A 53,663-nucleotide genomic window follows, 5' to 3' on the forward strand; every position below is an offset into this window, starting at 1 on the left:
GATGATCGCCGTCTGGTTCGCCCGCGTCAGCATGTGCCGGTCGATGCAGTTGGCGCTGACGTTCAGATGACCGTCCTCAAACCACTTGATGCTGATGTTGCCCGGCGCGAAGGACGTGTCCTTCACCCTCGTGAACGGCTTGATCCAGTCCAGCCGCAACGCCTCACGACCCCAGAAACCCTCAGCGTCCATAACCGATTCGGAATACAAACGCTCATACCCAGCACCATCAACATGCGCACCAGAGACGAAATCGGCAGAAGCGGCGTAAACACCTGATGGCAAAGAAGTCGCTGACATGCACCCCCCAGAAAGTCGCTTGAAACCCCCGCGCTGCCGCCACCCAAAGGATGTTGTCAAACGCGCGGTAAATAAAACATATAACCGACTAAAAGAAAACGATTTTTTTGTGAATTTATTTACGCTGTAGGGCGCTTACTTGAAAATTTGTTTGCTTGTCCCGCTGGGACCGCGACTGGCGCGACCCGGCATGCCGACCTGCGACTGCAGTTATCCCCTTGGCATTGGGCAGGAAAACACCATCGAGCATCAGGTCGTCTCGTCCCGGCCGAACATTGCATATGACCCGCCTGTCAGCAGGCTGGCAGCCGGACGTGCAAAACCCAAAGAGCGCAGCACCGGACCCTGTGCGCGTGATGACGACCCAGCGGCGGGGACGTCACCTGCAAGACTGCGGCAGCAACCAAGGCCCCGAAACCGGGGCACGATTAAGCGTGATCTGGCATCCATAGGCTGCCTCGAGAAGGTCCTGCTGCATCACCTCGACCGGGGTGCCGATCGCCGCCAGTCGCCCGGCGACGAGGAAGGCCATGCGGTCGGCGAACATGGCGGACAGGTTCAGGTCGTGCATGATCGCGACGACTCCGCCACCTGCATCGGCATAGCTGCGGGCAAGCCGCATCACCTGCAGCTGGTGGCCGAGGTCGAGGCTTGCGACGGGTTCGTCCAGCATGAGCCAGCGTGGACGCTGCGGACTGACCGGCTCCCACACCTGGGCTAGGGCGCGGGCAAGGTGACCGCGTTGGCGTTCGCCGCCCGAAAGGCTGCGGATGTCGTCCGCCTCGCGTCCCTGCAGTCCGACGGCGCAAAGCGCCAGGCCGTCCACTTCGGGCCAGGCGGCGAAGTCCCCGGCTTCGCGACCCATGGCGACGACTTCGCCCAGCGTGAAGCCGAAGGCCACTTCACTCTCCTGCGGAAGGACCGCCCGCATCCGTGCGAGGGTGGCAGGCCGGGCCTCGGCAACGGCGATGCCGTTAAGTCGGGCAACGCCGCTTGCGGGCAACTCGCCCAGAATGGCCTTGAGGAGTGTGCTTTTCCCCGCACCGTTCGCGCCGCAGATCGCCAGAAGCTCACCCGGACGGACCGTCAGCGATACGTCCTGCAGCACGCGCCGTCGACCAAGCTGCGCCGAGAGGTTGATCAGCTCCAGCATTCTACCGGCCCCGCGCCCCGCGCTGGAGGAGCATCCAGAGGAAAACGGGAGCGCCCACCAGCGCAGTCAGGATGCCGATGGGAAGCTCCGCAGGAGCGACGATGCTGCGTGAGATGAGGTCTGCCAGAACCAGAAGAACCGCGCCGAGAAGCGCGGCTTGCGGGATCAGGGGGCGGTGATCGGCCCCCTGCGCCTGACGCAGGAGGTGCGGAACGACAAGGCCGACAAAGCCGATCCCGCCGGCGACCGCCACGGCTGCCCCGGTCGCCGCAGCCGCCGAGAAGATCGCCAGACGCTTCAGAACCTGGACATCGGTGCCCATATGGGCCGCCTGCGCCTCGCCGAGGGCCAGCGAGTTCAGACCTCGCGCCAAGCGCGGGGCCACCAGAAGGGCGGCGGCCATCAATGGCAGGGCGGCGGCAAGCTTGCCCCATGTCGCCCCCGCCAGCGAGCCCATCCCCCAGAACGTCAGATCGCGCAGTTGCCGATCGTCGGCGAGATAGGTAAGCACCCCGGTCGCTGCTCCGGCCAGCGCGGCAAGAGCGATTCCGGCAAGCAGCATGAGAGCGACATCGGTGCGCTGGCCCGAGGTTGCGATACGGTAAAGAATGAGCGTGGCCATCCATCCGCCCAGCCCTGCCGCCAGCGGAACCAGGGACTGCCCCACGGTGGCGACCACAGCGGCGGGGAGAAGGCCGCCAAGAACGATGGCAAGCACGGCGCCCAGACCCGCCCCCGCGCTGACACCGACGATACCGGGATCCGCAAGCGGGTTGCGGAACAGGCCCTGCAACAGGACTCCGGACACGGCCAGTGACGCACCGACGGCCATTCCAAGCGCAAGGCGCGGCAAGCGGATGTCAAAGAGAACGACCTGATCGCGGGGGCTTAGCCCCTCGCCCCACAGGGCGACGAAGAGGTCGCCCGCACCCAGGCCCGCCGCGCCACTGGTCAGCGACAAGATCGACGCGGCGAGCAAGAGCCCGGCCAAGGCCAGTGTCATGGTCGGTCCTGGCAGACGGCGGACCAGCGGGTGGGACATCGTGACCATTCAGCTGCCGCTGCCATAAAGCGCCGCGTGCAGCGCCAGTGCCGCTTGCGGCGTGCGGGGGCCAAAGCCCAGAAGCAGCATCCCGTCCATCCGGACAATGGCACCTGTCTTTGCCGCAGGTGTCTGCGACAGTGCCGGCTGCGCCATCACATCCGACTCTGCGATCGACAAATCGCCCTCTCGATCCATCATCAGGATCACATCCGGCTGGGCAGCCAGCACCGCCTCGTCCGTCATCGGCTTGTAGCCCCTGAACCCGGTCGCCGCGTTGATACCGCCCGCAAGGTGGATGATCCCCTCGGCCTCGGTCCCTTCGCCGCCCGCCATGACGCCACCGCCTTGCAGCGACAGGATGAAGAGGACACGCTTCGGCGTGACGACTGTCGCTGCGCGACCGGCTGCGACATCAAGCCCGGCCTGGACCTCACTTGCGAGGGCTGCGCCGGGCAAGTCCAGCGCCTCGGCAATGGCCGTGATCTTCGCTGCCACCCCGCCGGGGTCGGTCGCCTCGGGGGCAAGGACGAACGGGATGCCTGCGGCTTTCAGCACCTCGACCGCCTCGGGCGGGCCCGCATCACCTTCAGCTACGATCAAGTCGGGGTCGAGCGCCAGAATGTTCTCGGGCGAGAGTGCGCGGATGTAGCCCACGTCGGGCAGTGCCCGGATGCTTTCGGGGAAGTTCGAGGTGGTGTCGCGGGCAACCAGCCGATCTTGGGCACCAAGCGCGACAGCGATTTCGGTAACCGAACCGCCAAGGGTTATGACCCGGGCGGCGTCTTCGGCAAGCACCGGGGCGGCAAGGACCAGCGACAGGCATATGGCGCGGATCATGCGGGCACCTGTTCCAGCATGGGCAAGCCTGCGACCAGCGTATTCCAGGGCTCGGCGGGCGTATTCTTGCGGTAGCCGAAGACCTGCAGGATCAGCTCGCCATCGGCCGCGAAGGCCTCAACACTAAAGACATCGCCGGTACGGGTAGGTTTCCAGACGCGATAGACCTCGGCCAGCCGGTCGGCGCGCAGATGAAGGTTGAAGCGCGGGTCCATCACGTTGATCCAGGGGCCCATCGGGACGATCTTCTCGATTGGGCCGCCGTGGATCTGGATGCAGCCCGCATTGCCGACAAAGATCATCACCGGGATGCCATTATCGGCCGCCTGGCGAAGGGTAAGAGTGACCGCCTCCGGCTCCAGCCGCGCAACGTAGGGCGCGCCCGCGACGCGGTAAGCGCCCAGTCGGTTCATTTCCTGGTCTTTCACCAGCCCCAGGAACTGGTGGGTGTCGGTCATGCGATCCCATGCCGCTCGCAAGGCTTGGCCGCCCGAGGTACCACCTTTCGCAGGCTGGACCGGGACGCGCGGCAACAGGTCCAGCGGTCGCGCGGTGATCCGCATGTTGCCCAGAAGGTCGGCCCATAGGTCGTGGCGCGATTCAGGCTTCAGATGCACCTTGTGGACGGCGTGCCCCGCTGCGTCAAAGACCTGGAGGCTGCGCTTCGGTCCATCCTCGGCCATTTCCTCGACCGCAAAGGCGTGGACCCAGTGCTTGGGGAAGATGCGCAGGTCGATCTCGGGGTCGAGGACCATCGAGGCGAAGGCGCCAGTGCGATAGTCGGAATAGGTGCCGCGGCGTTCGTGGACGCAATGCTCGTTCCGCGTAAGTGCCATGACCTCGCCCAGACGACCCACCCAGGGGACCAGCCGGTCGGGGTCGGCCACTATCGGCGTGGTGCCGTGGCCCACAAAGGCCGCGACAAGTTCGGCCTCGGTGATCTGGTGCAGTGCTGCAAAGTCGCGGGCGCGCGCCCTTGGGGTCTCGGCACGAAGTGCGCGAATCTGATTGGGGCCAAGCCGGGCCATGGGCATCCTTCCATCGGTTCTGGGGGACGCGCGTCACTGGCGAAGGCTGGGGCGCGAGCGGCATTCATCGGTTCTGACGAATACTTGACAGTTACAGTCGGGCTTTCTAAAAGCCAATCCCTGACAGTTCAAGTCAGATTTTTCTGCCGCCAGCCCGCGCCGCCCCGGCCATGGCCAGCCCTTCCGCAGACCGACCCGAAGGGATGACCATGACGACGATGCCACGACCCGCAAGACGCGGGCTTGTCCTGACAACCGCCATTGCGCTTGCCCTGGCCGCCCCGGCCGCGGCGCAGGAAGCGGATGAAGGCCTTTTCCAAATGCTTGGCCGTATCATCTTCGGGACCGGGACGGCCAAGGTCGCGATCGACACGCCGCAAGCCGTCACCGCGCTGGAGCAGGAGGACCTTGATCGCAAGCAGGCTGACAACATCGGCGACGTCTTGAAGGGTGTGCCCGGCGTTCAGGCCGCCGGGGCCTCGACCCGACCGATGGGCCAGGCCTTCAACATCCGCGGCATCGGCAACAGCGAGCAGACCGCCTCGGAAGAGCGGATCAAGGTCGTGGTCGACGGCGCGCCGAAGTTCTTCGAACAATACCGGATGGGCAGCTTCTTCGGGGATCTTGAACTGTTCAAGCGGGTCGAAATCCTGCGCGGCCCGGCGTCATCGACGCTGTATGGCTCGGGCACTATCGGGGGCGTCGTGGCCTTTACCACCAAGGACGCAAGCGACTATCTGGCCGAGGGAGAGACGCGCGCGCTGCGCTTCAAGCTTGGCTATGAGTCGAACGGCGACGTCCTGAAACCAGGGATGATCTACGCGCACCGTGCAGGCAATGCCGAATTCCTGTTCGCGCTGAACACCAGCACCGGCAACGACAAGACGGATGGCGCTGGCACCGTGTTGGCGGGCTCGTCGCACCAGTCGGTCTCGGGGCTGGCCAAGGCGAAGCTGAGCTTCGGTGACGACAGCGACCAGAGCCTGACCCTGGCCCTGTCGCGGACCGACACCGACATGGACGGTGCAGCCGTCGCGCAGACCGGCGGCACGGCGACAATCGCCACGTTCGGCTTCGCCGATGTCCATGCCATCGACGACACGGCAAGCCTGACCTGGCGCCATCAATTCGCGTCGAATGACCTTCTGGATCTGACAGTTCAGCTCTCGCACACCGACACCTCGGTCTCGAAGCGCAATTTCACGGGCAGCTCCCTGGCCTGCGCGCCGGGCACGCTGCAAGTCCTTTGCCCATCGGACTTTGGCTATGCCACGACCGCAGTGAAGATCGAGAACACCGCCAATCTTTCGTCTGGCGAATGGCAAAACTTCCTGACCCTCGGCGTTCAGCTTTCGGAACAGGACCGCAGCGCCACCTCGTCGCTTGGCGCGCTGGGGTTCCATCCCGAAGGCACCGATCGCAAGCTTGGCGTCTATGCCCAGGGCGAGTTCATCTGGAACGACCGGCTGACGCTGATCCCGGGCCTGAGGGTCGACTTCGGCAACCGGACGCCGTCGGCTGTCACAGCGGCGGCGGGCGGCGCAGAAGTGTCGGACCAAGCCGTCTCGCCCAAACTGTCGGCACTGTACAAGCTGAATGAACGCTGGGGCATCTTCGGCACGCTGGCCCGCACCGAACGGATGCCGACGCTGGACGAACTTTACTCCACCGACGGCGGGCGCCTGCCCAGCCTGGACCTTGCGAAGGAAGAGGCGGACTCGGTCGAGCTTGGCCTGACCTACCAGCAAGAGGGGTTGTGGGCTGAAGCCGACAGCCTGCACCTGAAGGCGACTGCCTTTCACAGCGACCTTTCCAACCTGATCGTGACAAATGGCGCGACCGGCGCGGTGCCGCGCTATGTGAACGTGCGCGCCGCCGAAATCTGGGGTGGCGAGATCGAGGCGGCCTATGACGCCGAACGCTGGTTCGCAAACCTGGCCTATAGCAATGTCCGTTCCGCCTACCGAGAAATGTCCAATCCCGCATCCAACGGCCTGACCATTGCCGACACCCCGGCGCAGAACGTGGCGCTGACCGTCGGGGCAAAGCTGCCCGACCCGGGCCTGACGTTGGGCTGGACCGCTTACTACTTTGACGCGGTCACAACCTATTCGGTTGCGACCACTGCAGCCGGCACGGTCACCCCGACCCATACGCCCGCATACGACACTCACGATCTGTTCGTCACCTGGAAGCCCGAAGCCGGCGCAATGGCTGGAATGGATGTCACGCTGACCGTCGAGAACGTCTTTGACGCGGACTACAAGAACAACCTGTCGCTTGACCGGGGCGAGGGGATGAACGCAAAGTTCTCCATCGGCAAGAACCTGACATGGTAAGGGTACTCGCAGCTTGCCTTATCCTCTTGGCCGGGACGGCCGTCGCGCAAGAGGGCGCCGCCCCTTCTGACTTGTCCAGCGGGCCTCCCCCCCTGGACGGGGCAGCGCCAGAAACCGAAGCGCAGCCGCTGCCAGAGGCCGCATCCAGGCCGGCCGCGACGGTCTCGGCGGATGGTGGTCAGATCCCGACCGGCTCCACCGCGCTGGATGCGGATTTTCCGGCGACATCCATGTCGGTCGAGACCGATCTGGTAAGCCTGTTCCTGAAGGCGCACCTGGTGGTTCAGGCAGTCATGGGCGCGCTGGCGCTGGCTGCGGCGGCCGTTCTGACCGTTTTCCTGTTCAAGATTGTAGAGTTCGCACTGGCCTTTGCGCGGCTCCGCCGGGCGCGGGCGAAGATCGCGGCAGAAGCGGGCCTGATCGTCCTGCCTGGCACCTGTCCGCTGGCTTTGACCTCCCAGGCCGTAGCCGACGAAGCCGCACAACTGCCCGCCGTCCTGACGGCTGACCTCCGCGCCGCTGCGCGTGAAAGGCTGGACCTTCGGCTTGACCGGATTGAAGCGGGCGCCGTGCAGCGACTGAGATCTGGCAGCGGGCTTCTCGCCTCGATCGGGTCTGTCGGTACCTTCGTGGGACTGTTCGGAACGGTCTTCGGGATCATGAACAGCTTCATCGCCATTGCCGCGACCAAGACCACGAACCTTTCGGTTGTCGCCCCAGGAATTGCCGAGGCACTTCTGGCCACCGGTATCGGGCTGGTCGCCGCGATCCCGGCGGTGCTGCTGTACAATGCGATCCTGAGGCGGATCGCCGCGTTCCGGCACGCACTGGCGGATGCGCGGACCGATCTTCTCTTGCGGTTCAGCCGCGGGCTGGACGCGCGCATGGCGGGGGGCTGACCGATGGCGCTGCAGCTGGACGAGGGCGAGGCGGAACTGAGCGAGATCAATGTTACGCCCTTCATCGACGTGATTCTGGTCCTGTTGATCGTCTTCATGGTGGCGGCCCCCCTGTCCACCGTGGACGTACCCGTGAACCTGCCGGGCTCTACCGCCCCAGCGGGCGACCGGCCCGAAGAGCCGCTGTGGCTGACGGTGACGGCCGATCGCAGGCTTGTGCTTGACGATGCGCCAGTCCCCGCCGACCGGCTTTCGGCCATTCTGGATGAACGCAGCAACGGACAGCGCGAGACGCCGGTCTTTCTGCGCGCCGACCGTTCGGTGGATTACGGCGCGCTGATGCAGGTGCTGGATCAGCTGCGCGCGGCGGGCTACCTGAAGGTCGCCCTCGTCGGGCTGGAGGCCGCCCCGTGACACGGCCCAAGGTTGCAGCGCGGGTCGCGGGGTGGCTTCTGGCAAGCGCAGTCGCGGTGGGCCTTATCGGCGGGGCCGCCGCCTTTGCCCTTGCGGTCGAACGGAGGACGGGCGTCCTGATCCTTGATCTTGCGGCCACTGCACCTGCCGCTCCGGCAATCGCTGCCGTTGCCGACGCCGCGCCCGAGGTTGCAGCAGCCGAGCCGTCGCTACCCGCCCCCCCGGTGGCGACAGAAACTGCACCTGTCGTGCCTGACGTTGTCCACGACCCGGTGCACGCCGCCGCCCCCATGGCTCTGCCGCGAATCGACCCCCCGGTCGCCGCAGAACTTTCCCTTCCGCGCGCAGAGACAGAACCGGAAGCAAGCACGGAAACGGTCCGGCCAAAGCCACGTCCCGAAGCAAAACCCGTTCCCGACTCAGAACGCGACGCGACGCATAAGTCCCAAACCACAAAGGAAAAACCGCCGAAAGAAGCCCGATCCAAGGAACCGGTTCGCTCTGAAAAACCAGTCTCTTCGCCCAGCGCCCCACGTGCGGCCGCCAAGGCCAAGGGCGGTGAGGTTTCACCAGCGGCCTACGCAAGGGCCGTGATGAAGAAGGTGCGCGCTACAAGGCTGAAAGCAGGTGCAGGCAAGGGCACGGCAGTCGTGGGCTTCACCATCGCACCGGACGGCAGTCTTGCCTCCGTGCAGGTTCTGCATAGCTCGGGCGACGTGGCCCTGGACGCCGTCGCAGTGGATCATATCCGTCGCTCGGCGCCTTTTCCGGCACCGGCTCCCAACGAGAAGCCTCGCTTCTCGTTCGAGTTTGTCGGGAAATGAGGCTCTGTCGCACAGATCAAGTGGGGGCACCGCATCCCGGTTTCGACCAGGCTTATACGGGTCAAACCAGATGGGCACCGATCTGTGCCGCTTTCAGCGCCGTGGCGCGCCAGTTCGTCGTGCGGCAGGTCAATGGCCGGGGTTTTGGCATGCCCCAAGGCCAACACCATCGAGTCCCTCACCATGTGTGCAACAAAGCCTGGCCAACATCCCAGTGACGTCGGAGCGCGCCACTTGGCCGTGCCCCCAAGGTTTACCTGGAGCCAAGTGTCGCGCCTTTGCCTCGCGCCCATTTGAGGAGCAGATGGTCCGCCAGGAGCCCCATGAAAGCCACCGCGAACCCAAGGACCAGACCCTTGCCCACATCGGTCGAGGACAGCGCCCGCTGCATCTCTTGACCAAGGTCCTGGGTGCCGATGAAGGCCGCGATGATCACCATGAAAAGGGCAAACATGATCGACTGGTTCGCACCCACGACAAGGGTGGGGATGGCCAACGGCACCTTGACGTGCCGCAGAAGCTGGCCTCGGCTTGCCCCCGACATCTGCGCCGATTCAACGATCTCGGGCGGGATGTTGCGCAGGCCCTCGATCGTGTAGCGGACGATGGGCACGGTCGCAAAGACCATGACGGCGGCCACGACGGCGACATCGTTAACACCGAACAGCATCACCACCGGGATCAGGTAGATGAAGCTTGGGAAGGTCTGGGCCGTGTCGCAGACCAGCAGGAAGCGCCGCGCGCGGGTCTCGTTCGCGGCACCGATCAGGCCCAGCGGCACCCCGATCAACAGCGCCAGCGCAACTGAAACGAACACGGTGTACGCGGTGATCATCGCCCGGTCCCACCAGCCCGACAGCGCTATGGGCAGCGCGAAGGCAAGGCACACCAGGGCCGAGCGCCAGCCGCCGATGCGCCAGCCGATGCCGGCCAGCGCCAGAAGGACGGCCGAGGTCGGCAACCACAGGAACGCATCGCGCAAGGGGATCAGGACCCAGGTGATCAGAAACCAGCGCAGCCAGTCGGTCACAGGGTCGATCAGGTCGATGAACCCGCCGACCACGAAATCGATCGGATCCGCCATGCTGAGCGCCTGCTTGCGCTCGACCTCGGCGAAATAGGGGTGGAGCCAGGCCATGACAAAGCCCAGGGCAACAAGACCCAGCCAGATCGCCAGCAGCCGGTGGCGCTGGACCCAGGTCGCGCCCTCGACATGCTCGGGCTGCTTCATCGCCCAGGCCTTCGACATGCGGTCCAGCACGATGGCCAGAAGCACGATGGTGATGCCGATCTCGACCGACAACCCGATCCGCAGCGCCTGAAGCAGTTGCAGCAGCTTCTGTCCCAGCCCGGGCATTCCGATGAAGCTGGCCAGAACGACCATTGCAAGGCTTTGCATGATCACCTGGTTGACGCCGATCAGGATTTCGGTCCGGGCGGCGGGCAGACGGACGCGGGTCATCAGCTGCCAGCGCGTCGTCCCGCTCATCTTGCCGCTTTCGATGATCTCGGGCGACACCGCGCGCAGGCCGAGGAGCGACATGCGGATCATCGGCGGGACGGAGAAGATGATCGTGACGATGGCGCCCGCCTTCGGACCCACACCGATGAACACGACAACGGGGATCATGTAGGCGAAATGCGGCAGCGACTGCGCAATGTTCAGAACCGGGTTCAGGATGCGCTCGGCCAGACGGTAGCGCCAGGCGAGAATGCCCATCAGAAGCCCGAAGACGACCGCGAACGGGACTGCGACGACGATGACCGACAGCGTCTCCATCGCCCATTTCCACTGGCCCATGACGGCGATCCAGACGAAGGTGCCGCCCGCCAGCACCGCCAGCCGCAGCCCGCCCAGGGCGTAGCCCGCCATCCCGGCGGTGGCCGCGATCACCACCCAGGGGATCGGGCCAAGCTGCGGCCAGCGCGACTTGCCGTAAAGAAGGTTCGCCGTGACATCCAGGCAAAACTCCACCACGTCGGAGAACGCCCGGGTAAAGGCCATCAGACCAAGATCGTCGCGCGCGAAGTCGAAGACCGCGTTGATCCAGTCGGCGAAGGGCAGGACCAGACTTTCCGGCAGGCGCAGAAGGTACGCGGGAAGGACGTTCCGCGACAGGACAAGCACCAGCGCGGCCAGCAGGATCGCTTGCGCGACGCGCTTCTGGTCCAGGCGGAACGGGGGCTGTGGAAGGGTCGCCGTCATCATGCCGCCGGTCCCAGAAGCAGGTCCAAAGCCGCCTTCCGGTCCAGAAGTCCGGCGATCCGGCCCTGGTCCACCAGCGGGATCAGCGCCCGGCTGTCACCGATGATCCGCCGGGCCAGCGCGTGCAGGGTCTCGTTGGCGGGCAGCGGCTCGCCCTCAATGGCGCGTCCCTCGACCGGCTGTGCCAGCGCGAGCGCATGGACCACACGGGTGCGGTCGATGGCTTCGGTGAACTTGGCAACATAGGGCGTCGCGGGAGCCATGACGATGCGTTCGGGCGTGTCGATCTGTTCGACCGCGCCGTCCTTCATGATGGCGATGCGGTCGGCCAGCCGCAGCGCCTCGTCAAAGTCGTGGGTGATAAAGACGATGGTCTTGGCCAGCATCCCCTTCAGCCGCAGGAATTCGTCCTGCATCTCGCGCCGGATCAGCGGGTCAAGCGCGCTGAAGGGTTCGTCCAGGAACCAGATGTCCGGCTCGACCGCCAGGCTGCGCGCGATGCCCACCCGCTGCTGCTGGCCGCCAGACAGTTCGCGCGGGAAATAGCCCTCGCGGCCCTTCAGCCCCACCAGCGCCAGCATGTCGCGCGCCCGGGCGATGCGGGACGACCGGTCCTGACCCCGCATTTCCAGCGGGAAGGCCACATTTTCCAGCGCGGTGCGGTGCGGCAGCAGGCCGAAGCTTTGGAACACCATGCCCATCTTCCTGCGGCGCAATTCGATCAGTTCGGGCTCGGACAGCTTGCCGATGTCGCGCCCCTCGACCGTCACCTCACCGGAAGTGACGTCCAGAAGCCGTGCCAGACAGCGCACCAGCGTCGACTTGCCGGACCCCGACAGCCCCATCACCACCAGCATTTCGCCGCGCCGGATCTCCAGCGAGACGTCGCGCACTGCGGCGATGTGGTTCGTCGCGCGCAACTCGTCCATCGTCGTCTGCGGCGTCAGCTGCAGCCGCTCGGGACGGTCGCCGAACACCTTCCAGACGTTCTTGCAGGAAATCACAACGTCGCTTGCGGTCATAGGTTTGCCCCCCGGATAAAAGCGCCACCCGGGGGGAATGCTCCCGGGTGGCAAGTTGGGTCACCCGAGGGTGACGCCGGAGATCATTCGGTCCAGAGCTTCCAGACCGCCTCGTTCGCTTCCAGCCAGGCGGTTGCGGCCTCTTCGGGTTCCATCCCGTCGATGTCGACCATCTTGGCCATCTCGGCGATCTGGGCGTTGGTGAAGTTCACCTTCTGCAGCGCGGCATAAGCACCGGGCCACTTGTCCTTCATCCCGTCCCAGGCCGCGATCTTCATATAGCCGTTGGCCGGGTTGCCGCAGTCATAGACCTTGTCCGGGATCGGGCCGACCGCCGGGTCCTTGTCGCAGCCTTCGACCCATTCCGGGAAGTTGACGAACTCACCCGGCCAGACGGCTTCGGCAAAGTTCGGGGTCCAGTTGAACAGCACGATCGGGGTCTTGTCCTTTTCCGCCGCCGCGATTTCCGCCCAGAGCGCCGCAGCCGAGCCCGCGTTCACCACGACAAAGTTCATCCCCAGCGCTTCGACCTTCTCCTGATCGTGCTTCAGCCAGTCCACCGGCCCGCCCAGGAAACGGCCCTTGTCCCCGGTTTCCGGCGTGACGAACAGCGCCGCGCAATCGTTCAGGGCCTTCCAGTCCGGCAGGCCCGGGCAGGCCTCCTTGGTCCACATCGGATACCACCAGTCCTCGCGCGTCACCGCGTCGTGGGTGGCGACGTCATGGATGCCACCCTTTTCGACCGCTGCCATGAACGAGGCGCCGAACGCCCCTTCCCAGACCTCGACCTCCAGCGTGGCGTCGCCCAGGCGCACGGCCTCGTAAACCGCCTGGCTGTCGGTCGAGACGTACTCGACCGAATTGCCCATGCTTTCGAACATCTGGCCCACCACGTTCGACATCACGATCTGGCTCGACCAGTTGTGGGTGGGGATGATGATCGGGTCGGACGAATCCTCGGCCCAAACCGGCGCGGCCAGCGCGACAACCGCCGCGCCAAGAAGCAGTCTGGTCAGTTTCTGCATGTGTTTCGATCCCTGTTCAGGTCGCACCCGTTGCGGCGACGACGTTTCCACGGAAAGTCGAACGCTTTCCTGAGAGGCAAGGTTATGTACTGGATGTGAACGTGTCAGACCCTTGCCGTGAACAGGCTGGAGAATGTTGTTACAAAATGTTAACAGAACTCACTGGTACCGGGGACTGCTGACCTATGAACGCTGCCGCCCATATCGTCGTGATCGAGGATGACCCGGTGACCCGCACCGCGCTTGGGGGATATCTGGAAAGCTTCGGCTACCGCGTCACCGCCTGCGCCGGGGCCGAGGCCGCCGAAAAGGTGCTGGCCCAGGAAAACCCGGACCTCCTGATCGTCGACATCAACCTTTCCGGCAAGGACGGGTTGGAGATCACCCGCGAGCAGCGGGCCCGGTCCGAAGTGGGAATCATTCTATTGTCGGGGCGCACCGACGACGTGGACCGGATCGTGGGATTGGAGCTTGGGGCCGACGACTATGTCTGCAAGCCCTTCAACCGGCGCGAGCTTCTGGCGCGGGTGAAGAACTTGTTGCGGCGTACCGCGGCGATGCGTCAGCTTACCCGCCGCGTGGTGCATTTCGCGGGGTTCACCTTCGACACCGCCGCACGGCATGTCAGCGGTCAGGATGGCGTCGGCGTCCAGCTGACCCGGGCCGAGTACGAACTTCTGCGCACCTTCGTCCTCAATCCCGGGATCGTCCTGTCGCGCGACCGGCTTTTGGCCAGCATCACGCACCGGCAGACCGATTCGGGGACAAGGACGGTTGACGTGATGGTCAAACGCCTGCGGGCCAAGTTCAGCGATGATCCGAAGCAGCCGCGCATCTTCGGCACCTCGCATGGTGAAGGCTACGTCTTCACTGCGCCGCTGTCCTGACGCCCGCCAGATCCTCCAGCGCCTGAAGCGACCGCATGAGCTGCCGCTCCGCCGCCGCTGCCGCACTTAGCAGGGACCCCACAGACTCGGGTCCCGGTCTGGCATCGCGGCGGGAAAGGTCGGCCAGGACTTCGCCCAGCTCTGGCAGGTCAAAGTTCCCCACCGCCCCCTTCAGCTGATGCGCCCGCCGTTCGATGTCCGGGGCCGCCCCCTGCCGCAGCGCCTCGGCCAGCGCTTCGACATCGGGACGCAGGCGGTCCAGCATCAGCCGCACCAGGTCGCGCGTCGCGGTCGGCCCCAGATCAGCCAGCGTCTCGCGCACGGCCGGGGCGACGCCTGTGCGACACAGCCGCGCCAGGGCCGTAGCCAAAGCCTCGGGAGTCAGCGGCTTGGCCACGACCTCGTCCATCCCGGCGGCGCGGCAGGCCGCAATGTCGCCGGGCTGGGCGTGGGCCGAGACCCCGATCACCGGCAGCCGGTCCAGCCCCGGCAACCCGCGCAGCCGCCGCGTCGCCTCGATGCCCGAGATGCCCGGCAGGTTCACGTCCATGAGGACGGCATCGAAGTCGCCCGCCGCAAGCATCTCCAGCGCCGCCTCACCCGTTGCAGCAATAGCGGCCTGATGGCCCAAGGACTGCAGGAAACCCAGCGCTACCTCCTGGTTGACCGGGTGATCCTCGACCACCAACACATGCAGCGGCGGCAGGTCGGGCGTCGGCTCCACCTGCCGCGCCACGGGCGCTGCCCCCCGCGCAAAGGGCACATGCAGCGTGAAGGTCGCGCCCTGCCCGCGCTGGCTGGCGACGGTCAGCGCCCCGCCCATCAGCCCGGCCAGACGCCGGCTGATCGTCAGTCCAAGCCCCGTGCCGCCATGCGTCCGTGCAGTCTGCAGGTCTTCTTGCTGGAAGGCGTCGAAGATCCGCTCCAGCGCGTCAGGCGCGATCCCCCGCCCGGTGTCACTGACTGTGAAACGCAGGCACAAGGGATCGGCGTCAGGCGGACCCGCCAGCGCCACCGCGATGCGCACTTCGCCCGTATCGGTGAACCGCACCGCGTTGGACACCAGGTTGAACAGGATCTGTCGCAGCTTGCCCATGTCGCCGCGCAACGGCGGCAATACCGCGTCGGGAAGCTCGGTCACCAGCCGCAACCCCTTTTCCTCGGCCATCGGCGCCATCAGAAGCGCGATGTTCCCCAGCGCCTCGCCCAGATCGAAATCCTCGATCGCGTCTGCGGTCTGGCCCTGCTCCAACTTGGAATAATCAAGGATGCTGTTCAAAAGCCCCATCAGCCCCTTGCCCGATGCCAGCGCCGCGTCCAGCCGCGCAACCTGCACCCGCGTCAGCCCATCGCGCGGCAGGTTTCGCATCATCCCCAGGACCCCGTTCATCGGCGTGCGAATCTCGTGGCTCATCATCGCCAGGAACTCGGACTTCGCCCGGTCCGCCGCTTCGGCCCGGTCGCGCGCCGCGTCATGCGCCGCCACCTCGCCGCGCAAGGCCTCGGTCTGTTCGTCCACCAGGCCCTGCAATTCACTGCGGTGCCGGCGCAGTTCTTCCAAATGGCGTTCCCGCTCGGCGGCAAGTTCCCGGTTGGCGATGGCCTGCTGGCGAAACACCTCGACCGCGCCTTCCATCTGCGCGATCTCGTCGGTGCCCGACCGCCGGATCTCCTCGCCCGGGTCGCCCTTGGCCAGCCCCGCCATCCGCGCCGCCAGTGCATCCAGTCGCCGGATCAGGTTGCCCCGGACATAGAACCACAAGACGCCCAGCGACAGCACCAGCGCCAGCATCGCCGAAAAGGCATAAAGCCGCTGCGTCGCCAGAATCGCCTGCTCGGCCGACTGCCCCGCCCGGACCGCATTCGCCTCGATCCGGTCCGCCAGCGCCGAGGCCGCCGTCTCCAATTCCAGCGCCGCGCGGCGCAACTCGGTCTCGGCCCGCGTGATCCGCTCGGTCACCGCCAGAACCTGCGCCACGTTCTCGAACAGCCCCGCCGTTTCGGGGGGCGTGGCCGGAGCGGCCCCGATCACCCTCAGCAGCACGCGCACACGGTCGGCGCGGCGCGGGTCCTGCACCGAGTCCAACCGCCGCGAGATCACCCGCACCCGCGCCGCCAACTCGTCGCGCAGCGCCTGCAATTCGGCCTGCGACTGCACCCCGGCAACCCGGCTTAGCAGAAGGCCGACCTCGGACGCATGCGACCGCAGCTCGAACATCAGGCCCATCTGGAACAGATCGACCTCGATCAGCTTGTCCAGCGTGTTCAGCCGGATCTCGGGGTCCGCCGTATCGGTCCCATCCATCCCGTAAAGGCTGGAGATCACCGCCGAGGCCCCCATCTCGGCATTGGCGACCAGCGTGTCGGCGATTTCGGTCAGCTCGACCGCCGCCGCCAGCCCCGCCTCCAGCTGCGCATCCCGCCGGGCGATCAGGCTGATACGTTGCCGCACCAGCCGGTCGATGGTGGTCAACGCCTGCCGGAGGCCCGCCTCAGCCGCCAGCGCATTGGCGAGGGCATCATCGGGCAACCCCTCCTGCCGCAAAAGCCGCGCCCGCAGCGCGTTGGCCTGGTCGAACAGAAACGCCGCCCGCTCGGCCCGCAGCGCCTCGTCGGTGACCGCCGCCAGTTCCGGCGCGACGGCGACCACCCGGCTGGTCTCCTCGGCCACGCCCCGCACTTCGGAAATCGCCGGGATCGCCTCAGTCACCACCCGCGACTGATTTGCCGCCACATCCTTCAGCTCGAACCAGCCCAGCACCCCCGTCGCAGCAGGGAAGCCCACGATCAACCCGATCGCCAGCAGCAGCCGTCCGCCAAGACTCGACTTGTAGCCGAAGTTCCGCAAGGCTCCCCTCCAGGGTTTGCGGGTCCAAACTATCACCGAATCCGCGAAAGGGGAGAAGCGATGCGCAAGTCCGTCGCCATGACAATTCTGGCGGCGATCCTGATGGCAGGCCATGTCGGTCCGGCCCCGGCCGAAGCCTGGCAGCTGGAAGCCCGCGCCATCCCCTTCGACGATGCCAGCGCCGCCGTGCCGCTGACCTACACGCCGCTTGCCCGCGCCGCCCGGCCCTGGCGCTTTTGCGTCCTTTATCCGCATCTCAAGGACGCCTACTGGCTGTCGGTCAATTACGGCATGGTCGAAGAGGCCCGCCGCCTGGGCGTCGCGTTCGACGTGTACGAGGCCGGGGGCTACCCCAACCTGTCGCGCCAGATCGACCAGCTGAAAGGCTGTGCCAGCGACGAATTCGACGCGGTGATCCTGGGCTCCGTCTCTTATGCCGGGCTTACGGCCGAAGTCGAACGGATCGCCCGGCTGAAACCCGTGATCGCTGCCGTGAACGACATCGACGACAGCGGCATCACCGCCAAGGCCAGCGTCCCCTGGACCGAAATGGGCGCCGCTGCCGGGCGCTTCATCGCCGAACGTCACCCCAGGGGCAGTCCCCCCGTCCGCATCGCCTGGTTCCCGGGCCCCCTTGGCGCTGGCTGGGTCACCTTCGTCGAGTCCGGCTTCCGCGCCGCCCTGGCCGACAGTTCGGCCGAAGTCGTCATGACCCGGTTCGGCGACACCGGCACCGAGGAACAGGTCCTTCTGGTCGAGGAAGTGCTCGAGGCGATGCCCGACATAGACTACCTCGTCGGCAGCGGCCCGATGGCCGAGGCCGCCGTCCCGATCCTGCGTGCCAGGGGCCAGGAGGGGAGCATCAAGGTGGTCTCGACCTATCTCAGCCATGCCGTGTATCGCGGCGTGGTCCGGGGGCGGATCCTGGCGGCGCCAACGGACTCACCGGTTTTGCAAGGTCGGCTAGCCATCGAGTTGGCAGTCCGCGCGCTGGAAGATCGCCTCACGACCTACCATGCTGGCCCACCGGTCTGGATCGTGACACCCGGCACTGCCGGCATTAACGCAATTGAGGGGTCTCTGGCGCCGGCCAGTTTCGTCCCGGTGTTTTCTCAAGAAGCAAATCGCTTACCCGGCGCAAGCCCCTAAGGGTGCCGGGGGAATCGAAGGTTCTCTGCAATCACGAGTGGCCCGGCTCTGTTGCACGGATCAAGCTGAGGTCGAGTTTTTCCGCCCTTGAACCGCCTCCTGCCACACGTTGGGTTTGCGGCGGTCCGAGGCCGTGAAGCGGTTCAGATTTGCGGTCCTCAGGCACGCCTGACCGGCTGCGTCTGAGAAAGTGACCGGACGGCCCCGCTTGCCGCTGGGCGCGGCCAGCCAGACCGAATCCAGGTCAAACCAGATGTGCAGCGATCCACGCTGCTTTCACCGCCGTGTTGCCGGAGCGCGAGTTCGTCATGCGGCCGGTCGAGGCGTCTACGTCCGAACAATCCGCGGGAACGTATCCGCCAGGCGGATTCTGAGGCTTACGACTTGCCAGCCATTTCGATGCCCGGCCGCCATATGTCGCATCCAGGCGCAATTAACGAGGAGTTCAATTAGTCGCATCGGCCACTGAGGCCGCAAACTATCTTGGTTATCAATAGTGAATGGCGGACCCGGAGCGATTCGAACGCCCGACCCTCAGATTCGTAGTCTGATGCTCTATCCAGCTGAGCTACGGGTCCGCAGTGCGGGCGATTTAGCCCCCTGCTCCGGGCAATGCAAGGGCGAAATCACACAAGCGCGTCAGCCGCCTGCTTCGGCAGGTGAATGGTGAACTCGGTGCCTTCGGTATCGGACCGCGCAAGCTCCAGCCGCCCGCCATGGCCGCGCACCAGTTCGGCGGCGATGGCCAGGCCAAGGCCGGTGCCGCCCTTGCGCGCGCCGCCCTGGAAGGCCGAGAACAGATGCTCGCGCGCCTTTGGGGGCAGACCCGGGCCGGTATCGCCCACGCGGATCCACCATTCGCCCTCATCCTCTCCGGCAGATAGCTCGATCGTGCCGGGCTGGCCCGTTGCCTCGATGGCCTGGCGGGCATTGCGGACCAGATTCGACAGAACCCGGTACAGCTGTTCGCCATCTGCCCGGATCGTCAAGCCAGTTGGAATGTCGATCAGGCAGGTGATCTGCGTCTCGGTCCCCAGCGCCTCGCCCTCGACCACTTCGCCGGCCAGCTGCGCCAGGTTCAGCCGGCGCAGTTGCGGTGGAGGTTCCTCGGCCTTGCCGAAGGCCAGAGTCGATTCGCACAAGGAAACCGCCCGGCTGATCGAGCCGATCAGCTTTGGCGCCGCGCGCGTCACGATCGGATCGGCGCTGCCCTCCAGTCGGTCGGCAAACAGCTGCGCCGTGGTCAGGATGTTGCGCAAGTCGTGGCTGATCTTGGCCACCGCACCACCCAACTGGGCCAGCCGTTCCTTCTGTCGCAGGGCGCCGGTCAGCTGCATCTGCATCGACTGCAGCGCCTCTTCGGCAGTGCGCAGTTCTTCGACATCTGCGTTGGGTTCGATCACCCGGCGCGCGTCCTCGGGGGCTTCGGCATAGGTCTGCATATGCCTTACGACGCGACGGATCGGCAGCACCAGCAAGCGCTGCACCGCGATGAACAAGAGAAATGCCGTCACGACCGAGATCAGCGCCGACAGGACCAGGATGCGCAAGCCATAGTCCAACATGGCGTCGCGCAAGGTCCGGGTTTCCATCGTGACCTCAATCAGGGTTCCAGCCTCCTGCACCGGATAGCCGATGACCCGGATGATCCGGTTCTGCGGGTCGACCAGTACCTGGAATGCGTCGCGGATCAATTCCCACGGGCCGGCCATGCGCAGATCATAGGTCGCGTGAATTTCGCCCGGGACCGGAGAGGACAGGACCAGCTGGCGCACCTCGTCCCGGCGCAGGACGACGTTGTAGACCTCGGCATTGGCCAGAAGCTCGGTCTCCAGTTCGGGCATGATGATGTCTTCGGTCGCAAGCTGGGTCAGCGCGGCAATCTGCGCCTGCTTCAACCGGGTCAGCATGAAATCCGCCCGATAGCGCGCGATCGAGGGTACGAAGATCAGAACTTCGGCCAGCATGACGAAAATCACGGTCAGGATCAGGAAGCGCCCCGACAGCGTCTTGAGGAAGCTTCTCCGCCGTTCCGCCACCTGGTCCGTCCTTGCCCGATGTCAGGGCACCCAGGACTGAACCAGACGCACGACGCGCCGCAGCAGCGGGTTCCCGAACAATTTTGGGGTAAAATAGGCACTTGCGGCGCGTTTGGAAACCTCTCCCAGCGTGGGATAGGGCGCAACCATGCCCGCAATCGCAGAAAGCTTCATTCGGGCACTGATGGCCAGCGCCCAAAGCCCGATCAATTCCCCCGCATGCGGGCCAACAAGGGTGGCACCGACCGGGCGGCCCTTCACCACCATGATCTTGGCAAAGCCCGTGGCCTTGGCCTCGGTGATGGCGCGGTCGTTGTGGGACAGGTCGGCTCGGACGACGGTCAAGCGGTCGCCATGGGCCTGGCGCGCCTCGGCCTCGGTCAGACCGACATGGGCCAGTTCGGGGTCGGTGAAGGTCACGCGCGGTATCGCCCGGGGATCGGCCTTGGCGGGCAGGCCCAGGACGGTCTGGCGCACGACGATACCCGCGTGCCACCCCGCGACATGGGTGAACTGCAACCCACCGGCCACGTCACCTACGGCATAGACCCGGCGGTTGGTCGTGCTGCGCAGCGACGGCGTCACCGTGATGCCCTTGGCAGTATGCGCGATCCCCCCGGCCTCCAGCCCCAGACCATCCAGATGGACCTTGCGGCCCACGGCAACCAGCAGGTGGCTGCCCTGCACCTGGGTGCCATCCGCCAGCACGGCCTCGACCGCCCCGTCCGTGCCGGACAGGCGCACCACGGCCTGCCCTTCCACCAATGCGATCCCCTCGGCCTTCAGCCGGTCGATCACCACGGCGGCGGCGTCCGGGTCCTCACGGCCCAAGACCCGCGCGGCCTCCAGAAGCGTAACCTTGCACCCCAAGCGCCGATGCGCCTGCGCCATCTCGACCCCGATCGGGCCACCGCCCAGGATCAGCAGATGCTCCGGGCGGTCGCGCAGGGCGAAGATCGTCTCGTTCGTCAGGTAGGGTACCGAGTCGATGCCGGCAATCGGCGGCACCATGGCGCGCGAGCCGGTGGCGATGACAAACCGGCGGGCGCGGATGACATGGTCACCAGCCTGCACCTCGTTGGGCGAGGTGAAGCGGGCCGTGGCGCGGATCACGGTGCAGCCCAGACCCTCGAACCGCTCCTGGCTGTCGACCGGGGCAATCTCGGCGATCACCGCGGCGACATGGTCCTTGACCGTGGCAAAGTCGACCGTCGGCTCTTGCCCCGCCACCCCGCGAAAGCCGTGGCGCTGCGCCTCGGCGGCCTTGGCTGCGGCGATCAGCGCCTTGGATGGCACGCAGCCCGAGTTCAGGCAGTCGCCGCCCATCTCGCCGCCCTCGATCAGCACGACACGCGCGCCCATCTGCACCGCGCCGGCAGCCACCGACAGCCCGCCAGAGCCAGCGCCGATAACGCAGATATCCGTCTGGATCAGGGTCATGTCAGCGGGCTTTCCGAAGGGCCTTCAGCACCATCGGCAAAGCGGCCAGTGCCGCAAGGCCAAGCATCGGCAGAAGGACAGGGGGCGTGAAGATGATCGACAGGTCCGGGGTTTCGCCCCGGGCAAAAACCTCGCCCAGACCGGCTCCGACCGAGGTAAAGACGAAGGCGGCCGGGATGATTCCCAGGAAGGTGGTGATGACATAGGTCGACAACCGCGTCCCGGTGAAGGCCGGGATCAGATTCGCCAGGAAGAAAGGCACCGCCGGCACCAGCCGCATGATCAGCAGGACCGACCATTCATTCTGGCGGATCGCCTCGATCAGACGTCCTGCCGTGCCGCCAGCCGCCTTCAGCTGCGCCGACAGCCGCTCGCCAAAGCCGGTCCGGGCGGCCAGGAAGATCAGGACGGCGCCCAGCGTTGCCCCGGTCACATTGAACAGGACGCCCGGGAACAGACCGAAGAGGAACCCCCCGGTCAACGTGGCAACCGCCCCCCCCGGCAGGCTAAGCGCGACAATGACCACATAGGCCGCCAGGAAAGCCAGCACCGTTGCCAGGTAATGCGCATCCCGCAAGGCCAGCAGCGCCTCGCGGTGCTGGGCAAGCGCCTCGAAGCTAAGGTGGTCACGAAAGAACAACGCGCCAGACACCGCGGCGACAAGAATCGCCAGGAAGGGCAGTCGGCGGAGCCAGGGGCTGGGGGTTTGGACAACTGGTTGCATGTGGGCAACATGGCGGAAACGTCCCCGATGTGACAGGCTTCGGGCCACGGCTCACGCCGCATTGATCCAACCGATGCGGATTGGGCCAGTGCTGAAACATTTCCCGCACCGCAGGGTGGAAATGTTGCAGGAAATCCGTGCTGGATGCGTTGACTTGGCCGCGGACCGCCCGTAAAGGACGGGCTTCAAGTTCAAGGGCCCTCGAATCCATCCGGGGTTCGGGTCAATTACGGAGAGCCGCGATGAAGCGCACTTTTCAACCGTCGAACCTGGTTCGCAAGCGTCGCCACGGCTTTCGTGCGCGCATGGCGACGAAGAACGGCCGTCTGGTGCTGGCGGCCCGCCGCGCCAAGGGCCGTCACAAGCTGACCGCCTGATGGTTGCCCCTGCGGGGGCATTCGGTGGCATCATGACACCGCCGGAGAAGGATGGGCCAGGCCTTGCCGCCGAATTGCCCACCGCCTCTCCGGCGGTTTCGCTTTGCGTGCTGGTCAAGCGCGCCGATTTCCTGAAATGCGCCAGTGCCAGGCGGCAGGGAACGGATGGCTTCCTGCTTCAGGCGCGGGACCGTGCTGATACCAGTAAGATGGCGCGCGTCGGCTTCACCGCCTCCAAGAAGATTGGCAATGCCGTTGCCCGCAACCGGGCCAAGCGCCGCTTGCGGGCGCTTGCGCGGGAGGTGCTGGCCCCCGCCGCGCGGCCTGGCTGGGACTACGTCCTGGTTGCCCGCCCCACGGCAACCGTCCTGCGGCCCTACGCCGACCTTCGCGATGATCTGCTGCGCGCCCTGCGATCGGTGCATCGGACATGACGCCGCTGGCCCAGGTCTTGGCGCTGCCGGTGCGGGCCTATCGCCTGCTGCTGTCGCCTTGGGTCGGACATGGCTGCCGCTTCCAACCCACCTGCTCGGCCTATGCGCTTGACGCGCTAGAGCGGCATGGAGCAGTCAAGGGCGGGTATCTGACGGTGCATCGCCTGTGTCGCTGTCACCCCTGGGGCGGTCACGGCTATGATCCGGTACCGGGGGCCGACCCAGCGCACGACGCCGGACGATAGGTTCCGATCACTCCAGCGTGGCGATGATTGCGCGCAGGGTTTCGATCCCCTCGCCCTTTTCCGAACTGGTAACGACGATCTCGGGGTAGGCGGCAGGATGCTTGGCCAGCGCGCCTTTCACCTTTTCAATGACGGCGGTCAACTCGCTGCGATGGATCTTGTCGATCTTGGTCAGCACCGCCTGAAAGGTCACGGCCGAACGGTCAAGAAGCGTCAGGATCTCTTCGTCCACCGCCTTGACCCCATGCCGCGCGTCAATCAGCACGAAGGCCCGACGCAGCGTCTGGCGCCCCGCAAGATACTGCTTCAGCAGCGCCTGCCACTTTGCCACTACCGCCACCGGCGCCTCGGCATAGCCATAGCCGGGCAGGTCGACCAGATAGCGCGCCTCACCCAAGGCGAAATAGTTGATCTCCTGCGTCCGTCCCGGCGTGTTGGACGCCCGCGCCAGTGTCTTGCGGCCGGTCAGAGCGTTGATCAGGCTGGACTTCCCGACATTCGAGCGGCCGGCAAAGCAGACCTCCACCCGGTCGGCCGGAGGCAGGCCCGCCATGGCGGTGACGCCTTTGACGAAATCGACCGGGCCCGCGAACAGCAAGCGCCCAACCTCACGCGGCTCGTCCTCGGGCTCGGGGGCCACGGTGAAAACCAGGCTCATATGCGCACCTCATCGCCCAGGCGGACGGCGCCACCGCGGATCACCCGCGCGAAAACGCCGAAATCAGTGTGGCCATAGCCGGCCTCAAGCGTGCCCATCGTGTCGGCATCTTGCTGCCCCGTTGCGGGGTTCGCTCCGGTGGCGCGGCAGCGGCCAATCGGCTCTTCCACCCGCAGGCGTGCGGCGCCGACGTTGATCTCTTGTCCGACCAGGTCCAACTCGGACCAGGGCGCCCAGTCCTTCACCCAGATATTGCCGCGGAAACGATGGATCGACAGGTCCTGCCCCATCCGCGCCGACAGATCGGCAAGCGAGGACAGGCTATTGATCGACACCAGCGGCTGATCCTGATCAGTAAGCGCCTGGCCCGGTACACGCACCACGCGGGCGGGCTCTGGCCGGTTCTCTGGCCAAAGCGGGCGCAGCCAGTCGATCAACCGGACAGCATCGGCCGGGTCGTCGGGGCGGAAGCTGGTCGTTGGCCGGCGGGGGTGGGCCAGCGTCACCTGCTTGGCGTCCGGGTCGGACTGACACGCGACCGCCATCAACTCGGCCGAGCCCCAGCCGCGCAGAAACTGCAGCTTCGGGGCCCAGGTCACCGGGTCGGTCAACCGGGCAGCGGCATGGGCAACCGCCCAGACCCGGTCGAACGGGAAGGCCGCGCCAGCCGACAACTCGACCGTCTCGACAGGCTCGAACCCGGCGGACTTGATCGGATGACGAACCAGATGCGCGACCCGTCCGGTCACTTCTTGCCCTTATTCTGGTCTGCCTGAGGCGACGCCTTGGCCGCCGCCTTCGCCGCGCGCGCCTCGCGGATATTGCCGAAGATGTCCGGCCGTTTTCCGTGGCTCCACATGATCAGGTACTGCTGGATGAAAGTGATCGTGTTGTTGGTGATCCAGTAGACCACCAGACCACTGGCAAAGCCGCCCAGCATGAACATGAACACCCAGGGCATCCAGGCGAAGATCTGCTGCTGCACCGGATCGGAAGGCGCCGGGTTCAGCTTCTGCTGCAGCCACATGGTGATGCCCAGCAGGATCGGCAGCACGCCAATGAAGATCAGGTGCAACAGCGAACCTGTCGCCGGCGCGTCCCAGGGCAGAAGGCCGAAGAAGTTGTACAGCGACGAGGAATCCGGCGCGGACAGATCGTTCAGCCAGCCGAAGAACGGCGCATGACGCAGTTCGATCGTGACGAAGATCACCTTGTAAAGCGCGAAGAAGATCGGGATCTGGATCAGGATCGGCAGACAGCCCGCCGCCGGGTTGACCTTCTTGTCCTTGTAAAGCTGCATCATCTCGCGCTGCAGCTTCTGACGGTCGTCGCCGGCACGCTCTTTCAGCGCCTCCATCTCAGGCTGCAACTCCTTCATCCGCGCCATCGAGACATAGGACTTGTAGGCCAGCGGCAGCACCAGGAATTTCAGAAAGAAGGTCAGCGCGATGATGGCCAGACCCATGTTGCCGATGACCGCGTTCAGCCAGTGCAGAACGGCGAAGATCGGTTTCGTCAGGAAGTAGAACCAGCCCCAATCGATCGAGTCAAGGAAGCCTGCGATGCCGCCCTCGATCTCGTAGGCCCGGATCGTGGCCCATTCCTTGGCACCGGCAAAAAGCTGGATGGTCGAAGTCGTCTCGGCCCCGGCGGCCAGGCTGATCGCCGGCGGGCGCACCTCGGCCTGATAGATGCCCGCATTGGGCACATATTTCAGCACCTGCTTGTAGGGTTTGCCCTGTTCAGGCACCAGCGTCGTCATCCAGTAATGGTCGGTGAAGCCGACCCAGCCGTCGGTCATGGCTTCAGTGACCTGGGCGGGCTGGCCCTCGTTCGGGTCGACCGCAAACTCGGTCAGGTCGGCATAGTCCGTTTCGGTCAACTCCCCGTCCGCGCGCTGGATGGCGCCTTCGTGGACGACGAAGATGTTCTGCAACTGGGGCAGGCCGTGGCGGGCAATGATGCCATAGGGTTGCAGGCTGACGTCGCTGGCCGAGCCGTTGCGCACCCGATCGGTGACGGTGAACAGATAGTCCTCGTCCACCGCGATCTCGCGCGTGAAGGTCAGGCCCTTCGGGCTGGTCCAGGTCAGGGTCACCGGCTGGCCGGGTGCCAGGTTTCCGCCGCTTGCGGTCCATTCCGTCATGGCCCCGGGAACATCGGCGGCTTCAAGCCCGGTGCCGGGCAGCCAGCCGAACACCGAATAATAGGCCAGATTCTCGCCGACGGGCGAAAGAAGCCGCACGGTTTCAGACCCCGGCTCCAACGTCTCGCGGTAGCCCTTGAGCGACAGATCGTCGATGCGGCCGCCCAGCAGCGAGATCGAACCAGCCAGTTTCGGCGTGTCGATCGTCAGGCGCGGGGCTTGCGGAACGGGTGCGACGGCCTGGGTGGTTCCGGCGGCAGGATCGGCGACCGGGGCGGTGGTGGTGCCTTGCGCCACTTCGGTCGCGGGCGCGGTCGGAGTCAGGGGCGGTTCGGGTGGTGGAAAGAGGACGAACCATGTGATCATCACGGCGGCGGACAGGACCATCGCCAGGATCAGGTTCTTGTTGTTCTGCTCTTCCATCGGCACGCCACCCAAGCATTATCCGGATCAGCGGTGCTTCAACGACAGGGGCGGCGAAAGGTCAAGCGGTTTCGCCCCGGCGACCCCGGAGACCGCGATCAAAATCACGCATCAGTTGGGACGTTCGGCCCGGATGCCGATGCGCAGGGCCGCCGACATCCGTTCGCGGTACTGCCGCAGCCAGCCGGCCACGTCCTCCATCGGCAGGGGACGCGCCAGGACATAGCCCTGGACATGCGCGCAGCCCAACTGGGCCAGCATCGCGTGTTCCCCCGGGGTCTCGACCCCCTCGGCCAGCGTGTCCAGGCCCAACTGCTCGGCCATGGCTAGGATCGCCGTCACGATGCGCTGCTGGCCGCGGTCGATGTCGACCTCGCGCACGAAGGAGCGGTCGATCTTCAGCCGGCCCAGCGCGAAGCGGCGGATCGAGGTGATCGAGGCGTTTCCGGTGCCGAAATCATCCAGATCAACGCCACAGCCCATATCGGCGATGCGGGCGATGTTGCGGGCGATGGCATCGTCATTGCCCCCTGCGATGACCGACTCAAGCACTTCGATCGTCAGGCGCGCAGGCGAAAGGTCGTGCCGATCCAGTTCCCAGCGCAGGCGGTCGGGCAGGTAGGGGTCGCGCAACTCCTGGGCTGAAAGGTTCACAGCCACTGTAGGCACGCGCAGATCGCCGGCGTCCCAGGTCACAAGGGCGGCAAGGCCCTGGTCGATCATCGTCTGACCCAGTTGCGCCATCAGTTCGGTCCCCTCGATCGCGGGCAGGAACTGGGCGGGAGCGAGGATGCCACGCTCGGGGTGGTGCCAGCGGGCCAAGGCCTCAACCCCCGTGACCTCTCCGCTGTCGGTGCTGACCTGGGGCTGGAAATGCGCACGGATCTGTCCGGCCTCCACCGCTGCGGCAAAACCGGCGCGCAGTGCATCACGCGCCAGGCGCGCCCCGGCAAGGTCGCTGGTATAGGCGCGGATCGCCGACGGGCGGTGGCGCCCCGCCTCGTCCGCGGCGATCTGCGCGGCCTCCAGCAGTGCCCTACCGTCCGGATTCGGCAAAAGCCGCGCATGGCAAAACCCGATCGAGCAGGTCACCTGGGCCATGTCCAGACAAAGCGCCATTGGCTGCTGCACCACCAGTTGCAGCCGCCCGGCGATGGCCACCATCGCTTCAAGGTCCAGCCGGAAGGTGGGGCCCAGGACCACCGCCATGCTGCCATCTTCCAGCGCATAAAGCCGGTCACCGGGCCGCAGCGCCCCGCGCAGGCGGGCGATGCAGGCGGCCAGAAGCTCTGACTGGCGCACCCGTCCGTGCCGGTCGCAAAGGTCGGACGCATCGTCGAACTGGACCACCAAGCAGCCTGTCGAGGCGCCGGATTTCTGACCTTCGGTCAAGGCCGCCTCAAGCTGCGCCACCACCTGATCCGAGGCCGGCATAAGATCGCTTGCCGACAGCGACCGGGGTCTTGCGGCCAGCACGGCCAGCAGTCCGACGGCGAGAGGCACCAGCGCCTCGCCCCCAAGCCATAAGGCCGCAAGCACCAACGCGGGCAGGAACACCAGCACTTCGGGTCGGTTCAGCCGATCCGCGATCCTTGCGACGTTCATTCCCGCCTTCCCCCGAACCAGAGTTCACCTCATGTTCCGGGCAGGCTAACGAAATGTTCCTGATCAGTTCCTTAACGCTCTGCCGAAAGTTGCATAGAATTTTCCCCTTCCGCCAGCGCGGCCAGGGCGGCAAAGTCGAACAGCGCCGGGTCCGCCAGATGCGACGGCCGCACATTCATCAAGGCGCGGAACATCACTTGCCTGCGGCCGGGGGTGCGCACCTCCCATTCGTCGAGCAGTTTCTTCACCTGCGCCCGCTGCAACCCCTCCTGGCTGCCGCACAGGTCGCAAGGGATGATCGGATAACCCATCGCCGAGGCGAATTTCTCGCAATCCGCCTCGGCGACAAACGCCAGCGGACGGGCCAGATACAGGTCACCCTCTTCGTTCAGAAGGCGCGGCGGCATGCTGGCAAGGCGGCCGCCGTGGAACAGGTTCATGAAGAATGTCTCAAGAATATCATCGCGGTGATGGCCCAGCACCACGGTCGAGCAACCTTCTTCCCGTGCGATTCGGTACAGGTTTCCCCGCCGCAGCCGCGAGCAAAGGCTGCACATCGTGCCGCCCGGCTTGATCTTGTCGATCACCACGGAATAGGTGTCCTGATACTCGATCCGGTGCGGCACACCCATTCTGGACAGAAACTCCGGCAGGACCGTCGCCGGAAAGTTGGGCTGGCCCTGGTCAAGGTTGCAGGCCAGAAGGTCCACCGGCAGCAAGCCGCGCCACTTCAGCTCGTGCAGGACGGCCAGCAGCGTGTAGCTGTCTTTGCCGCCCGACAGGCAGACCAGCCAGCGCTCTCCGGCCCGCGCCATGCCATAGGTGTCGATCGCCTCGCGCACCTGTTGCACCAGGCGCTTGCGCAGCTTGCGAAACTCCAGCCCCTTGGGCGCGCCATGGAACAGCGGATGGATGTCGTTTTCGGTCTCGTCAAGCATCTGGGGCCTCGCGCGGGATGCGCCCTTATGCCAGAGGCCGCCGCGAAGGGCAAAGGTCAGACGTGCTGCGCGCCGTTGACCTCGATCTCGGCACCAGAGATGTAGCTGGACTGGTCCGAGCACAGGAACCAGATCACATCCGCCACCTCTTTCGGCTGGCCCAGGCGCTGCATCGGCAGCTTCTCGACGATCTTGTCGGTACCCGGCGACAGGATCGCCGTCTCCACCTCTCCCGGGGCGATGGCGTTGACCCGCACGCCGAGCGGCCCGAAATCATGGGCCATTTCCCGTGTCAGCGCCGCCAGCGCGGCCTTGGACGTAGCATAGGCCGCCCCGGCAAACGGATGGACCCGCACCCCGGCAATCGAGGTGACATTGACGATCGACCCCTTGGTCGCGGTCAACTCGTCCTGCAGACCACGGGCCAGGATGACAGGGGCGAAGAAGTTGACGTGGAACACATGGCCCCAGGTCCGCAAATCGGTGGTCATGGTGTTCAGCCGCGCCCCGCCGGGGCCTTTCGGGCTGATGCCGGCGTTGTTCACCAGGGCATGGATCCGTCCGCCGACCTTGGCCTTGATCGTCTCGATCGCGGCGATGGTCTTGTTGGGGTCGGCAAGGTCGATCTCGATGTGGTTTTCCTCGCCGCCCGGCCAGGGACAACGCGGATCAAAGGGCTGGCGCGAGCAGGTCAGGACCCGCCACCCCTCGGCCGAAAAGCGTTTCACCGTGGCATGGCCGATGCCGCGACTGGCCCCAGTCAGGACAAGGGTTTTCTGCTCGGACACCGACTTACCTCCGTCGCGGCATACTCCACCGCTCGGCCAGTAAGCACGCTATTGCAGGAAGTGTCACGCCCCCATGACACAAGGTTTCGACGTTGCTGTTCCACGGTCGAAAGCTACTCTGCCCGAGGTGATGAGGGAGCAGAGCGCGGGCACTCCAGACGACGTCATGGCCACCTTGCAGTCCGAGGCGAGTGCCGCCCTGAGCAAGGTCGAGACGCTGTTCGAGGTTCGGCTTGCCGCTCCGGTCGACATCGTGTTCGGAACGGATCCCGCCAAGATCGCCGAGCGTGCCGAGCCCTTGATCGCCTCTTCTGCGGGTGCCGTTGGACGGGTCGCATCCGGGGTGTGCAAGGACGCGCCCGGCCGCGGCGTCAGCATGACGCATCTGCCCGGCGTCATCCTGATCTGCCAGCGCCCTGGCGTGGTCTACCACGGAGGCTTCGACCCGCGCGAGGTGCGTGGCCGGCTGGGCCACATGCTGGCCATGGAGCTGATTGCCCAACTGAGCGGGGATCGCGCGAACGGTCCCGAAGAAGACTATCTGAACAGGACCGCCGAGAAGCTGCGGAAGGACGGCGTGACGAACCCGCGAAAGATGGAATACTACAGTTCCAGCCTTGCGGACGCAGAGGGGATCGGCCGGACCGGTCTGCTTGTCGCCGACGATCTGACCAGCGAAACGGGACTGGCCTTGATCGGGGTATTTTACCGGACCCTCGGCACGGGGGTATCAGTAGAAGAGTCAGCGGGCCTTCGGCAAATCGCTGGCCGAGGTCTACGAAGGCTACCCATAGCCGCGCGACTGCGTTAGACCCTCACCCGACACCGCTGGGGAGGCCCGGACATGAAACAGCAGACCCTGACCATGCAAGACGCCAAGACCACCGCCAAGATGCTCTCGGAAGCCCTGCCCTACCTGCAGCGCTTCGAGAATGCCGTGGTGGTCGTCAAGTTCGGCGGCAACGCGATGGGCGACGACGCCGCGATGGCGGAATTCGCGCGCGACATCGTCCTGATGAAGCAGGTGGGCGTGCACCCGGTCGTGGTCCATGGCGGCGGGCCGATGATCAACGAGATGCTGGAAAAGCTGGGCATCAAGTCCGAGTTCGTGCGCGGCAAGCGGGTGACCGACAAGGCGACGGTTCAGGTTGTCGAGATGATCCTGTCGGGCCTGGTGAACAAACGGATCGTGCAGGCGATCATGGATGCGGGCGGGCGGGCCGTTGGGATCTCGGGCAAGGACGACGACCTCATGGTGTGCGAGCCGGACGACCCTGAACTGGGCTATGTCGGCCGGCCGGTCGAGATGAACGTGCAGGTCCTGCGCGACCTTTACAATGCCGGGATCATCCCGGTGGTGGCGCCGGTCGCCACGGGGATGCAGGACAACGAGACCTTCAACGTGAACGGCGACACCGCTGCGGGGGCGATTGCCGGGGCATTGCAGGCGGACCGGCTGCTGCTTCTGACCGACGTGCCGGGGGTGAAGAACGCTGCGGGAGAGGTGATGACCCAGATCACCCCGGATGAAATTCGCCGGATGACGGCCGAGGGGGTGATCTCGGGCGGGATGATCCCGAAAACCGAGACGGCCCTGATGGCGATCGAGCAGGGGACGCGGGCGGTGACGATCCTGGATGGGAAGGTCCCCAATGCCTGCCTGCTGGAACTGTTCACCGACCACGGGGCTGGCAGTCAGATCCGGTCGACCGAGCCGAGGGTGAAACCGCAGGTCCGGCGCTGAGTGTCCACGGTGGACATTCTTTGGAAGTGAAAGATTTCCAACGACTTATCCAATCCCGTTAGGGTGGCGTTAACTTTTGCCGCCCCAGCGCCAGACCCGTTGAAACGTGGTGTGCCGGGTCCACCACGCAGGGCATTGCCGCGCTGCAGGAGGGCTTGTGGCTGTGGGGCGATGCTGCGCTTGGGGGCGGCCTGACCGCTTGGACCTGGGCGGGCAGCCCTGACAGTCTGCCCCGGATCGCGGCCATGCTGCGCCCGGCCTGGCGCAGCGAGTCTTGGCCCGCCGCGCTTGGCGTCCGGTTGGAGCGGCCAGCGCCGTGTCTGGCACGCGGCGACATGGTGCGAAGAAAAGCAGCAAGAGGCAGCGCGCAACGTAAAACGGCGCCGAGGTCGCTCGCCGCCGTTCTGGTCGTCTGCCTGCCCGACCCGGCCTAGTGGCCGAGGATCTGGCTGAGGAACAGCTTGGTCCGGTCGCTTTTCGGGTTCGAGAAGAACTCTTTCGGCTCGTTCTGCTCGACGATCTGGCCCTGGTCCATGAAGATGACCCGGTTCGCCACGGCCTGGGCAAAGCCCATTTCGTGGGTGACGCAGAGCATCGTCATGCCCTCTTCCGCAAGCTGGATCATGGTGTCGAGGACTTCCTTGATCATCTCGGGGTCAAGGGCCGAGGTCGGCTCGTCGAACAGCATGATCCGGGGCTTCATGCACAGGGACCGCGCAATGGCGACGCGCTGCTGCTGACCACCCGAAAGCTGGCCGGGATACTTGTTCGCCTGTTCGGGGATCTTCACCTTCTTCAGGAAGTACATCGCCGTTTCCTCGGCTTCCTTCTTGGGCACCTTGCGGACCCAGATCGGGGCCAGCGTCAGGTTTTCCAGGATCGTCAGGTGCGGGAAAAGGTTGAAGTGCTGGAACACCATCCCGACCTCGGACCGGACCTTGTCGATGTTCTTCAGGTCATTGGTCAACTCGGTCCCGTCGACGATGATCTGGCCCTGCTGGTGTTCCTCCAGCCGGTTGATGCACCGGATCAGGGTGGACTTGCCCGACCCGGACGGCCCGCAGATCACGATCCGCTCGCCGCGCTGGACGGTAATGTTGATGTCGCGAAGCACGTGGAACTGACCGTACCACTTGTTCATGCTGGTGATCTGGATCGCGATTTCGTCCGTGATCTGCATCTTTGCTGCGTCTGCCATGATGTGCCCTTAACGGTGATCGGTCTTCAGCTTCTGTTCCAGGTACATGGAGTACCGCGACATGCCGAAGCAGATGATGAAGAAGATTGCGCCGACGAAGATGTAGGGCTCCCAGTAGATGCCCTTCCAGTCGATGTCGGCCCGGACGATTTGCGTGACACCTTTCAACGGGTCCATCAGGCCGACAAAGGCGACCAGCGTGGTGTCCTTGAAAAGGCCGATGAAGGTGGACACGATCGCGGGGATCGAGACCTTCAGCGCCTGCGGCAGGATGATGAGCCGTTGCGCGCGCCAGTAGTCGAGACCCAGCGCATCGGCGGCCTCGTACTGGCCGCGCGGAAGGGCTGCCAGGCCGCCCCGGATCACCTCGGCCAGGTAGGCGGCGGCGAAGAAGGTGACCAGGATGATGACGCGCAGGATGATGTCGAAGTTCGTCCCCGGCGGCAGGAAGTATTGCAGCAGGAGAGACGCGGTGAAGAGCAGCGTGATCAGCGGCACGCCCCGCACGAACTCGATGAACCCGACCGACAGCGTCTTGACGATCAGCATGTCCGACTGCCGACCCAGCGCCAGAAGGATGCCGATCGGCAGCGAGAAGGTGATGCCGGTCACGCCGATCACGATGGCCAGAAGGAAGCCGCCGAACTGATCGGAGTTGATCGATTGCAGGCCGAACGGCATCGCAATCTGCAGCGCGTTGACGACCGGGATGTCGATGTAAAGCCACCACAGCACCGCTGCGACAACGCCTGCCCCGGCCGCCGGCGCCAGGCCGATGAACGGCGAGGCGAGGCGGAACACGGCGTAAAGCACGCCAAAGCCCGCCATGGCAACGATGGGCGACCAGATCGAGCCACCCCAGAGCAGCCAGAAGCACAGGGCCGGGTAAAGCACGGTGAACCACAGCAGCTTGCCGGGTTGCACCTGCGCCAGGCCCAGCATCCCCAGGATCAGCACCATGGCCAGGCCAAAGGCGGTGCCAGGGGTCGCGGCCAGCGACAGCGTCACCAGAAGGTAGATCGCCACCGCCCCCAGGACGACGGTCAGGTTCCGCTTCTGCCCGGCAAACAGCACGGGTGCCAGCGCCGCAAGCAGAAGGCCCAGCGCCAGGATCGGACGCCACCATTCGGCGGGTGGGTAGAAGCCGAAGAGGAACTGGTGCCAGCGTTCGCGGATCATCGCCCAGCAGGCGCCGGTTGCCCCCTCGCCCGCCGAGGCGGCGACGATCTCGCGGCATTCGGACAGGCTTTCGGCGACCCAGACCGAGTTCAGCCACCAGGGCAGGGCCGCACTGATCAGCGCGTAGATGCTGAGCAGGCCAAGCAGGGTCAGCGCGACATTGAGGGGGGTTGAGAACAGGTTCTCGCGCATCCATTTCACCGCGCCACGCTCGCCCATCGGGGGTGGCGTGGGCGGCAGCATGGTGTCGCGGACGAAGGAGACGGTTTGGGCGTGCGTTTCACTCATCTTAGCGCGCCTTCAGCTGAACGGATTTGTTGTACATGTTCATCACGGCCGAGATGATCAGGCTGATCGTCAGATAGATCAGCATCATCAACAGCATGCACTCCAACTCGCGGCCGGTCTGGTTCAGGGTGATCCCGCCCAGCGTACCGCGCAGGTCAAGGTAGCTGACCGCGATGCCCAGCGAGGTGTTCTTGGTCAGGTTCAGGTACTGGCTGATCAGCGGCGGGATGATGACGCGCAGCGCCTGAGGCAGGATGATCAGGTTCATCGTGCGGTTGGGGCGCAGGCCCAGGGCGAAAGCGGCTTCGGACTGGCCGCGGCTGATCGCAAGGATGCCGGCGCGGACGATCTCGGCGATGAAGGCGGCAGTGTAGAGGCTGAGGGCGACGGTCAGAGCGGTGAAGCTGTGCGCAACCAGGATGCCGCCAGCGAAGTTGAAGCCCCTGAGTTCGGGGATTTCCAGGTGGAACCCCATGGCGACCAGCATCACGATGACCGGCGCGAAGAGGATCAGGATCGATTTCCACCAGGTCACCGGCCGGTCGCCCGTCGCCTCTTGCTGCGCGCGGGCCGCAGCCAGAAGGCGGCGGTTGGCCCAGATCGAGCCGACGACCACGGCCAGGATGGCCCAGAACGTCAGGTTCAGCGACATGAACCCAAGATCAAGCGTGCCAAGCCCGCGTTCGAACAGAGGGGCCGGGATGTTGGTGCCGCGGTTGGTAACGGCCACGGTGTCGAAAATCATCATCGAGGCGGCAGGTGCCTCGCCCGCGGCGGCCATCTCGTCGGTGACGCGGAAGTCGCGGGGTTGCGGCGTGGTCTCGGACAGGATGACGTAGGTCAGAAGGATCCACAGCAGCAGCGGGATGTTGCGGAACAGTTCGACATAGACGGTCATCAGCCGGCCGATCAGCCAGTTCCGCGACAGGCGCAGAACGCCGATGGTCACGCCAAGGATGGTGGCGAAGATGCAGCCCCAGAAGGCCACGGCCAGGGTGTTCAGCAATCCCACCAGAAGCGCCCGGAAATGGTTGCTGTCGTTGGTGTAGGGGATCAGCTGCTGGCCAATGTCATAGCCGGCGCGCTGCCACAGGAAGGTGAAGTCGAACTCTTTCCCGCGGGCAGCCAGGTTCTGCGCGGTGTTGTTCAACAGCCAGGCAACCGCCATGGCGAAAAGCACCAGCACCACGATCTGGATCGTGTAGGATCGGTAGCGCGTATCGTAGATAAGCATCGAGAGCCGAAAGCTGTCTTTCGGCACGTCCGTGGCCATTGCCATGGCTTCCCCCTGTTTCCTGAAGACGGCGCCGGTTTGCCGGCGGCTGCGGGGTCTGTGGCCCCTGGTCGGTCAGGTTGTCATTGTCGTGGAAAAAGGGGGCGCCGCAATGGGCGCCCCCGGGTCTGGATCAACGCAGCGGCGGGGCGTACTGCAGGCCGCCCTGGGTCCACAGCGCGTTCAGGCCGCGGGCCAGGTTGATCGTGGTGCCTTCGCCGATGTTGCGCGAGAAAACCTCGCCATAGTTGCCGACGGCGGCAATGGCGCGCTTGAAGGCGTCGTTGTCGAGGCCCATCTTCGCGCCCATGTCGCCCGAGGCGCCCAGGAGACGCTTGACTTCCTCATCGGTGGTCGACGCCAGCACTTCCTCGACGTTGGCCGAGGTCACGCCCTTTTCTTCGGCGATCAGCATCGCGTAGAAGGTCCAGCGGACCACGTCACCCCACTGGCTGTCGCCATGACGGACGACCGGGCCAAGCGGTTCCTTCGAGATGATCTCGGGAAGGATGATGTGGTTCTCGGCATCCGGCATGGTCGCGCGGCTGGCGGCCAGGCCCGAGGCGTCGGTGGTGTAGGCGTCGCAAGCACCGGCCAGATACTGGCGCTGCGCTTCCGAGTCATCCGCAACCGTGACCGGCTGATAGCTGATGTTGTTCTGCTTGAAGAAGTCGGCCAGGTTCAGTTCGGTGGTGGTGCCGGTCTGGATGCAGACGGTGGCGCCATCAAGCTCTTTCGCGGACGAAACGCCCAGGTCTTTCTTCACCATGAAGCCCTGGCCGTCGTAGTAGTTGACCGCCACGAAATCGAGCGCCAGTTCGCTGTCGCGCGAGTAGGTCCAGGTCGAGTTGCGGACCAGCACGTCGACTTCGCCCGACTGCAGCGCGGTGAAACGGGTTTCCCCGGTGGTCGGCACGAACTTCACCTTGGTTGCGTCGCCCAGAACGACAGCGGCGATGGCGCGGCACAGGTCCACGTCGAAGCCAGCCCAGTTGCCGCTTGCGTCCGGAGCACCAAAGCCGGTCAGGCCGGTGTTCGACCCGCAGATCAGCTCGCCCCGCGCCTTGACATCGTCAAGCGTCGCGGCGCCAGCCAGGCCAGCAACCAGAGTGGTGGCCGCCAGCGCGCCGAAGAATACGGTTTTTTTCATTCTTACCTCTTCCTGAGTGTGCGGCCGTTCGCGGGCCGCGCTTTTCTTGTACCGATCGACCCCTCGATCAGCCTGACTGATGGAGGTGAGCCTCTCCCAGTGCGTTGTAGTTTCAACTAAAGCGGTTTGAAAGGTCAAGCGGCTGCGCCCACAATCAGGAAAAACGCACAAATTCGCGGCTTTGCAGCGGGCAATCCGCCCTGCTTCGGTCACTCATCCAGTCGGGTGCGGGATTTGTTACCGGCACAATCCGAAGAATCGGTCGGCGCGCAGGAAATCGTCGTGCTTCCGCGCGGCCATTTCGGCGGCTTCCTCGTCCTCGCCCCACTGTTCGATCTGCCAGGTTTCGTCGATGCGGCTAAGGCGCCAGGCGTCATCTGCGTCCAGCCGTCCCCGCGTCACGGCCAGCGCAAGCACGAGGGAACCGGACAACGCCACCAGGTCATGAAAGGCGGTCAGCTGGAATGGCGTCAGCGCCCGCACCGCCTGATCCAGGGCGGCAAGGCTGGCTGCGGGTTGGTCGCGGTGCATCACCCCGATGGTGGGGGACAGCGGCGCGCCAAGCGTGTCGGCCGCCCAGTGCAGCAAGGAATCCCAGCCCTGCGCCTGCCGGTCCACCAGCGCCTGCGGCCCCTCGGCCCGGTAGCACAGCAGGTCACTGCCGCCATATTCGGCCAGCATAGCGGCCACGGCGTCGAACTGCGGGGCGACCTTGTCGATCGCGGAATTCGCCATCCGGGTAAAGGGCATCTGACCGGGATCGACCTTGCCATCCACGGCCTGCCATTCGGCAGCCACTTCGCGGGCCAAACCCTCGGTCGGGAGGACCAGCAGCGCCTTTTGCGGGGTGCGGACCGGCCTGCCGTCCAGTTGCACGGTAAAGCCGCCCTCGGCCGGGACCACGCTGGCGGCTGCCCAGAAGCGCCGCGCGGACCAGACGCTCATCTGATCACCTCGAACGGGTCGGCGGGTACGTCATCCTCTTTCCAGTCCAGAAGCTTCCAGGTGCGCGCCATATGCTCGGGCAGGGGCGCGGTGAAGGTCATCAGCTTCTTGGTGATCGGATGTTCGATGGTCAGCGACCGGGCATGCAGATGCAGCTTCTTCGACAGATCGCCCCCCGCCCCAGCGCCCCAGCCGTCGCCCATGTTCTCGGACTCGCCGCCGCCGTACTTGCCGTCGCCCAGGATCGGGTGGCCGATCTCGGCCATATGGGCGCGCAGCTGGTGGGTGCGGCCGGTGACGGGTTCCAGCGCCATCCAGGACAGGCGGGCGCCCAGGAACCAGAGGGTGAAATAATCGGTATGGGCGCGCTTGGCATCCGGGTGGTCGGCCATCTTGGCGGGATGGACGCAGAGCATCTTCTCGCCCTCGCCCCCCCTGCCCCGGCCCGGCGCCTTTTCCAGCGCGAACTTGATCGAGCCCTTGCGCGGATGCGGGACGCCCGCGACGACGGCCCAGTAGATCTTGCGCGCATTGCGGTGGCGCAGGGCTTCGGACAGGGCGCGGGCTACGCGGTCGGTGCGGGCCAGCATCAGGACGCCGGAGGTGTCCTTGTCCAGCCGATGCACCAGCTTGGGCTTTTCCTTGTAGCCGAACTTCAGCGCCTCGGCCAAGCCATCGACATGGCGGTCGCCCTGGCCGCTGCCGCCCTGGCTGGGCAGGCCCGGGGGCTTGTTCAGGACGATCATGTGCTCGTCCTTCCACAGGACGGCGGACTGGATCATACGGGCATCGGCGGCCGAGACGCCCTGGATCCGCGCCTCGGCCATCGGGGTGGGGTCCGGCAGCGGCGGCACGCGCACGGTCTGGCCCGGGGCCACGCGGTCCGAGGCCTTGACCCGGGCACTGTCGACGCGGATCTGGCCGGTGCGGCACAGTTTCTCGACCGCGACCTGGTTCAGCTGCGGAAAGCGGCGGCGAAGCCACTTGTCCAGGCGCTGTTCGCCCTCATCCTCGGTCACGGTCAGGTTCTGGACGGTCATTGCAAGCCTCGGGCAAGGGCCACGCCAAGCGCGACAGCAAGAAGGGAAACGGCGACGGACGCCAGGACATAGAGCGCGGCCGTCAGGGGCTGACCTTGCTGGACAAGCTTCAGCGTGTCGAGCGAGAAGGCCGAAAAGGTGGTGAACCCGCCCAGGAGGCCGGTCATCAGGAAAAGCTGCCAGCCGGTGCGGGTGTCAAGAAGGACGAAGGCCGCGCCGATGGCGAGGCTGCCCAGGACGTTGACCGCCGCCGTGCCCCAGGGCGCACCGACCGCGGCCACCATCAGGTAGCGCAGCACGGAACCAAGCGCGCCGCCAAGCGCGATCAGGGGCAAGGTCTGGGACATGTCCGTGCTTTGCGGCGGGTGGGGCGGAATGTCAATGTTTGCTGGGGGCGCAGCGGGGACCAAAATCCTTGAGCAAGGATTTTGACAAATTTCTTACTGCAGAAATTTGGGCCTAGCCATCCTGCCGTTTCGCCCTCAGCTTGGCGAAGTACTCGGACCGCTTCTTCAACTCGCGCTCGAAGCCGCGTTCGGGGGGCAGGTACCAGACCGGGCGCTTCATGCCCTCGGGGAAGTAGTTCTGACCCGAAAATCCGTCCTCGGCATCATGGTCATAGGCATAGCCCGACCCATAGCCCTGGTCCTTCATCATCCGGGTGGGGGCGTTCAGGATGTGCTTCGGCGGCATCAGGCTGCCAGTCTCGCGCGCCGCAGCACGGGCCGCCTTGTAGGCCACATAGACCGCGTTCGATTTGGGCGCGAGGGCGAGGTAGACCACGGCCTGCGCCAGGGCCAGTTCGCCCTCGGGACTGCCCAGGCGTTCGTAGGTCTGCCAGCTGTCCAGACAGACCGCCTGCGCCTGGGGATCGGCCAGGCCGATGTCCTCGACCGCCATGCGGGTCAGCCGGCGGGCCAGGAAACGGGGGTCCTCACCGCCCTCGAGCATGCGGGCGAACCAATACAGCGCGGCGTCGGGGTCGCTGCCGCGGATGGATTTGTGCAGGGCGGAGATCAGGTTGTAATGCTCGTCCCCCGACTTGTCGTATTTCGCGGCCCGTCGCATCAGCCGCTGCGAAAGCTGGTCGCGCTTGAGCGGGCCATCCACCTTCCAGGCGGCGACCTGCTCGATCAGGTTCAGAAGCGCGCGGCCGTCGCCATCGGCCATCTCCAGCATCGCCTCGCGCGCCTCGCCCTTCAGCGGCAGGGCGCGGCCCAGTTCCTGCTCGGCCCGCTGCGCCAGGCGTTCGAGGTCGGCAAGGGAGAGCCGCTCCAGCACGATCACCTGCGCGCGAGAGAGAAGTGCCGCGTTCAACTCGAAGCTGGGGTTTTCGGTCGTGGCGCCGACCAGAAGGATCGTCCCATCCTCCATATGCGGCAGAAAGCCGTCTTGCTGTGCCTTGTTGAAACGGTGGATCTCGTCGACGAAAAGCAAGGTGCCCTTGCCGTTCTGGCGCCGCAGCTTGGCGGCCTCGAACACCTTGCGCAGGTCCGGGACGCCGGTGAAGATCGCCGAGATCTGGACGAAATGCAGGTCCGTCTCGTCCGCCAGAAGCCGGGCGATGGTGGTCTTGCCCACCCCGGGCGGCCCCCACAGCACCAAGGAGGACAAGGACCCTGCCGCCAGCATCGCCCCCAAGGGCCCGTCGCGGGACAGGACCTTTTCCTGGCCGATCACCTCGGCCAGCGACTTTGGCCGCAGCCGGTCGGCCAGCGGGCGGGGGCCGCCGTCGGGACGGGCAGGCGTGTCAAACAGGTCGGCCATGGGACCACCTTACCGGGCCATGCGGCGGGACTAAAGCCGGAAGCGCAGGCGCAGGGGCCTGCGGTTCTGCAAGCGAGCGTCGCACCCTGCCCTGCAACCGCACCCCGGCGGCGTCAGACAGCAGTCTGCAGCGCGCGCGACGTCCCCAAGGCCGCGCCGCCTGCAGTCCTGCGTTCTGGTGTCTGCCGCCAAGCCTAGTGCAGGGTTTGCGGACAGTTCATCGCGATGCACTGGTTCGGCACACCGCCGATATCCAGAACCGGACCGATCACCTCGGTCTGAAAGCCGATGCGGCGCATCCAGCGGCCCCAGATCGACGGGCACAGGCCAATCAGCCGCTCGGCCCCAAGGGCGCGGGCGCTGGCCACCATTTCCAGCATGAGATCGCGCTGGACCTTGCTGCGGATTTCGGCCCCCACATCGCGCGAGACGAAGACGCGGCTGGTTTCGCACACCAGTGGCGAGACGGGTGCGGGTTCGTACAGCAGGGTGGCTGGAATGGTTTCCAGAAGGCCCCGCTGGGCGTCGCGGATCATGTAGGAATAGATCCCGCATCGTGCCGTCGTCGGCGTCAGCCGGATGCCGGCCAGCACCGTCGCGCCGTCGTGGACGGCGATCCAGCGGCTTTGCGGCGTGTCGTACTGATCGAACTCCATCCCGTCGACTTCGGGAAGGTCCCATTTCCGCTGGACGATGAACGTCTCGCGGCGGGCCTTCAGGAGATTGGTGAAGAGCACCCCATGGTCATGGATGTTCTGAAACGAGAGAGTCGTGGTCTGCATGTTCGCCTCCAGCGCGGTTAAAAACCTGGTCTGCTGGGGGCCGCTTCACAGCAGCTTGTACTCGATGGCCCGCTGGATCGCTTCGGCGTTCGTTCGGCAGAGCAGCCTTTCGCGCGCGGTACGCAGGCGAGCCTTCAATGCGCTTTCCGTAATGCCGATATGCTGCGCGGCTTCAGAGTAGCGGAACCCCTTGGATATCAGTCTGAGAGCTTCGAGCTGGGCACCCGACAGCTTTTCGGGCGGCGTCGATTCGCGGTGCAGGACGCGGACCAGATCCATGATCGTCTCGATCTCGACGTCGGTGAATTCGCGGTCGGTCCGGGCAAAGCCGCCGATTGAACGGGAACTGGTGGGGCCATGCGACACGGCGATGCCGAAGCGCAGCCCGAATTCGGCCGCCTGCTCCATCACGCGATGCGGATCGGGATGGTCCAGCGCGCTCCACCGGATCGCGCCTTCGGTGCCGAAACCCCAGGACACCAGCGGATCGCACATCATGTAGCCGCGGTTGGTGTAGATCTCGATCCAGCGCGGGTCATAGGTCTGCACCATGATCTGCGCCGAGGCGAAGCGGATGTGCAGGCCAAGGGCATAGCCCGCCGGGGCAATGTCCGCCAGCTTTGCCAGGCCCAGTTCAAGGCCTTTGGTCCGCGTCATGTCTGCAATCCCCGACGTTAGGTCTTGACGTCATATAGCAACCGAATTGCGGCGCCCGCAACCGTCGGGCGACGAAGGCACATCTCCTGCGTGCTTTCCGCATCGCGGCCATGCAAAAGGGCCCCTCCTGCGAGGGGCCCTGTTTCAGCGCGAAAGGCCTTGGCTTACGCCTCGGCTGCTTCTTCACGGGCGCGGTCGGCAGCGCCCTTGGCCGAGGTGTCGCGGTCGACGAATTCGATGATCGCCATCGGGGCCATGTCGCCATAGCGGAAGCCGGCCTTCAGGATGCGGACGTAACCGCCCTGACGATCCTTGTAGCGCGGGCCGAGGATGGCAAACAGACGCTCGGTGTGCATGTCCTGCTTCAGCGCGGCATGGGCCTGACGGCGGGCATGCAGGTCGCCGCGCTTGGCAAGCGTGATCAGCTTTTCGATGATCGGACGCAGTTCCTTGGCCTTGGGCAGAGTGGTCTTGATCTGCTCGTGCTCGATCAGCGAGCCGCACATGTTGGCGAACATCGCCTTGCGGTGTTCGTGGGTCCGGTTGAGGCGGCGGTAACCGCGGGCGTGACGCATGATAGTCTCCTGACGTCTGGTTTTGCTTTGTGTTGCCGGCCTGCGTTGGACCGACGTCGTTGGGGCGGAATTGCCCAGGGTTCCCCGGCGCGACCGGGCATTTGGCGTAGGGTGGGGTTCAACCCCACCCTACGTTGTTCAGAACTGGTCCTCGAACCGCTTGGCGAGGTCCTCGATGTTTTCCGGCGGCCAATCCTCGACGTCCATGCCAAGGTGCAAGCCCATGCCCGACAGCACTTCCTTGATCTCGTTCAGGGACTTGCGGCCGAAGTTCGGGGTGCGCAGCATCTCGGCTTCGGTTTTCTGGATCAGGTCGCCGATGTAGACGATGTTGTCGTTCTTCAGGCAGTTGGCCGAACGGACGCTGAGTTCCAGCTCGTCCACCTTCTTGAGGAGGAGCGGGTTGAATTCCAGGCCCGAGTCGATCTCGCCGACCTTCGCCGATTCCGGTTCTTCGAAGTTCACGAAGATCGACAGCTGATCCTGCAGGATGCGCGCGGCATAGGCCACGGCGTCATCCGGCGTCAGGCTGCCGTCGGTTTCGATCTTCATGGTCAGCTTGTCATAGTCCAGCACCTGGCCCTCGCGGGTCGGGGTGACTTCATACGACACCTTCTTCACCGGCGAATAGATCGCGTCGATCGGGATCAGTCCGATCGGCGCATCTTCCGGGCGATTCTTGTCGGCCGAGACATAGCCCTTGCCGGTGTTCACGGTCAGCTCCATGAACACGTCCGCGCCTTCGTCCAGGTGGCAGATGACGTGGTCCTTGTTCAGGATCTCGATCCCGTTCGATTCCGAGATGTCGCCAGCGGTCACCACGCCCGGCCCCTTGGCCGAGATCGACAGGCGCTTCGGCCCCTCGACTTCCATCTTGATGCTGACGCCCTTGAGGTTCAGGACGATGTCCGTCACGTCCTCGCGCACGCCGGCGACCGAGGAAAACTCGTGCAGGACGTTGTCGATCTGGACGGAGGTGATCGCGCCCCCCTGCAGCGAAGACATCAGCACACGGCGCAGCGCGTTACCCAGCGTCAGGCCAAAGCCCCGCTCCAGCGGCTCGGCGATGACAGTCGCGACGCGGGCGGCATCAGCCCCCGGCTTCACGACCAGCTGCGTCGGCTTGATGAGTTCCTGCCAGTTCTTATGGATCATTCTGAAGCCCCTATTCTTGTCCGCTGCCAATGTCCGAAAGCCGGCGGACGCCCGAGGATCGTAAACGACGAAAACCGGGCCGCGAGGGGTGATCCCCCCACGGCCCGGCAGAAATCAATGCCTTAGACGCGGCGACGCTTCGGCGGGCGGCAACCGTTGTGCGCCAGCGGGGTCACGTCGCGGATCGAGGTGATCTGGAAGCCAACGGCCGCCAGGGCGCGCAGCGCCGATTCACGGCCCGAACCCGGACCCTGCACTTCGACTTCCAAAGTGCGGACGCCATGTTCCTGCGCCTTCTTGCCGGCGTCTTCGGCAGCCATCTGGGCCGCGTAAGGCGTCGACTTGCGCGAGCCCTTGAAGCCCATGGTGCCCGAGGACGACCACGAGATCGCGTTGCCCTGAACGTCCGAAATCAGGATCTTGGTGTTGTTGAAGGAAGAGTTCACATGCGCCACGCCAGCGGCGATGTTCTTGCGCTCTTTCTTCTTGGTGCGGGCGGCTTTGGTATCACGTGCCATGTTTCAAGCCCCCTTATTTCTTCTTGCCGGCAATGGCCTTCGCGGGGCCTTTGCGGGTACGGGCGTTGGTGTGGGTGCGCTGACCGCGGACCGGCAGGCCCTTGCGGTGACGCAGGCCACGGTAGCAGCCCAGGTCCATCAGACGCTTGATGTTCATCGTGACTTCGCGGCGCAGGTCGCCTTCGACAGTCAGGTTCGCGTCGATGTATTCGCGGATCGCCAGAACCTCAGCGTCGGTCAGCTGGTTCACGCGACGGGCGTTGTCGATCTTCAGCGCCTCGCAGATGGTCTGCGCGGTGGCAGGGCCGATCCCGGTGATGTAGGTGAGCGCGATCGGAACCCGTTTCGCGGTCGGAATGTTGACGCCAGCAATACGTGCCAAACGTGTCGTCCTTCTTCGGTTGCGGTTCCGTAGTGCCAGAACCTTTTTTCACAACACCGCACGGGCAGTTAACCCGGCGATACGAACTTCCCCAATAAGGAAGGCCCGCAAGGCGATTCCACCGCGGGACGCCGTGCATTAGGGGCTTTTCCCGGGGCCGTCAAGGCCGCGAGAGAGGTTTTTCAGGCTTTGTCAAGAACCGATGCGATAGCTTCAGCAACGCTGTCCACTTCGGCCAGCCCGTTGACGGCGGAAAGCTGCCCCTTGGCGTAGTAAAAGCCGATCAGGGGCGAGGTTTTCTTGTAATATTCCATCAGCCGGGTCTTGAGGGTTTCCTCGTTGTCGTCGGCCCGCCGCTTCATGTTGGTGCCGCCGCAGACATCGCAGACGCCCGGAACCTTGGTCGGCCGGGTGGTGTCGTGGTAGACCTCGCCACAGGTGCCGCAGGTGAAGCGGCCGGTGACGCGGGCGACCAGCACCGCATCGTCAACCTGCATCTCGATCACCCGGTCCAGCGTTGCACCCATCCGGGTCATCAGCTGGCCCAGGGCATCGGCCTGCTTCAGCGTCCGCGGGAAGCCGTCGAAGATGAAGCCGCCCTTGGCGCCGTCCTTCATCTTGGCTTCGATCAGGCCGATCACGATCTCGTCCGTGACCAGCTCGCCCCGGGCCATGATGCCTTCGACCTGACGGCCAAGATCGGTCCCCTTGGCGATGGCCTCTTTCAGCATGTCGCCGGTCGAGAGCTGCACCATGCCGCGCGCCTCTTCCAGGCGTTTGGCTTGCGTTCCCTTGCCCGCGCCGGGCGGCCCCAGAAGAATGATATTCGCCATGGGATCAGCGCCGCGCCGGAGCCTTGGGTGCGCCGGTCTTTTTCTTCCCGCGCAACTGCGACTTTTCGATCAGGGCTTCATACTGGTGGGCCAGAAGATGCGACTGGACCTGCTGGATCGTATCCATCGTGACCGACACGACGATCAGGACCGAAGTACCGCCGAAGTAGAAGGGGATACCCAGTTCGGCGATCAGCACCTCGGGCAGGAGGCAAACGGCGGCAAGATAGGCCGAGCCGAGGACCAGGATGCGGTTGACCACATATTCCAGGTATTCCTCGGTCTTTTTGCCGGGGCGGATGCCGGGGATCGAGGCGCTTTGGTTCTTCAGGTTCTCGGCGACCTCGTCAATCTTGAAGGTCACGTTCAGCGTGTAGAAATACGAGAAGAACACGATCATCAGCGCCAGGAACACCAGGTGCAACGGTTGGCCATAGCCAAGCTGCGCCGAAAGCCAGGACAGCACCGGATTGGTGCCGCTGCCCGAGAAGGTGGCGACGGTCGTCGGCAGAAGCAGGATCGACGAGGCGAAGATCGCCGGGATCACGCCCGCCGGGTTGACCTTGATCGGCAGGTGCGAGGTCCCGCCCTCATACACCTTCATCCCGACCTGGCGGCGCGGGTAAAGGATGCTGATCTTGCGCAGGGCGCGTTCCATGAAGACGACGAAGGCAATCACGCCGACGACCATCAGGATCACGCCCAGGATCACCGGGGTCGACAGCGCGCCCGAGCGGCCCTGCGCGAAGAACTGCGCGATGGCGGCGGGGATTTCCGCGACGATGCCGACGAAGATGATCAGCGAGATGCCGTTGCCGATGCCGCGGGCGGTGATCTGCTCGCCAAGCCACATCAGGAACATGGTGCCGCCGACCAGCGTGATGACGCAGGAGGCGACGAAGAACCAGCCCGGCTCATGTGCAAGGCCACCGCCCTGGATCGACATGGCGATGCCGTAGCCCTGCAGGATCGCCAGCGCCACGGTGCCGTAGCGGGTATACTGGTTCAGCTTCTTGCGGCCCTGCTCGCCCTCTTTCTTCAGCTGCTGCCAGGGGGCGTACATCGTGGCCAGAAGCTGCACGATGATCGAGGCCGAGATGTAGGGCATGATGCCCAGGGCAAAGATCCCCATCCGGCTGATCGCGCCGCCAGTGAACAGGTTCAGCATGCCGCCGATGCCTTGCGACGCCTCGGCCATGAACTCGCGCAGCGCCTGACCGTCGATCCCGGGGACCGGGATGTAGGTGCCCAGGCGGTAGACGATCAGCAGGCCGATCGTGAAGAAGATGCGTTGGCGCAGGTCTGTGGCCTTGCCCAGCATACCCCAGCTGAGGTTCGCCGCCATTTGCTCTGCAGCAGATGCCATGTCAGGTCTCTTTCAAGCCAAGCGCCGCCGGACCGTTCTCCGGTTCGGCGGCGCGGGAAAACTTGGTCTGATGTAAGCGACCACGGGGCCGCTCACAATCCCTTATTCAGCCGCAGCCGCGACCGGTGCCAGGAGCGTGACCTTGCCGCCGGCTTTCTCGATCGCTTCCACAGCCGAAGCCGAGGCGCCGGTGACGGTCAGGTTGATCTTCGAGGTCAGCTCGCCCTTGGCCAGCACGCGGATGCCGTCGCGCTTGTTCGAGGTCAGACCGGCCGCGACCAGCGCGTCCTCGGTGATCTCGGACTTGATGTCCAGCTTGCCGGCGGCGATGAACTTCTCGATCAGGCCCAGGTTGACCACCGAGAATTCCAGACGGTTCGGCTTGTTGAAGCCGCGCTTCGGCAGGCGGCGATAGAGCGGCATCTGGCCGCCTTCGTAGCCACCCAGAGCCACGCCCGAGCGGGATTTCTGACCCTTGATACCACGACCAGCGGTCTTGCCCTTGCCCGAACCGGGGCCGCGAGCAACGCGCTTTTTCTTCTTGGCCGCGCCTTCGTTGTCGGCGAGTTCATGCAGTTTCATTTCGCTTCTCCTTGCCGGATGCGCCCCCGAAGCGAGAACGGGACGACCACGGCTTTTCTTGATTCTCATGGCCGGACTTGGCCACCGAGGGGCGATACAGGACGTGGCCCCGAAAAGCAAGGGTGAGGCTGTCCACGGTGGTCATCTGGACGATGCCCTTTGCTTCCAATGGGTTATGATTTTTCGTCAGGGTCTCGTTAACTAATCTGGGTCAGGCAAGGCTCGCCCCCTGCCTGATTGCAGCAGCGCGCCGCGGCAATGGTGCGCAAGAACCTGCCGCTCTCTTGTCCGGCGCTTCACCGGTGTACTTCATCGCCGGAACACAAGCCACCTGAGCCGGTTCTTTGTTCCTGCTCATCAGAATTCGCTGGTGAGACGAAAGATGGAGAAGGACAATGGCGAACAATCAGAACCAGTCGGGTGGTCAATCGGGCGGCAAGTCCGGTGGCCAGTCTGCACGCAGCGATGCGGGTCAAGGCGACGTCAAGAACCCAGAGACCGACGGCCGCCTGAAAGAGAATGGCGGCGGCCAGCAAGGCCAAGGGGACGTCCGTGACAATAACGACGGCCGCCTCAAGCAGAACCGCTAAGCCCCTCCAAACCAAATCGGTCGGCGCCCTGCCCTTGTGGTGGGGCGTCTGGATTCAAGGAACCAGGAAGAATGAGAAACGCCCCCGCTTTTGGCGAGGGCGTTGATACGGCGGAGGCGTAGGGTGGGCAGATTGCCCACCCTACGCCCGAACCTTCGCTTAGCCGCGCTCTTCGATGATCACAACCAGGTGGCTGATCGAGTTCACCATGCCGCGGACGGAGGGGGTATCCTCCAGCTCGCGGGTGCGGTTCATCTTGTTCAGGCCGAGGCCCTTCAGCGTCGCGGTCTGCACGGCCGGACGGCGGGCGGCCGAACGGATCTGCTTGACGACGATGGTTTTCTTCTTGTCAGCCATGGTAATCAGGCCTCCACGGTTTCGGCTTCGGGCTTCCGAAGGATTTCGGCGACCTTCTTGCCACGACGCGACGCGACCTGACGGGGCGAGGTTTCGTGCTTCAGCCCGTCGATGGTGGCGCGGATCATGTTGTAGGGGTTCGTCGATCCGATCGACTTGGCCACGATGTCCTGGATGCCCAGCATTTCGAACACGGCGCGCATCGGGCCGCCGGCGATGATGCCGGTACCGGCCACGGCGGTCCGCATCACGACCTTGCCGGCGCCGTGGCGGCCTTCCATGTCGTGGTGCAGGGTGCGGCTGTCCTTGAGCGGGACACGGATCAGGCTGCGTTTGGCCTGCTCGGTCGCCTTGCGGATCGCTTCCGGCACTTCCTTGGCCTTGCCCTTGCCGAAGCCGACGCGACCACGCTGGTCGCCGACAACGACGAGAGCTGCAAAGCCGAAGCGCTTGCCACCCTTGACGGTTTTCGAGACGCGGTTGATCGCGACCAGACGGTCGGCGAATTCCGGGTTTTCTTCCGGACGGTTGTCGCGGCGATCGTTGCCACGGCCTTCCCGGCGGTTATCACGTTCTGCCATATGGCAATTCCTTCGTGGTGGCGCGCATCGGCGCCGTTAGAGCCAATCCTGGTGCCCCGGATCAGGTCCGGGGCCCGGATCATCGGGGCAGCGTTGCCGCTGCCCGCCTGAACTTAGAACTTCAGACCGCCTTCGCGGGCTGCATCGGCAAGCGCCTTGATCTTGCCGTGGAACAGGAAGCCGCCACGGTCGAAGTAGCACTCTTCAACCCCGGCCTTCTTGGCCCGCTCGGCAATCGCCGCGCCGACCTTGGCCGAAGCTTCCACATTGTTCTTGCCCACCACGCCGAGATCCTTCTCGAGCGAGGAAGCCGCGGCGATCGTCACACCCTTCACGTCGTCGATCAGCTGAACGCTGATGTTCTTCGACGAACGGTGCACCGACAGCCGCAGGCGGCCATGCGAGGTCGCCTTGATCTTGTTCCGGACGCGCAGGCGGCGCTTGAGGAACAACTCTCTCTTGTTGTTTGCCATTTTCGCCACCCTTACTTCTTCTTGCCTTCCTTGCGGAAGATATACTCATCCTTGTAGCGGATGCCCTTGCCCTTGTAGGGCTCGGGCGCGCGCCATTCGCGGATGTTCGCGGCCACCTGACCAACCTGCTGCTGGTCGATGCCTTCGACAGTGATTTCGGTCTGCTTCGGGACGGTGATGGTCACCCCCTTCGGCACTTCGAAGTTCACTTCGTGGCTATAGCCCAGCGACAGTTTCAGGACGTTGCCAGCCATCGCAGCGCGGTAGCCGACGCCCTGGATTTCCAGGTCCTGCTTGAAGCCTTCCGAAACGCCGGTCACCAGGTTGGCAACCATCGAGCGGGTCATGCCCCACTGCTGACGGGCGCGCTTCGACAGGCCACGCGGGGTGACCTTGATGACTTCGCCCTCGACCGTGAGGGTCACGTCGTCGCCTGCGGTGAAGCTGCGGGTCCCTTTCGGGCCCTTCACTTCGATGGTCTGACCGCTGACCGAGGCAGAAGTGCCTTTGACCAGGGTGACGGGTTTCTTGCCGATACGAGACATTGCACCCTCCTCAGAACACGGTGCAAAGCACTTCGCCGCCAACATTGGCCGCGCGTGCATTTGCATCAGTGAGAACGCCCTTGGGCGTGGAGACGATCGCGACGCCAAGGCCGTTACGGACCGAGGGAAGCTCGCTTACACCCATGTACACGCGACGGCCGGGCTTGGACACGCGCTTGACTTCGCGGATCACAGGCTCGCCTTCGAAGTACTTCAGGCTGATGGTGAATTCACCCTGGCCGTTCGAGGTGTCTGCCTTTTCATAGCCACGGATGTAGCCTTCGGACAGAAGCACGTCGAGGACGCGGGCGCGCAGCGTGGATGCGGGGGTCACGACAGTGGACTTGCCGCGCATCTGGGCGTTGCGGATACGGGTCAGCATATCGCCGAGAGGATCGTTCATGGACATCTGATTCCCCCCTTACCAGCTGGACTTGACCATGCCGGGGATCTGGCCGAACGAGGCCAGGTCACGCAGCATGATACGCGAGAGTTTGAGCTTGCGATAATACGCATGCGGACGACCCGTCAGCTGGCAGCGGTTGTGGATCCGCGTCGCCGACGAGTTGCGAGGCATCTCGGCCAGTTTCAGAGTCGCTTTGAAACGATCTTCCATCGGCTTCGACTGGTCGTTGATCACCGCCTTCAGCGCAGCCCGCTTGGAAGCATGCTGCTTCACAAGCTTGGCCCGCTTCACTTCGCGGTTCACCATGGATTTTTTTGCCATATCTCAGGTTCCTCGCGCTTACGACGTGAAGGGCATGTTGAAATGCTTCAACAGCGCCTTGGCTTCGGTGTCGTTTTTCGCGTTGGTGCAGATGATGATGTCCATCCCCAGAACTTCATCGACCTTGTCGAAGTTGATCTCGGGGAACACGATGTGCTCTTTCAGGCCCATGGCGTAGTTGCCATTGCCGTCGAAGCTGGTGCCCTTCACGCCACGGAAGTCGCGGACGCGCGGCAGCGCGACGTTGATCAGGCGGTCCAGGAATTCGTACATCTTGTCGCCGCGCAAGGTGACCTTGCAGCCCAGCGGCATCTCTTCACGGACGCGGAAGCCGGCGATCGACTTCTTGGCCTTGGTGATGACAGCCTTCTGACCGGCGATCTGGGACAGTTCCTCGGCGGCCTGCTTGACCTTCTTGGTGTCCTTGACGGCCTCGCCGACGCCCATGTTCAGGACGATCTTGTCCAGACGCGGGATCTGCATGTCGTTCTTGTAGGCGAACTCTTCTTTCATCGCGGCGCGGATCTTGCCTTTGTATTCGGCTTTCAGGCGCGGCGTGTAGGTGGCTTGGTCGAGCATCAGATCGCCTCCCCGGTGGTCTTGGCGAAACGGACCTTCTTGTCGCCTTCCATGCGGAAGCCGACGCGGGTCGCTTTGCCGTTCTTGTCCACGATGGCGAGGTTCGACAGGTCGATCGGCATCGCCTTCGGCACCCGGCCGCCCTGGCTGGCCGCCGACTGCTTCGTGTGACGGATCGCCACGTTCACGCCGTCGACAATGGCCTTGTTCTCGGACGGCATGACGGCGGAAATCTCGCCCTTCTTGCCCTTGTCCTTGCCGGTGAGCACGACGACCGTGTCACCCTTCTTGAGTTTCGCAGCCATCAGAGCACCTCCGGAGCCAGCGAGATGATCTTCATGAAGTTCTTGGCACGCAGCTCGCGCACGACCGGCCCGAAGATACGGGTGCCGACCGGTTCGCCCTGGTTGTTCAGGATGACGGCGGCGTTGCGGTCGAAACGGATGGTGGTGCCGTCTTCACGGCGAACTTCCTTGGCGGTGCGAACGACAACGGCCTTGCGGACGTCACCCTTCTTCACGCGGCCCTTCGGAATCGCTTCCTTGACCGACACCACGATGATGTCGCCGACGGAAGCATAACGGCGGTGCGAGCCGCCAAGAACCTTGATGCACTGAACTCGGCGAGCGCCGGAGTTGTCAGCCACATCCAGATTCGTCTGCATTTGGATCATTTGAAAGTCTCCCGACCTTCGGGGCTAGGCCCCGGGGTTTCGTAAAGGCGGCAGAGGTTACGCTTGCGCGTCGACCACCACCGTCCAGCGTTTCGTTTTCGAAATCGGCGCGCATTCTTCAATGCGCACGGTGTCGCCGACCTTGAACTTGTTCTCCGCGTCGTGGGCGCGGTACTTCTTCGACTTACGCACGGTCTTCTGCAGCAGCGGGTGCTTGAAGCGGCGTTCGACGGAAACGGTGATCGTCTGCTCGTTCTTGTCCGAGGTGACGGTGCCCGTCAGGATACGTTTCGGCATGGCGGTTCCCCTTACTTCGCAGCTTCGGCGGCTTTTTGGCCGAGAACGGTCTTGATGCGGGCGACGTCACGGCGGACGGCACGCATGCGGGCGGTGTTCTCAAGCTGGTTGGTCGCCTGCTGGAAGCGCAGGTTGAACGCTTCCTTCTTGAGCTGAACCAGGCTGTCGCGCAGCTGGTCCGGCGTTTTCGACTTCAGTTCTTCGGCTTTCATGCCGCTTCCTTTTCCACAATCGCCAGACGGCCCCTTCAGGAAGGGTCACCGAGGACCTGGCGGATCAATGACAAACCAACGAATCCGGGAGCCCCGGAATCGCTGGATGGCGTCGTATAGGGGGGAAGGGCGTGGGGGGCAAGGGGGAAGTTGGGGGGCTCATTAGTCAGCCGAGCCGTCATCGCGAAGTGGACCAACCAAGCAGAGCGAGCCAATCCGTGTGAGGGCCCACCATCTGCAGCAAACTGTCGTCAATGACACGCCCCTTCTTCAGTTCTTTCCGGCAACGGGCGACATACTCTTGGATTGCGTTCCAGACACGTTCGTTGGTCACCTGCTGGCCACGGCGAATATCAACTTCAGCCGCGAGCTTCCAAGTTCGATAAACGAACACTTTTGTCCGGCCCAGCATGTTCCTCTTCTTCTCAGCGCTGAAGTATTCGCCGCGAACCTGACTACTGAGGAAGTATAACCTTATGTATCCAATGGTTTCATTGAAGCGCCACGGCCCAAATGCTTCGTATTGCCTTTGGCTCATTCCATCGACGGCTTCCTTGGTTGGGTCGTAACCGGGAATAGACTTTTGACGTTCTACCTGCGCGGCCAACCGTTGATCCATCAACGCGTTGTACTGATCGTAGCTGAGCCGATAGACGGGCAAGTCGTAGAAATAGACTGTGCTCATTGTGCCTCACGACCACCCATAGTTGAAGCTGACCGAGATCCGCTCTTCCTCGGACATGTTCATCGGGACTTCGTGGCGCAGCCAACTTTCCCACAGGAGAACCTCGCCCACCGCGGGTTTGACGTAGACGAAGCGCTGCAGCTCTTGCGGCGCGGTTTTCAGGGGCACGGGGGCCAGCATCATCATGGGCAGGCGGGGGTCCTCAAGCTTCAGCGCCGAGGTCCCTTCCGGCATCGCGACATAGGTCGTGCCCGAGATCACCGAATGTGGGTGGATGTGGCTGGCGTGGGTGCCGCCTTCGGGCAGGATGTTGATCCAGAGCGAATTGCACTTCAGCTTCTTGTCGCCCAGGTCGAAGCCGAGGTCCTTGCAGAAGGCGGCGACGTGCTTATCCAATGCCTTCTCCAGATCGCCGAAGATCGGCATCCGCCAGGGCAGGTCATCGAGCGAGGCATAGGAAGTGTAGCCGGGATAGCCGTTCGCCTCGCACCACTCCTGCCCGGCCTCGTCATCCTCGGCCACCATGTCGCAGGTCTGGCGAAGTTCGGCGTAGTCGACCTTCTTCTTCGCCAGGTCATTGAGACCGGCACGGTAAAGGCGGGTGACGAAAAGGGAGGTGATTTCGGGCATGGTCGGCTCCAGATTTGAAAAGGCCCCCGCCGTTTCCAGCGGGGGCCGATATCGCAGGTCGGGGTTACCCCCGCCCCTTACCAGTCT

General features: G+C 64.7%; 61 protein-coding genes, 1 tRNA gene and 1 pseudogene (1 of these 63 running past the window's edge). 12 read left to right on the forward strand and 51 right to left on the reverse strand.

All coding sequences use genetic code 11. The annotated features are described in order from the left end of the window. The 5 genes from CXR42_RS18720 to CXR42_RS18740 form a co-directional block, all read right to left on the reverse strand. Window positions 1-300, reverse strand: a 300-nt coding sequence (locus CXR42_RS18720; protein WP_281256789.1) for an acetyl-coenzyme A synthetase N-terminal domain-containing protein, incomplete at its 3' end; no start/stop codon positions are given. A gap of 379 nt (window positions 301-679) precedes the next feature. Next, complete coding sequence (locus tag CXR42_RS18725; RefSeq protein ID WP_103259131.1) at window positions 680-1,453, reverse strand: heme ABC transporter ATP-binding protein; 774 nt, start codon at window positions 1,451-1,453, stop codon at window positions 680-682. A gap of 1 nt (window position 1,454) precedes the next feature. Then, window positions 1,455-2,456: a FecCD family ABC transporter permease gene (locus CXR42_RS18730; protein WP_245875493.1), complete on the reverse strand. Its 1,002-nt coding sequence runs from the start codon at window positions 2,454-2,456 to the stop codon at window positions 1,455-1,457. A gap of 48 nt (window positions 2,457-2,504) precedes the next feature. Next, window positions 2,505-3,335, reverse strand: coding sequence for a heme/hemin ABC transporter substrate-binding protein (locus CXR42_RS18735; protein WP_103259133.1), 831 nt, complete (start codon window positions 3,333-3,335; stop codon window positions 2,505-2,507). After that, entirely contained in the window at window positions 3,332-4,363 is a 1,032-nt protein-coding gene (locus CXR42_RS18740; protein ID WP_245875494.1) for a hemin-degrading factor, read from the reverse strand. Before CXR42_RS18740 ends, CXR42_RS18735 begins: the two co-directional genes overlap by 4 nt. A 320-nt stretch (window positions 4,364-4,683) precedes the next feature. On the opposite strand from CXR42_RS18740, the gene CXR42_RS18745 reads away from it, so the two are divergent. Genes CXR42_RS18745 through CXR42_RS18760 form a run of 4 tightly spaced genes read left to right on the forward strand, consistent with a single transcriptional unit; the run spans window position 4,684 to window position 8,839 of the window. Beyond that, window positions 4,684-6,702 carry a TonB-dependent receptor domain-containing protein gene (locus tag CXR42_RS18745; protein ID WP_180996116.1) on the forward strand — a complete coding sequence of 673 codons (2,019 nt, stop codon included), beginning with the start codon at window positions 4,684-4,686 and terminating at the stop codon, window positions 6,700-6,702. Beyond that, entirely contained in the window at window positions 6,696-7,601 is a 906-nt protein-coding gene (locus CXR42_RS18750; protein ID WP_103259136.1) for a MotA/TolQ/ExbB proton channel family protein, read from the forward strand. The genes CXR42_RS18745 and CXR42_RS18750 overlap by 7 nt, the downstream gene beginning before the upstream one ends. Before the next feature lie 3 nt (window positions 7,602-7,604). Further along, window positions 7,605-8,015, forward strand: a complete 411-nt coding sequence (exbD, locus tag CXR42_RS18755) for a TonB system transport protein ExbD (RefSeq protein WP_103259137.1) — start codon at window positions 7,605-7,607, stop codon at window positions 8,013-8,015. Further along, window positions 8,012-8,839 (forward strand): energy transducer TonB family protein, encoded by an 828-nt coding sequence (locus tag CXR42_RS18760; RefSeq protein ID WP_146038117.1) that lies wholly within the window; start codon window positions 8,012-8,014, stop codon window positions 8,837-8,839. The genes exbD and CXR42_RS18760 overlap by 4 nt, the downstream gene beginning before the upstream one ends. Window positions 8,840-9,092: 253 nt before the next feature. Here the strand turns inward: CXR42_RS18760 and CXR42_RS18765 are convergent, their stop codons facing one another. The 3 genes from CXR42_RS18765 to CXR42_RS18775 form a co-directional block, all read right to left on the reverse strand. Further along, a complete protein-coding gene (locus CXR42_RS18765; protein WP_103259139.1) occupies window positions 9,093-11,048 on the reverse strand; it encodes an ABC transporter permease in 1,956 nt (651 codons plus the stop codon). Next, window positions 11,045-12,067, reverse strand: a complete 1,023-nt coding sequence (locus tag CXR42_RS18770; RefSeq protein ID WP_103259140.1) for a quaternary amine ABC transporter ATP-binding protein — start codon at window positions 12,065-12,067, stop codon at window positions 11,045-11,047. The genes CXR42_RS18765 and CXR42_RS18770 overlap by 4 nt, the downstream gene beginning before the upstream one ends. 83 nt (window positions 12,068-12,150) lie before the next feature. After that, complete coding sequence (locus CXR42_RS18775; RefSeq protein ID WP_103259141.1) at window positions 12,151-13,092, reverse strand: ABC transporter substrate-binding protein; 942 nt, start codon at window positions 13,090-13,092, stop codon at window positions 12,151-12,153. Between the two features lie 185 nt (window positions 13,093-13,277). Between CXR42_RS18775 and CXR42_RS18780 the strand changes: the two genes are divergently transcribed. Beyond that, window positions 13,278-13,979, forward strand: a complete 702-nt coding sequence (locus CXR42_RS18780; protein WP_103259142.1) for a response regulator — start codon at window positions 13,278-13,280, stop codon at window positions 13,977-13,979. Here CXR42_RS18780 and CXR42_RS18785 read toward each other — a convergent pair. Further along, entirely contained in the window at window positions 13,960-16,827 is a 2,868-nt protein-coding gene (locus tag CXR42_RS18785) for an ATP-binding protein (RefSeq protein WP_180996117.1), read from the reverse strand. The genes CXR42_RS18780 and CXR42_RS18785 overlap by 20 nt on opposite strands. 60 nt (window positions 16,828-16,887) lie before the next feature. Between CXR42_RS18785 and torT the strand changes: the two genes are divergently transcribed. Further along, a complete protein-coding gene (gene torT, locus CXR42_RS18790; protein ID WP_103259194.1) occupies window positions 16,888-17,976 on the forward strand; it encodes a TMAO reductase system periplasmic protein TorT in 1,089 nt (362 codons plus the stop codon). Between the two features lie 159 nt (window positions 17,977-18,135). Here torT and CXR42_RS19840 read toward each other — a convergent pair. From CXR42_RS19840 to CXR42_RS18815, 5 genes and pseudogenes are all read right to left on the reverse strand, one after another. Further along, window positions 18,136-18,286 (reverse strand): annotated as a pseudogene (locus tag CXR42_RS19840) (transposase); the annotation flags it as partial. Window positions 18,287-18,477: 191 nt separating this feature from the next. Then, window positions 18,478-18,554: transfer RNA gene (locus CXR42_RS18800), tRNA-Arg, on the reverse strand. A gap of 48 nt (window positions 18,555-18,602) precedes the next feature. Continuing rightward, entirely contained in the window at window positions 18,603-19,943 is a 1,341-nt protein-coding gene (locus CXR42_RS18805) for a sensor histidine kinase (protein ID WP_103259196.1), read from the reverse strand. 93 nt (window positions 19,944-20,036) lie between these two features. Next, a complete protein-coding gene (locus CXR42_RS18810) occupies window positions 20,037-21,455 on the reverse strand; it encodes a dihydrolipoyl dehydrogenase family protein (RefSeq protein WP_103259144.1) in 1,419 nt (472 codons plus the stop codon). 1 nt (window position 21,456) lies between these two features. Further along, window positions 21,457-22,179: a TVP38/TMEM64 family protein gene (locus CXR42_RS18815; RefSeq protein WP_103259145.1), complete on the reverse strand. Its 723-nt coding sequence runs from the start codon at window positions 22,177-22,179 to the stop codon at window positions 21,457-21,459. Window positions 22,180-22,421: 242 nt separating this feature from the next. Between CXR42_RS18815 and rpmH the strand changes: the two genes are divergently transcribed. Genes rpmH through yidD form a run of 3 tightly spaced genes read left to right on the forward strand, consistent with a single transcriptional unit; the run spans window position 22,422 to window position 23,235 of the window. Beyond that, window positions 22,422-22,556 (forward strand): 50S ribosomal protein L34, encoded by a 135-nt coding sequence (gene rpmH, locus CXR42_RS18820; protein WP_103259146.1) that lies wholly within the window; start codon window positions 22,422-22,424, stop codon window positions 22,554-22,556. 32 nt (window positions 22,557-22,588) lie between these two features. Beyond that, entirely contained in the window at window positions 22,589-22,990 is a 402-nt protein-coding gene (gene rnpA / locus CXR42_RS18825; protein ID WP_103259147.1) for a ribonuclease P protein component, read from the forward strand. Beyond that, a complete protein-coding gene (gene yidD / locus CXR42_RS18830) occupies window positions 22,987-23,235 on the forward strand; it encodes a membrane protein insertion efficiency factor YidD (RefSeq protein WP_103259148.1) in 249 nt (82 codons plus the stop codon). The genes rnpA and yidD overlap by 4 nt, the downstream gene beginning before the upstream one ends. 7 nt (window positions 23,236-23,242) lie before the next feature. Here the strand turns inward: yidD and yihA are convergent, their stop codons facing one another. The 6 genes from yihA to CXR42_RS18860 form a co-directional block, all read right to left on the reverse strand. Beyond that, entirely contained in the window at window positions 23,243-23,893 is a 651-nt protein-coding gene (gene yihA / locus CXR42_RS18835) for a ribosome biogenesis GTP-binding protein YihA/YsxC (protein WP_103259149.1), read from the reverse strand. Then, the gene (locus tag CXR42_RS18840) at window positions 23,890-24,642 is read right to left on the reverse strand and encodes an MOSC domain-containing protein (protein ID WP_103259150.1); all 753 of its coding nucleotides are present in this window, start codon (window positions 24,640-24,642) and stop codon (window positions 23,890-23,892) included. Before CXR42_RS18840 ends, yihA begins: the two co-directional genes overlap by 4 nt. Then, complete coding sequence (yidC, locus tag CXR42_RS18845; protein WP_103259151.1) at window positions 24,639-26,462, reverse strand: membrane protein insertase YidC; 1,824 nt, start codon at window positions 26,460-26,462, stop codon at window positions 24,639-24,641. The genes CXR42_RS18840 and yidC overlap by 4 nt, the downstream gene beginning before the upstream one ends. Window positions 26,463-26,573: 111 nt before the next feature. Then, the gene (locus CXR42_RS18850) at window positions 26,574-28,067 is read right to left on the reverse strand and encodes a bifunctional diguanylate cyclase/phosphodiesterase (protein WP_103259152.1); all 1,494 of its coding nucleotides are present in this window, start codon (window positions 28,065-28,067) and stop codon (window positions 26,574-26,576) included. Between the two features lie 71 nt (window positions 28,068-28,138). Then, complete coding sequence (gene ttcA / locus CXR42_RS18855; RefSeq protein ID WP_103259153.1) at window positions 28,139-29,005, reverse strand: tRNA 2-thiocytidine(32) synthetase TtcA; 867 nt, start codon at window positions 29,003-29,005, stop codon at window positions 28,139-28,141. Window positions 29,006-29,061: 56 nt separating this feature from the next. Next, on the reverse strand, window positions 29,062-29,793 hold the full coding sequence (locus CXR42_RS18860) for an SDR family NAD(P)-dependent oxidoreductase (RefSeq protein WP_103259154.1): 732 nt from the start codon (window positions 29,791-29,793) through the stop codon (window positions 29,062-29,064). A 73-nt stretch (window positions 29,794-29,866) separates the two neighbouring features. Here CXR42_RS18860 and CXR42_RS18865 point away from each other — a divergent pair, with 73 nt between their 5' ends. Both CXR42_RS18865 and argB read left to right on the forward strand, forming a co-directional pair. Beyond that, on the forward strand, window positions 29,867-30,604 hold the full coding sequence (locus tag CXR42_RS18865; protein ID WP_146038118.1) for a hypothetical protein: 738 nt from the start codon (window positions 29,867-29,869) through the stop codon (window positions 30,602-30,604). 54 nt (window positions 30,605-30,658) lie between these two features. Further along, window positions 30,659-31,537: an acetylglutamate kinase gene (argB, locus tag CXR42_RS18870; protein ID WP_103259197.1), complete on the forward strand. Its 879-nt coding sequence runs from the start codon at window positions 30,659-30,661 to the stop codon at window positions 31,535-31,537. A 430-nt stretch (window positions 31,538-31,967) separates the two neighbouring features. On the opposite strand, the gene CXR42_RS18875 is transcribed toward argB, so the two are convergent. The 17 genes from CXR42_RS18875 to rplO all read right to left on the reverse strand — a co-directional run bounded on the left by CXR42_RS18875 (window position 31,968) and on the right by rplO (window position 47,227). Next, window positions 31,968-32,735, reverse strand: a complete 768-nt coding sequence (locus CXR42_RS18875; RefSeq protein ID WP_103259156.1) for an amino acid ABC transporter ATP-binding protein — start codon at window positions 32,733-32,735, stop codon at window positions 31,968-31,970. Window positions 32,736-32,744: 9 nt separating this feature from the next. Next, entirely contained in the window at window positions 32,745-34,202 is a 1,458-nt protein-coding gene (locus CXR42_RS18880; RefSeq protein ID WP_103259157.1) for an amino acid ABC transporter permease, read from the reverse strand. 1 nt (window position 34,203) lies between these two features. After that, entirely contained in the window at window positions 34,204-35,481 is a 1,278-nt protein-coding gene (locus tag CXR42_RS18885; RefSeq protein ID WP_103259158.1) for an amino acid ABC transporter permease, read from the reverse strand. A gap of 127 nt (window positions 35,482-35,608) precedes the next feature. Then, window positions 35,609-36,625, reverse strand: coding sequence for an amino acid ABC transporter substrate-binding protein (locus CXR42_RS18890; protein ID WP_103259159.1), 1,017 nt, complete (start codon window positions 36,623-36,625; stop codon window positions 35,609-35,611). Between the two features lie 237 nt (window positions 36,626-36,862). Continuing rightward, complete coding sequence (locus CXR42_RS18895; RefSeq protein ID WP_103259160.1) at window positions 36,863-37,570, reverse strand: ATP12 family chaperone protein; 708 nt, start codon at window positions 37,568-37,570, stop codon at window positions 36,863-36,865. After that, complete coding sequence (locus CXR42_RS18900; protein ID WP_103259161.1) at window positions 37,567-38,610, reverse strand: RluA family pseudouridine synthase; 1,044 nt, start codon at window positions 38,608-38,610, stop codon at window positions 37,567-37,569. The genes CXR42_RS18895 and CXR42_RS18900 overlap by 4 nt, the downstream gene beginning before the upstream one ends. Continuing rightward, window positions 38,607-38,957 (reverse strand): fluoride efflux transporter CrcB, encoded by a 351-nt coding sequence (gene crcB, locus CXR42_RS18905; RefSeq protein WP_103259162.1) that lies wholly within the window; start codon window positions 38,955-38,957, stop codon window positions 38,607-38,609. Before crcB ends, CXR42_RS18900 begins: the two co-directional genes overlap by 4 nt. Window positions 38,958-39,069: 112 nt before the next feature. Further along, complete coding sequence (locus tag CXR42_RS18910; RefSeq protein ID WP_103259163.1) at window positions 39,070-40,377, reverse strand: replication-associated recombination protein A; 1,308 nt, start codon at window positions 40,375-40,377, stop codon at window positions 39,070-39,072. 194 nt (window positions 40,378-40,571) lie between these two features. Next, a complete protein-coding gene (locus CXR42_RS18915; protein ID WP_103259164.1) occupies window positions 40,572-41,159 on the reverse strand; it encodes an acyl-homoserine-lactone synthase in 588 nt (195 codons plus the stop codon). A 45-nt stretch (window positions 41,160-41,204) separates the two neighbouring features. Next, window positions 41,205-41,816 carry an autoinducer binding domain-containing protein gene (locus CXR42_RS18920; protein WP_103259165.1) on the reverse strand — a complete coding sequence of 204 codons (612 nt, stop codon included), beginning with the start codon at window positions 41,814-41,816 and terminating at the stop codon, window positions 41,205-41,207. Between the two features lie 164 nt (window positions 41,817-41,980). After that, window positions 41,981-42,391, reverse strand: a complete 411-nt coding sequence (gene rplQ, locus CXR42_RS18925) for a 50S ribosomal protein L17 (RefSeq protein ID WP_103259166.1) — start codon at window positions 42,389-42,391, stop codon at window positions 41,981-41,983. Window positions 42,392-42,529: 138 nt separating this feature from the next. Continuing rightward, window positions 42,530-43,546, reverse strand: a complete 1,017-nt coding sequence (locus tag CXR42_RS18930) for a DNA-directed RNA polymerase subunit alpha (RefSeq protein ID WP_103259167.1) — start codon at window positions 43,544-43,546, stop codon at window positions 42,530-42,532. Window positions 43,547-43,668: 122 nt separating this feature from the next. Then, window positions 43,669-44,064: a 30S ribosomal protein S11 gene (rpsK, locus tag CXR42_RS18935; protein ID WP_103259168.1), complete on the reverse strand. Its 396-nt coding sequence runs from the start codon at window positions 44,062-44,064 to the stop codon at window positions 43,669-43,671. A gap of 13 nt (window positions 44,065-44,077) precedes the next feature. Beyond that, complete coding sequence (rpsM, locus tag CXR42_RS18940; RefSeq protein ID WP_103259169.1) at window positions 44,078-44,446, reverse strand: 30S ribosomal protein S13; 369 nt, start codon at window positions 44,444-44,446, stop codon at window positions 44,078-44,080. 182 nt (window positions 44,447-44,628) lie between these two features. Next, a complete protein-coding gene (locus tag CXR42_RS18945) occupies window positions 44,629-45,279 on the reverse strand; it encodes an adenylate kinase (protein ID WP_103259170.1) in 651 nt (216 codons plus the stop codon). A 4-nt stretch (window positions 45,280-45,283) separates the two neighbouring features. Next, window positions 45,284-46,645 (reverse strand): preprotein translocase subunit SecY, encoded by a 1,362-nt coding sequence (gene secY / locus CXR42_RS18950; protein WP_103259171.1) that lies wholly within the window; start codon window positions 46,643-46,645, stop codon window positions 45,284-45,286. Window positions 46,646-46,747: 102 nt separating this feature from the next. Further along, window positions 46,748-47,227: a 50S ribosomal protein L15 gene (gene rplO / locus CXR42_RS18955; RefSeq protein ID WP_103259172.1), complete on the reverse strand. Its 480-nt coding sequence runs from the start codon at window positions 47,225-47,227 to the stop codon at window positions 46,748-46,750. 395 nt (window positions 47,228-47,622) lie between these two features. On the opposite strand from rplO, the gene CXR42_RS18960 reads away from it, so the two are divergent. Beyond that, window positions 47,623-47,817, forward strand: coding sequence for a hypothetical protein (locus CXR42_RS18960; RefSeq protein WP_103259173.1), 195 nt, complete (start codon window positions 47,623-47,625; stop codon window positions 47,815-47,817). A gap of 159 nt (window positions 47,818-47,976) precedes the next feature. On the opposite strand, the gene rpmD is transcribed toward CXR42_RS18960, so the two are convergent. The 14 genes from rpmD to rplP form a co-directional block, all read right to left on the reverse strand. After that, complete coding sequence (gene rpmD / locus CXR42_RS18965; RefSeq protein WP_103259174.1) at window positions 47,977-48,174, reverse strand: 50S ribosomal protein L30; 198 nt, start codon at window positions 48,172-48,174, stop codon at window positions 47,977-47,979. A gap of 5 nt (window positions 48,175-48,179) precedes the next feature. Beyond that, window positions 48,180-48,755 (reverse strand): 30S ribosomal protein S5, encoded by a 576-nt coding sequence (gene rpsE / locus CXR42_RS18970; RefSeq protein ID WP_103259175.1) that lies wholly within the window; start codon window positions 48,753-48,755, stop codon window positions 48,180-48,182. A gap of 113 nt (window positions 48,756-48,868) precedes the next feature. Beyond that, window positions 48,869-49,228: a 50S ribosomal protein L18 gene (gene rplR / locus CXR42_RS18975; RefSeq protein ID WP_103259176.1), complete on the reverse strand. Its 360-nt coding sequence runs from the start codon at window positions 49,226-49,228 to the stop codon at window positions 48,869-48,871. A gap of 11 nt (window positions 49,229-49,239) precedes the next feature. After that, window positions 49,240-49,773 carry a 50S ribosomal protein L6 gene (rplF, locus tag CXR42_RS18980; protein WP_103259177.1) on the reverse strand — a complete coding sequence of 178 codons (534 nt, stop codon included), beginning with the start codon at window positions 49,771-49,773 and terminating at the stop codon, window positions 49,240-49,242. Window positions 49,774-49,783: 10 nt separating this feature from the next. Next, window positions 49,784-50,182, reverse strand: a complete 399-nt coding sequence (gene rpsH, locus CXR42_RS18985) for a 30S ribosomal protein S8 (RefSeq protein ID WP_103259178.1) — start codon at window positions 50,180-50,182, stop codon at window positions 49,784-49,786. 12 nt (window positions 50,183-50,194) lie between these two features. Continuing rightward, window positions 50,195-50,500 (reverse strand): 30S ribosomal protein S14, encoded by a 306-nt coding sequence (gene rpsN, locus CXR42_RS18990; RefSeq protein ID WP_103259179.1) that lies wholly within the window; start codon window positions 50,498-50,500, stop codon window positions 50,195-50,197. An 18-nt stretch (window positions 50,501-50,518) separates the two neighbouring features. Continuing rightward, window positions 50,519-51,079 carry a 50S ribosomal protein L5 gene (rplE, locus tag CXR42_RS18995; protein WP_103259180.1) on the reverse strand — a complete coding sequence of 187 codons (561 nt, stop codon included), beginning with the start codon at window positions 51,077-51,079 and terminating at the stop codon, window positions 50,519-50,521. Beyond that, window positions 51,079-51,384 carry a 50S ribosomal protein L24 gene (gene rplX, locus CXR42_RS19000; RefSeq protein WP_103259181.1) on the reverse strand — a complete coding sequence of 102 codons (306 nt, stop codon included), beginning with the start codon at window positions 51,382-51,384 and terminating at the stop codon, window positions 51,079-51,081. Before rplX ends, rplE begins: the two co-directional genes overlap by 1 nt. After that, entirely contained in the window at window positions 51,384-51,752 is a 369-nt protein-coding gene (gene rplN, locus CXR42_RS19005; RefSeq protein WP_091302592.1) for a 50S ribosomal protein L14, read from the reverse strand. Before rplN ends, rplX begins: the two co-directional genes overlap by 1 nt. A 57-nt stretch (window positions 51,753-51,809) precedes the next feature. Continuing rightward, window positions 51,810-52,049 carry a 30S ribosomal protein S17 gene (rpsQ, locus tag CXR42_RS19010; RefSeq protein ID WP_103259182.1) on the reverse strand — a complete coding sequence of 80 codons (240 nt, stop codon included), beginning with the start codon at window positions 52,047-52,049 and terminating at the stop codon, window positions 51,810-51,812. A gap of 11 nt (window positions 52,050-52,060) precedes the next feature. Further along, window positions 52,061-52,261, reverse strand: coding sequence for a 50S ribosomal protein L29 (gene rpmC / locus CXR42_RS19015; protein ID WP_103259183.1), 201 nt, complete (start codon window positions 52,259-52,261; stop codon window positions 52,061-52,063). A gap of 178 nt (window positions 52,262-52,439) precedes the next feature. Then, window positions 52,440-52,946, reverse strand: coding sequence for a hypothetical protein (locus CXR42_RS19020; protein ID WP_103259184.1), 507 nt, complete (start codon window positions 52,944-52,946; stop codon window positions 52,440-52,442). Window positions 52,947-52,952: 6 nt separating this feature from the next. Then, window positions 52,953-53,576, reverse strand: a complete 624-nt coding sequence (locus CXR42_RS19025; RefSeq protein WP_103259185.1) for a TIGR02466 family protein — start codon at window positions 53,574-53,576, stop codon at window positions 52,953-52,955. 77 nt (window positions 53,577-53,653) lie between these two features. Beyond that, window positions 53,654-53,663, reverse strand: the 3' end of a protein-coding gene (gene rplP / locus CXR42_RS19030) for a 50S ribosomal protein L16 (protein WP_103259186.1). It continues 404 nt past the right edge of the window; the window shows 10 of its 414 coding nt (coding positions 405-414); its start codon lies beyond the right edge, outside the window; the stop codon is at window positions 53,654-53,656.

The sequence above is a fragment of the Tabrizicola aquatica genome (genome assembly GCF_002900975.1).
In the GTDB taxonomy this organism is placed as follows: Bacteria; Pseudomonadota; Alphaproteobacteria; order Rhodobacterales; family Rhodobacteraceae; genus Tabrizicola; species Tabrizicola aquatica.

What these genes read in the sequence shown, in the direction of transcription:
- CXR42_RS18805 (WP_103259196.1), bottom strand. Translation starts at nt 19,943, where the DNA reads ATGCTGGCCGAAGTTCTGATCTTCGTACCCTCGATCGCGCGCTATCGG.
- rplX (WP_103259181.1), bottom strand. Translation starts at nt 51,384, where the DNA reads ATGGCTGCGAAACTCAAGAAGGGTGACACGGTCGTCGTGCTCACCGGC.
- torT (WP_103259194.1), top strand. Translation starts at nt 16,888, where the DNA reads ATGCGCAAGTCCGTCGCCATGACAATTCTGGCGGCGATCCTGATGGCA.
- CXR42_RS18775 (WP_103259141.1), bottom strand. Translation starts at nt 13,092, where the DNA reads ATGCAGAAACTGACCAGACTGCTTCTTGGCGCGGCGGTTGTCGCGCTG.
- rplO (WP_103259172.1), bottom strand. Translation starts at nt 47,227, where the DNA reads ATGAAACTGCATGAACTCGCCGACAACGAAGGCGCGGCCAAGAAGAAA.
- CXR42_RS18865 (WP_146038118.1), top strand. Translation starts at nt 29,867, where the DNA reads ATGACACAAGGTTTCGACGTTGCTGTTCCACGGTCGAAAGCTACTCTG.
- rpsE (WP_103259175.1), bottom strand. Translation starts at nt 48,755, where the DNA reads ATGGCAGAACGTGATAACCGCCGGGAAGGCCGTGGCAACGATCGCCGC.
- CXR42_RS18915 (WP_103259164.1), bottom strand. Translation starts at nt 41,159, where the DNA reads ATGCAGACCACGACTCTCTCGTTTCAGAACATCCATGACCATGGGGTG.
- CXR42_RS18880 (WP_103259157.1), bottom strand. Translation starts at nt 34,202, where the DNA reads ATGAGTGAAACGCACGCCCAAACCGTCTCCTTCGTCCGCGACACCATG.
- rplN (WP_091302592.1), bottom strand. Translation starts at nt 51,752, where the DNA reads ATGATCCAAATGCAGACGAATCTGGATGTGGCTGACAACTCCGGCGCT.
- CXR42_RS18890 (WP_103259159.1), bottom strand. Translation starts at nt 36,625, where the DNA reads ATGAAAAAAACCGTATTCTTCGGCGCGCTGGCGGCCACCACTCTGGTT.
- CXR42_RS18960 (WP_103259173.1), top strand. Translation starts at nt 47,623, where the DNA reads ATGGCGAACAATCAGAACCAGTCGGGTGGTCAATCGGGCGGCAAGTCC.
- CXR42_RS18750 (WP_103259136.1), top strand. Translation starts at nt 6,696, where the DNA reads ATGGTAAGGGTACTCGCAGCTTGCCTTATCCTCTTGGCCGGGACGGCC.
- rplF (WP_103259177.1), bottom strand. Translation starts at nt 49,773, where the DNA reads ATGTCTCGTATCGGCAAGAAACCCGTCACCCTGGTCAAAGGCACTTCT.
- argB (WP_103259197.1), top strand. Translation starts at nt 30,659, where the DNA reads ATGCAAGACGCCAAGACCACCGCCAAGATGCTCTCGGAAGCCCTGCCC.
- yidC (WP_103259151.1), bottom strand. Translation starts at nt 26,462, where the DNA reads ATGGAAGAGCAGAACAACAAGAACCTGATCCTGGCGATGGTCCTGTCC.
- rpsH (WP_103259178.1), bottom strand. Translation starts at nt 50,182, where the DNA reads ATGTCCATGAACGATCCTCTCGGCGATATGCTGACCCGTATCCGCAAC.
- CXR42_RS19020 (WP_103259184.1), bottom strand. Translation starts at nt 52,946, where the DNA reads ATGAGCACAGTCTATTTCTACGACTTGCCCGTCTATCGGCTCAGCTAC.
- CXR42_RS18765 (WP_103259139.1), bottom strand. Translation starts at nt 11,048, where the DNA reads ATGATGACGGCGACCCTTCCACAGCCCCCGTTCCGCCTGGACCAGAAG.
- rplQ (WP_103259166.1), bottom strand. Translation starts at nt 42,391, where the DNA reads ATGCGTCACGCCCGCGGTTACCGCCGCCTCAACCGGACCCACGAACAC.
- yihA (WP_103259149.1), bottom strand. Translation starts at nt 23,893, where the DNA reads ATGAGCCTGGTTTTCACCGTGGCCCCCGAGCCCGAGGACGAGCCGCGT.
- rpmC (WP_103259183.1), bottom strand. Translation starts at nt 52,261, where the DNA reads ATGAAAGCCGAAGAACTGAAGTCGAAAACGCCGGACCAGCTGCGCGAC.
- CXR42_RS18900 (WP_103259161.1), bottom strand. Translation starts at nt 38,610, where the DNA reads ATGACCGTCCAGAACCTGACCGTGACCGAGGATGAGGGCGAACAGCGC.
- CXR42_RS18810 (WP_103259144.1), bottom strand. Translation starts at nt 21,455, where the DNA reads ATGACCCTGATCCAGACGGATATCTGCGTTATCGGCGCTGGCTCTGGC.
- CXR42_RS18780 (WP_103259142.1), top strand. Translation starts at nt 13,278, where the DNA reads ATGAACGCTGCCGCCCATATCGTCGTGATCGAGGATGACCCGGTGACC.
- ttcA (WP_103259153.1), bottom strand. Translation starts at nt 29,005, where the DNA reads ATGCTTGACGAGACCGAAAACGACATCCATCCGCTGTTCCATGGCGCG.
- CXR42_RS18850 (WP_103259152.1), bottom strand. Translation starts at nt 28,067, where the DNA reads ATGAACGTCGCAAGGATCGCGGATCGGCTGAACCGACCCGAAGTGCTG.
- rpsQ (WP_103259182.1), bottom strand. Translation starts at nt 52,049, where the DNA reads ATGCCGAAACGTATCCTGACGGGCACCGTCACCTCGGACAAGAACGAG.
- CXR42_RS18730 (WP_245875493.1), bottom strand. Translation starts at nt 2,456, where the DNA reads ATGACACTGGCCTTGGCCGGGCTCTTGCTCGCCGCGTCGATCTTGTCG.
- rplR (WP_103259176.1), bottom strand. Translation starts at nt 49,228, where the DNA reads ATGGCAAACAACAAGAGAGAGTTGTTCCTCAAGCGCCGCCTGCGCGTC.
- exbD (WP_103259137.1), top strand. Translation starts at nt 7,605, where the DNA reads ATGGCGCTGCAGCTGGACGAGGGCGAGGCGGAACTGAGCGAGATCAAT.
- rpsN (WP_103259179.1), bottom strand. Translation starts at nt 50,500, where the DNA reads ATGGCAAAAAAATCCATGGTGAACCGCGAAGTGAAGCGGGCCAAGCTT.
- CXR42_RS18735 (WP_103259133.1), bottom strand. Translation starts at nt 3,335, where the DNA reads ATGATCCGCGCCATATGCCTGTCGCTGGTCCTTGCCGCCCCGGTGCTT.
- CXR42_RS18725 (WP_103259131.1), bottom strand. Translation starts at nt 1,453, where the DNA reads ATGCTGGAGCTGATCAACCTCTCGGCGCAGCTTGGTCGACGGCGCGTG.
- CXR42_RS18770 (WP_103259140.1), bottom strand. Translation starts at nt 12,067, where the DNA reads ATGACCGCAAGCGACGTTGTGATTTCCTGCAAGAACGTCTGGAAGGTG.
- CXR42_RS18885 (WP_103259158.1), bottom strand. Translation starts at nt 35,481, where the DNA reads ATGGCAATGGCCACGGACGTGCCGAAAGACAGCTTTCGGCTCTCGATG.
- rpmD (WP_103259174.1), bottom strand. Translation starts at nt 48,174, where the DNA reads ATGGCTGACAAGAAGAAAACCATCGTCGTCAAGCAGATCCGTTCGGCC.
- CXR42_RS18745 (WP_180996116.1), top strand. Translation starts at nt 4,684, where the DNA reads ATGCTTGGCCGTATCATCTTCGGGACCGGGACGGCCAAGGTCGCGATC.
- CXR42_RS18815 (WP_103259145.1), bottom strand. Translation starts at nt 22,179, where the DNA reads ATGCAACCAGTTGTCCAAACCCCCAGCCCCTGGCTCCGCCGACTGCCC.
- CXR42_RS18895 (WP_103259160.1), bottom strand. Translation starts at nt 37,570, where the DNA reads ATGAGCGTCTGGTCCGCGCGGCGCTTCTGGGCAGCCGCCAGCGTGGTC.
- rplE (WP_103259180.1), bottom strand. Translation starts at nt 51,079, where the DNA reads ATGCTCGACCAAGCCACCTACACGCCGCGCCTGAAAGCCGAATACAAA.
- secY (WP_103259171.1), bottom strand. Translation starts at nt 46,645, where the DNA reads ATGGCATCTGCTGCAGAGCAAATGGCGGCGAACCTCAGCTGGGGTATG.
- CXR42_RS18740 (WP_245875494.1), bottom strand. Translation starts at nt 4,363, where the DNA reads ATGGCCCGGCTTGGCCCCAATCAGATTCGCGCACTTCGTGCCGAGACC.
- CXR42_RS18875 (WP_103259156.1), bottom strand. Translation starts at nt 32,735, where the DNA reads ATGGCAGACGCAGCAAAGATGCAGATCACGGACGAAATCGCGATCCAG.
- rnpA (WP_103259147.1), top strand. Translation starts at nt 22,589, where the DNA reads ATGACACCGCCGGAGAAGGATGGGCCAGGCCTTGCCGCCGAATTGCCC.
- CXR42_RS18920 (WP_103259165.1), bottom strand. Translation starts at nt 41,816, where the DNA reads ATGACGCGGACCAAAGGCCTTGAACTGGGCCTGGCAAAGCTGGCGGAC.
- crcB (WP_103259162.1), bottom strand. Translation starts at nt 38,957, where the DNA reads ATGTCCCAGACCTTGCCCCTGATCGCGCTTGGCGGCGCGCTTGGTTCC.
- CXR42_RS18930 (WP_103259167.1), bottom strand. Translation starts at nt 43,546, where the DNA reads ATGATCCATAAGAACTGGCAGGAACTCATCAAGCCGACGCAGCTGGTC.
- yidD (WP_103259148.1), top strand. Translation starts at nt 22,987, where the DNA reads ATGACGCCGCTGGCCCAGGTCTTGGCGCTGCCGGTGCGGGCCTATCGC.
- CXR42_RS18945 (WP_103259170.1), bottom strand. Translation starts at nt 45,279, where the DNA reads ATGGCGAATATCATTCTTCTGGGGCCGCCCGGCGCGGGCAAGGGAACG.
- CXR42_RS19025 (WP_103259185.1), bottom strand. Translation starts at nt 53,576, where the DNA reads ATGCCCGAAATCACCTCCCTTTTCGTCACCCGCCTTTACCGTGCCGGT.
- rpsK (WP_103259168.1), bottom strand. Translation starts at nt 44,064, where the DNA reads ATGGCACGTGATACCAAAGCCGCCCGCACCAAGAAGAAAGAGCGCAAG.
- rpmH (WP_103259146.1), top strand. Translation starts at nt 22,422, where the DNA reads ATGAAGCGCACTTTTCAACCGTCGAACCTGGTTCGCAAGCGTCGCCAC.
- CXR42_RS18910 (WP_103259163.1), bottom strand. Translation starts at nt 40,377, where the DNA reads ATGGCCGACCTGTTTGACACGCCTGCCCGTCCCGACGGCGGCCCCCGC.